The sequence below is a fragment of the Myxococcota bacterium genome, from assembly GCA_039030075.1.
Lineage (GTDB): Bacteria > Myxococcota_A > UBA9160 > UBA9160 > SMWR01 > JAHEJV01.
Genome location: JBCCEW010000004.1, coordinates 170,656 through 228,326, shown reverse-complemented (window position 1 = coordinate 228,326; position 57,671 = coordinate 170,656). Strand labels below are relative to the sequence as shown.

46 protein-coding genes and 1 pseudogene (2 of these 47 only partly in view) are annotated in these 57,671 nt (G+C 69.5%); 24 read left to right on the top strand and 23 right to left on the bottom strand.

Translation table 11 applies throughout. The features are described from left to right. The 3 genes in view from xsc to AAF430_06175 are tightly spaced (at most 29 nt apart) and all read left to right on the top strand, a layout consistent with a single transcriptional unit that may run on beyond the window. On the top strand, positions 1 to 1,169 hold the 3' portion of the coding sequence (xsc, locus tag AAF430_06185) for a sulfoacetaldehyde acetyltransferase (GenBank protein MEM7409801.1). The gene continues 616 nt to the left of window position 1, outside the view; the window shows 1,169 of its 1,785 coding nt (coding positions 617–1,785); its start codon lies off the left edge, out of view; its stop codon occupies positions 1,167 to 1,169. Between the two features lie 19 nt (positions 1,170 to 1,188). Further along, complete coding sequence (locus AAF430_06180) at positions 1,189 to 2,502, top strand: aminotransferase class III-fold pyridoxal phosphate-dependent enzyme (protein MEM7409800.1); 1,314 nt, start codon at positions 1,189 to 1,191, stop codon at positions 2,500 to 2,502. 29 nt (positions 2,503 to 2,531) lie between these two features. Continuing rightward, positions 2,532 to 5,501 carry a fused MFS/spermidine synthase gene (locus AAF430_06175; protein ID MEM7409799.1) on the top strand — a complete coding sequence of 990 codons (2,970 nt, stop codon included), beginning with the start codon at positions 2,532 to 2,534 and terminating at the stop codon, positions 5,499 to 5,501. An 18-nt stretch (positions 5,502 to 5,519) separates the two neighbouring features. Here the strand turns inward: AAF430_06175 and AAF430_06170 are convergent, their stop codons facing one another. Continuing rightward, positions 5,520 to 5,912 (bottom strand): nuclear transport factor 2 family protein, encoded by a 393-nt coding sequence (locus tag AAF430_06170; GenBank protein MEM7409798.1) that lies wholly within the window; start codon positions 5,910 to 5,912, stop codon positions 5,520 to 5,522. Between the two features lie 189 nt (positions 5,913 to 6,101). Between AAF430_06170 and AAF430_06165 the strand changes: the two genes are divergently transcribed. From AAF430_06165 to AAF430_06140, 6 genes are all read left to right on the top strand, one after another. Continuing rightward, a complete protein-coding gene (locus AAF430_06165) occupies positions 6,102 to 7,688 on the top strand; it encodes an MBL fold metallo-hydrolase (protein MEM7409797.1) in 1,587 nt (528 codons plus the stop codon). A 172-nt stretch (positions 7,689 to 7,860) separates the two neighbouring features. Then, complete coding sequence (locus AAF430_06160; GenBank protein ID MEM7409796.1) at positions 7,861 to 8,532, top strand: TetR/AcrR family transcriptional regulator; 672 nt, start codon at positions 7,861 to 7,863, stop codon at positions 8,530 to 8,532. Next, the gene (locus tag AAF430_06155) at positions 8,529 to 9,647 is read left to right on the top strand and encodes an efflux RND transporter periplasmic adaptor subunit (protein MEM7409795.1); all 1,119 of its coding nucleotides are present in this window, start codon (positions 8,529 to 8,531) and stop codon (positions 9,645 to 9,647) included. Before AAF430_06160 ends, AAF430_06155 begins: the two co-directional genes overlap by 4 nt. Positions 9,648 to 9,661: 14 nt before the next feature. Continuing rightward, entirely contained in the window at positions 9,662 to 12,766 is a 3,105-nt protein-coding gene (locus AAF430_06150) for an efflux RND transporter permease subunit (protein ID MEM7409794.1), read from the top strand. A gap of 114 nt (positions 12,767 to 12,880) precedes the next feature. Continuing rightward, positions 12,881 to 14,359 (top strand): amidase, encoded by a 1,479-nt coding sequence (locus AAF430_06145; GenBank protein ID MEM7409793.1) that lies wholly within the window; start codon positions 12,881 to 12,883, stop codon positions 14,357 to 14,359. A 187-nt stretch (positions 14,360 to 14,546) separates the two neighbouring features. Beyond that, complete coding sequence (locus tag AAF430_06140; protein MEM7409792.1) at positions 14,547 to 14,804, top strand: acyl carrier protein; 258 nt, start codon at positions 14,547 to 14,549, stop codon at positions 14,802 to 14,804. Positions 14,805 to 14,970: 166 nt separating this feature from the next. Here AAF430_06140 and AAF430_06135 read toward each other — a convergent pair whose 3' ends face one another. Next, the gene (locus AAF430_06135; protein ID MEM7409791.1) at positions 14,971 to 18,120 is read right to left on the bottom strand and encodes an efflux RND transporter permease subunit; all 3,150 of its coding nucleotides are present in this window, start codon (positions 18,118 to 18,120) and stop codon (positions 14,971 to 14,973) included. After that, on the bottom strand, positions 18,117 to 19,283 hold the full coding sequence (locus AAF430_06130; protein ID MEM7409790.1) for an efflux RND transporter periplasmic adaptor subunit: 1,167 nt from the start codon (positions 19,281 to 19,283) through the stop codon (positions 18,117 to 18,119). Before AAF430_06130 ends, AAF430_06135 begins: the two co-directional genes overlap by 4 nt. A 298-nt stretch (positions 19,284 to 19,581) precedes the next feature. Here AAF430_06130 and AAF430_06125 point away from each other — a divergent pair, with 298 nt between their 5' ends. The 3 genes from AAF430_06125 to AAF430_06115 all read left to right on the top strand — a co-directional run bounded on the left by AAF430_06125 (position 19,582) and on the right by AAF430_06115 (position 23,393). Further along, entirely contained in the window at positions 19,582 to 20,571 is a 990-nt protein-coding gene (locus AAF430_06125) for an aldo/keto reductase (protein ID MEM7409789.1), read from the top strand. 31 nt (positions 20,572 to 20,602) lie between these two features. Further along, positions 20,603 to 21,520 (top strand): DUF374 domain-containing protein, encoded by a 918-nt coding sequence (locus tag AAF430_06120; protein MEM7409788.1) that lies wholly within the window; start codon positions 20,603 to 20,605, stop codon positions 21,518 to 21,520. Between the two features lie 142 nt (positions 21,521 to 21,662). Next, positions 21,663 to 23,393, top strand: a complete 1,731-nt coding sequence (locus AAF430_06115; GenBank protein ID MEM7409787.1) for an amidohydrolase family protein — start codon at positions 21,663 to 21,665, stop codon at positions 23,391 to 23,393. 7 nt (positions 23,394 to 23,400) lie between these two features. Here the strand turns inward: AAF430_06115 and AAF430_06110 are convergent, their stop codons facing one another. The 3 genes from AAF430_06110 to AAF430_06100 form a co-directional block, all read right to left on the bottom strand. Continuing rightward, positions 23,401 to 23,610: a hypothetical protein gene (locus AAF430_06110; GenBank protein MEM7409786.1), complete on the bottom strand. Its 210-nt coding sequence runs from the start codon at positions 23,608 to 23,610 to the stop codon at positions 23,401 to 23,403. An 89-nt stretch (positions 23,611 to 23,699) separates the two neighbouring features. Then, a complete protein-coding gene (locus AAF430_06105; GenBank protein ID MEM7409785.1) occupies positions 23,700 to 24,485 on the bottom strand; it encodes a methyltransferase domain-containing protein in 786 nt (261 codons plus the stop codon). Positions 24,486 to 24,498: 13 nt separating this feature from the next. Beyond that, positions 24,499 to 26,367 (bottom strand): DUF3604 domain-containing protein, encoded by a 1,869-nt coding sequence (locus tag AAF430_06100; GenBank protein ID MEM7409784.1) that lies wholly within the window; start codon positions 26,365 to 26,367, stop codon positions 24,499 to 24,501. Between the two features lie 38 nt (positions 26,368 to 26,405). On the opposite strand from AAF430_06100, the gene AAF430_06095 reads away from it, so the two are divergent. Then, positions 26,406 to 27,794, top strand: coding sequence for a hypothetical protein (locus AAF430_06095; protein MEM7409783.1), 1,389 nt, complete (start codon positions 26,406 to 26,408; stop codon positions 27,792 to 27,794). Here AAF430_06095 and AAF430_06090 read toward each other — a convergent pair. After that, complete coding sequence (locus AAF430_06090; protein MEM7409782.1) at positions 27,791 to 29,476, bottom strand: glycosyltransferase family 39 protein; 1,686 nt, start codon at positions 29,474 to 29,476, stop codon at positions 27,791 to 27,793. The genes AAF430_06095 and AAF430_06090 overlap by 4 nt on opposite strands. A 148-nt stretch (positions 29,477 to 29,624) precedes the next feature. Here AAF430_06090 and AAF430_06085 point away from each other — a divergent pair, with 148 nt between their 5' ends. Then, positions 29,625 to 30,761, top strand: a complete 1,137-nt coding sequence (locus AAF430_06085; GenBank protein ID MEM7409781.1) for an NAD-dependent dehydratase — start codon at positions 29,625 to 29,627, stop codon at positions 30,759 to 30,761. On the opposite strand, the gene AAF430_06080 is transcribed toward AAF430_06085, so the two are convergent. Then, positions 30,730 to 31,347, bottom strand: coding sequence for an alpha-ketoglutarate-dependent dioxygenase AlkB (locus AAF430_06080; GenBank protein MEM7409780.1), 618 nt, complete (start codon positions 31,345 to 31,347; stop codon positions 30,730 to 30,732). The genes AAF430_06085 and AAF430_06080 overlap by 32 nt on opposite strands. A gap of 124 nt (positions 31,348 to 31,471) precedes the next feature. On the opposite strand from AAF430_06080, the gene AAF430_06075 reads away from it, so the two are divergent. Then, positions 31,472 to 32,656 carry an amidohydrolase family protein gene (locus AAF430_06075; GenBank protein MEM7409779.1) on the top strand — a complete coding sequence of 395 codons (1,185 nt, stop codon included), beginning with the start codon at positions 31,472 to 31,474 and terminating at the stop codon, positions 32,654 to 32,656. Positions 32,657 to 32,840: 184 nt separating this feature from the next. Here AAF430_06075 and AAF430_06070 read toward each other — a convergent pair whose 3' ends face one another. Beyond that, positions 32,841 to 34,976, bottom strand: a complete 2,136-nt coding sequence (locus AAF430_06070) for a DUF3604 domain-containing protein (protein ID MEM7409778.1) — start codon at positions 34,974 to 34,976, stop codon at positions 32,841 to 32,843. Between the two features lie 204 nt (positions 34,977 to 35,180). On the opposite strand from AAF430_06070, the gene AAF430_06065 reads away from it, so the two are divergent. Then, positions 35,181 to 35,873: an arginine N-succinyltransferase gene (locus AAF430_06065; GenBank protein MEM7409777.1), complete on the top strand. Its 693-nt coding sequence runs from the start codon at positions 35,181 to 35,183 to the stop codon at positions 35,871 to 35,873. 3 nt (positions 35,874 to 35,876) lie between these two features. Here the strand turns inward: AAF430_06065 and AAF430_06060 are convergent, their stop codons facing one another. From AAF430_06060 to AAF430_06050, 3 genes are read right to left on the bottom strand one after another with little or no spacing between them, the layout of a single operon-like run. Then, the gene (locus AAF430_06060) at positions 35,877 to 36,740 is read right to left on the bottom strand and encodes a hypothetical protein (GenBank protein MEM7409776.1); all 864 of its coding nucleotides are present in this window, start codon (positions 36,738 to 36,740) and stop codon (positions 35,877 to 35,879) included. A gap of 34 nt (positions 36,741 to 36,774) precedes the next feature. Beyond that, positions 36,775 to 37,590 (bottom strand): TIGR03619 family F420-dependent LLM class oxidoreductase, encoded by an 816-nt coding sequence (locus AAF430_06055; protein MEM7409775.1) that lies wholly within the window; start codon positions 37,588 to 37,590, stop codon positions 36,775 to 36,777. Between the two features lie 40 nt (positions 37,591 to 37,630). Next, positions 37,631 to 37,825 (bottom strand): hypothetical protein, encoded by a 195-nt coding sequence (locus AAF430_06050; GenBank protein MEM7409774.1) that lies wholly within the window; start codon positions 37,823 to 37,825, stop codon positions 37,631 to 37,633. A gap of 74 nt (positions 37,826 to 37,899) precedes the next feature. Between AAF430_06050 and AAF430_06045 the strand changes: the two genes are divergently transcribed. Both AAF430_06045 and AAF430_06040 read left to right on the top strand, forming a co-directional pair. Then, on the top strand, positions 37,900 to 38,358 hold the full coding sequence (locus tag AAF430_06045; protein MEM7409773.1) for a DUF2255 family protein: 459 nt from the start codon (positions 37,900 to 37,902) through the stop codon (positions 38,356 to 38,358). A 114-nt stretch (positions 38,359 to 38,472) separates the two neighbouring features. Then, positions 38,473 to 39,162, top strand: coding sequence for a glycosyltransferase family 2 protein (locus AAF430_06040; GenBank protein ID MEM7409772.1), 690 nt, complete (start codon positions 38,473 to 38,475; stop codon positions 39,160 to 39,162). Positions 39,163 to 39,228: 66 nt separating this feature from the next. Here the strand turns inward: AAF430_06040 and AAF430_06035 are convergent. From AAF430_06035 to AAF430_06010, 6 genes and pseudogenes are all read right to left on the bottom strand, one after another. Further along, positions 39,229 to 39,516: pseudogene (locus AAF430_06035) on the bottom strand (ArsC family (seleno)protein). Between the two features lie 125 nt (positions 39,517 to 39,641). After that, positions 39,642 to 39,935 carry a hypothetical protein gene (locus tag AAF430_06030; GenBank protein ID MEM7409771.1) on the bottom strand — a complete coding sequence of 98 codons (294 nt, stop codon included), beginning with the start codon at positions 39,933 to 39,935 and terminating at the stop codon, positions 39,642 to 39,644. Positions 39,936 to 39,942: 7 nt separating this feature from the next. Then, positions 39,943 to 41,322 (bottom strand): phosphatidylserine/phosphatidylglycerophosphate/cardiolipin synthase family protein, encoded by a 1,380-nt coding sequence (locus AAF430_06025; GenBank protein ID MEM7409770.1) that lies wholly within the window; start codon positions 41,320 to 41,322, stop codon positions 39,943 to 39,945. Positions 41,323 to 41,331: 9 nt separating this feature from the next. After that, positions 41,332 to 42,354 (bottom strand): low specificity L-threonine aldolase, encoded by a 1,023-nt coding sequence (locus AAF430_06020; GenBank protein MEM7409769.1) that lies wholly within the window; start codon positions 42,352 to 42,354, stop codon positions 41,332 to 41,334. A 191-nt stretch (positions 42,355 to 42,545) separates the two neighbouring features. Continuing rightward, positions 42,546 to 43,943: an amidase gene (locus AAF430_06015; GenBank protein MEM7409768.1), complete on the bottom strand. Its 1,398-nt coding sequence runs from the start codon at positions 43,941 to 43,943 to the stop codon at positions 42,546 to 42,548. A 64-nt stretch (positions 43,944 to 44,007) separates the two neighbouring features. Next, a complete protein-coding gene (locus AAF430_06010) occupies positions 44,008 to 44,829 on the bottom strand; it encodes an alpha/beta hydrolase (protein MEM7409767.1) in 822 nt (273 codons plus the stop codon). A 287-nt stretch (positions 44,830 to 45,116) separates the two neighbouring features. On the opposite strand from AAF430_06010, the gene AAF430_06005 reads away from it, so the two are divergent. Beyond that, positions 45,117 to 45,326 carry a hypothetical protein gene (locus tag AAF430_06005; protein MEM7409766.1) on the top strand — a complete coding sequence of 70 codons (210 nt, stop codon included), beginning with the start codon at positions 45,117 to 45,119 and terminating at the stop codon, positions 45,324 to 45,326. Between the two features lie 138 nt (positions 45,327 to 45,464). Here the strand turns inward: AAF430_06005 and AAF430_06000 are convergent, their stop codons facing one another. Further along, positions 45,465 to 47,072: a CocE/NonD family hydrolase gene (locus tag AAF430_06000; protein ID MEM7409765.1), complete on the bottom strand. Its 1,608-nt coding sequence runs from the start codon at positions 47,070 to 47,072 to the stop codon at positions 45,465 to 45,467. Beyond that, a complete protein-coding gene (locus tag AAF430_05995; protein MEM7409764.1) occupies positions 47,069 to 48,208 on the bottom strand; it encodes a DUF6178 family protein in 1,140 nt (379 codons plus the stop codon). The genes AAF430_06000 and AAF430_05995 overlap by 4 nt, the downstream gene beginning before the upstream one ends. Positions 48,209 to 48,290: 82 nt before the next feature. On the opposite strand from AAF430_05995, the gene AAF430_05990 reads away from it, so the two are divergent. Then, complete coding sequence (locus AAF430_05990) at positions 48,291 to 48,926, top strand: CoA pyrophosphatase (GenBank protein ID MEM7409763.1); 636 nt, start codon at positions 48,291 to 48,293, stop codon at positions 48,924 to 48,926. Here AAF430_05990 and AAF430_05985 read toward each other — a convergent pair. Then, positions 48,923 to 49,123: a hypothetical protein gene (locus AAF430_05985; GenBank protein ID MEM7409762.1), complete on the bottom strand. Its 201-nt coding sequence runs from the start codon at positions 49,121 to 49,123 to the stop codon at positions 48,923 to 48,925. The two genes, AAF430_05990 and AAF430_05985, sit on opposite strands and share 4 nt — an antisense overlap. After that, positions 49,120 to 51,498: a TIM-barrel domain-containing protein gene (locus tag AAF430_05980; protein ID MEM7409761.1), complete on the bottom strand. Its 2,379-nt coding sequence runs from the start codon at positions 51,496 to 51,498 to the stop codon at positions 49,120 to 49,122. The genes AAF430_05985 and AAF430_05980 overlap by 4 nt, the downstream gene beginning before the upstream one ends. Between AAF430_05980 and AAF430_05975 the strand changes: the two genes are divergently transcribed. The 3 genes from AAF430_05975 (at position 51,497) to AAF430_05965 (ending at position 54,811) form a co-directional block, all read left to right on the top strand. Next, positions 51,497 to 52,432 (top strand): ATP-binding protein, encoded by a 936-nt coding sequence (locus AAF430_05975; protein ID MEM7409760.1) that lies wholly within the window; start codon positions 51,497 to 51,499, stop codon positions 52,430 to 52,432. The two genes, AAF430_05980 and AAF430_05975, sit on opposite strands and share 2 nt — an antisense overlap. Before the next feature lie 98 nt (positions 52,433 to 52,530). After that, positions 52,531 to 53,610: a hemolysin family protein gene (locus AAF430_05970; protein MEM7409759.1), complete on the top strand. Its 1,080-nt coding sequence runs from the start codon at positions 52,531 to 52,533 to the stop codon at positions 53,608 to 53,610. A 187-nt stretch (positions 53,611 to 53,797) separates the two neighbouring features. Beyond that, the gene (locus tag AAF430_05965; protein ID MEM7409758.1) at positions 53,798 to 54,811 is read left to right on the top strand and encodes a VacJ family lipoprotein; all 1,014 of its coding nucleotides are present in this window, start codon (positions 53,798 to 53,800) and stop codon (positions 54,809 to 54,811) included. Position 54,812: 1 nt separating this feature from the next. On the opposite strand, the gene AAF430_05960 is transcribed toward AAF430_05965, so the two are convergent. Beyond that, a complete protein-coding gene (locus tag AAF430_05960) occupies positions 54,813 to 55,523 on the bottom strand; it encodes an ABC transporter substrate-binding protein (protein ID MEM7409757.1) in 711 nt (236 codons plus the stop codon). A gap of 214 nt (positions 55,524 to 55,737) precedes the next feature. Between AAF430_05960 and AAF430_05955 the strand changes: the two genes are divergently transcribed. After that, positions 55,738 to 57,671, top strand: partial view of an MMPL family transporter gene (locus AAF430_05955; GenBank protein MEM7409756.1) — the 5' portion only. Its footprint extends 727 nt past the window's final position; only the first 1,934 of its 2,661 coding nucleotides appear in the window; it begins with the start codon at positions 55,738 to 55,740; the stop codon falls past the right edge of the window.

The following is a 57,671-nucleotide window of genomic DNA, read 5'->3' as shown; positions in this document are numbered from 1 at the left end:
TGCTCGCTACGGCCGAGTTCCCGGTGATCCTCTCGGGCGGTGGTGTCGTAGCGGCCGACGGCGTGCAGGCCTGCGTGGCCCTGGCCGAGCTGCTCGGCGCGCCGGTCGCGAACAGCTACCTCCACAACGATTCGTTCCCGGCGAGCCACGCGCTGTCTTGTGGCCCGATCGGTTACCACGGTTCGAAGGCGGCCATGAACCTGATCGCGAAGGCCGATGTCGTGCTCGCGCTGGGTTCGCGTCTCGGTCCCTTCGGCACGTTGCCCCAGTACGGCTTCGAGTACTGGCCGGCGAAGGCGAAGCTCGTGCAGGTCGACGCCGATGCGTCGGTGCTCGGGCTCGTGAAGCGCGCCGACGTGACCGTGTGCGGCGATGCCCGCGAGGCGGCCGAGGCGATCGCCGCTCGCCTGGCGGGGAAGGAGCTCAAGGGCGCCGCGAACCGCGACGCGCGTGCCGCGACGATCCGCGAGGCGAAGCAGGCCTGGGACGCCGAGCGCGCCGATTGGGATCACGAGCAGGATTCCTGGAGCCTCGAAGTCACCCAGGGCTCCGACTACCTGCATCCGCGTCCCGTGCTGCGCGAGCTGCAGAAGGCGCTGCCGGCCGACGCCATGGTGTCGACCGACATCGGCAACATCTGCCAGATCGCGAACTCCTACCTCTCCTTCGATCAGCCGCGCAGCATGTTCGGCGCGATGATGTTCGGGAACTGTGGCTACGCGCTCCCGGCGATGATCGGCTGCAAGGCGGCCGCGCCCGACCGCCCGGCGGTGGCCTACGTCGGCGATGGCGCCTGGGGCATGAGCTTCGGCGAGCTGCTCACCGCGGTCCGCGAGCGCATCCCGGTGACCGGCGTCGTCTTCAACAACCAGCAGTGGGGCGCCGAGAAGAAGAACCAGGTGGACTTCTACTCGAACCGCTTCCTCGGCGTGAACCTCGACAACCCGAGCTGGGCGGCCGTCGCGAAGTCGCTGGGCGCCGAGGGCATCACCGTCGAGAAGCTGGGCGATGTCGGCCCGGCGCTCGAGGCGGCCTGCAAGGCCCAGAGCGAGGGGAAGACGACCGTCGTCGAGGTCATGGTGACGCGCGAGCTCGGTGACCCCTTCCGGCGCGACGCGCTGAAGCGCCCGAAGCGCCTGCTCGCGAAGTACCAGGACTTCTCGGACTAGACCGAAGGGGACGCATCGCATGGCGCACGAACCGTCGCTCGATCACCTCTGGCTTCCGTTCACGCCCAACCGCGACTTCCGGCAGGATCCGAAGAGTTTCCTGCGGGCGGAGGGCGTGTACTACGAAGCGGTGTCCGGCGCGCGCGTCCTCGACGGCTGCTCGGGGCTCTTCTGCGTGCCGCTCGGGCACGGTCGCGCCGAGATCGCTGACGCCGTACGCGCCCAGCTCCTCGAGCTCGACTTCGCCGGCTCCTTCAACCGCAATCACCCGAAGGCGAGCGAGCTCGCCGGACGGGTGGCGGCGCTGACGCCCGACGGCCTCGATCGCGTCTTCTTCACGAACTCGGGCTCCGAGTCGGTCGACTCGGCCATGAAGATGGCGCTGGCCTATCACCGCGCGCGCGGCGACGGCCAGCGCACGATGTTCGTCTCCCGCGAGCGGGCCTACCACGGCGTGAACATGGGTGGCGTCGCGCTGTCCGGGATCAAGCCGAATCGCGCGGTGTACGGGCCCGGTGTCGCCGGCGTCGTGCACATGCGGCACACCGCGATCCCCGAGAACCGCACGGCGCTTGGCCAGCCCGAGAAGGGGGCCGAACTCGCGCAAGACCTGGAGCGGGCGTGCGCGCTCTACGGCGGTGAGAACATCGCAGCGGTGTTCGTCGAACCGATCGCGGGCTCGACCGGGTGTCTGGCGCCGCCCGTCGGCTACCTCGAGGCCCTGCGCGAGATCTGCGACGCCCACGGCATCCTGCTGATCTTCGATGAGGTGATCACCGGCATCGGGCGCACCGGCCACGCCTTCGCCGCCGACGCGTTCGGGGTGACCCCGGACGTCATCACCCTGGCAAAGGCGCTGACGAACGGCATGCAGCCGATGGGCGCCGTTGCGTCATCCGACGCGATCTACCAGACGATCGTCGAGCAGGCCGACGGAGGCCTCGTCGAGTTCTTCCACGGCTACACCTACAGCGGTCATCCCGCCGCGTGCGCTGCGGGCGTCGCGAGCTTCGACCTCTACGAGCGCGAAGGAAGCTTCGCCCGTGCCCACGCGCTTTCCGGTCCGTTCCTGGCCGGCCTGGCCGAGCTCCGCGACGTCGCCGGTGTCGCCGACGTGCGCGGCTTCGGACTGCTCGGCGCCGTCGACATCGAGCCCGTTCCGGGTGAACCCGGGCGCGCGGGTTACGAGGTGCAGAAGCAGCTCTTCGATGCGGGGCTTCACGTGAAGGCCACCGGTGACGCGCTGCTCCTGGCCCCGGCCTTCGTCTTCGAAGAGACCCAGCTCGACGAGATGTTCGGCGTCCTGCGCGAGACGCTCGCCGCGCGTCCCTGAGCGCGCGCTCGAACCCACCCGTTCCGCCGATGGAGTCCCAAGCCCTGCCGTCCCGCTCGCTGCGTCTCGGGGTCCAGGCCCTGTTCGTGGTGTCGGGGGCGACGGCGCTGCTCTACCAGGTGACCTGGGTCCGCGACCTGATGCTGATCCTCGGGGCCAGCTTCGAGGCGACGGCGATCGTGCTCGCGTCGTTCATGGCGGGGCTGTCCCTCGGAAGCTTCGTGCTCGGCCGCCGCGCGGATTCCCTCGCGCGACCCCTGCGCGTGTACGCCTGGCTCGAGATCGGAATCGCGCTCGCGGCCTGCGCGTTGCCCTTCGCGCTCGACGCGGCGGACGCGTTCTACGTCGGCGCGGCGAAGCAGGCGGGTGGCGCCGGGGCCGGGTTGGCGACGGCACGCGTCGCGATGGCCTTCGGTCTGCTCGTGGTTCCCACCTTCTTCATGGGCGGCACGCTGCCCGTGCTGATCCGCTGGCTCTTGCGCGGGCCCGAGGGCTTGGAGTCCCTCGGACATCGCCTCGCCTGGCTCTACGGGCTGAACACGCTGGGGGGGCTGCTCGGCGCGCTCGCGGCTGGCTTCGTGCTGATTCCGACGCTCGGCGTCTGGCATACCCAGCTCAGCGCAGTGATCGTGAACCTCGCGATCGGCGCCGTGGCCTGGTCGCTCGACGCCTGGGAAACTGCGAAGCCCAGCGCCGCACCGGAACCCGATCCCACACCCACCGAAAGCCACACCTGGTTCGCGGCGGGTGCCTATCGCGTCGCGTTCTTCGGCACGGCGGTGGGCGGCTTCTCCTCGCTCGCGCTCGAGGTCATGTGGACCCGCGCGATCGGTCTGCACGTCGGCAGCACCACCTACAGCTTCACCGTCATGCTCGCGAGCTTCCTGGTCGGGATCTGGCTCGGGAGCTGGTTGCGTCCCTTCCTGCCGAGCCGTCGGCTCGACCCGGCGAGCTGGCTCGGGATCGTGATGATGGGCGCCGGCATCACGAGTCTGCTGGCCTCCGAATGGATCCCGGTGCTTCCCGACCTCGTGATTCGCGCCAACCTCGCGCTCCACGGCGATCTCACACAGGTGAGACCTTCCACCACGCTGCTCGTCTCGTTCGTGGTGATGTGGGTGCCCTGTCTGTTCATGGGGATGGCCTTTCCGCTGGCTGCCGAGGTGCGTTCGCGGCTCGCCAACGAGGCCGGCGCGTCGGTCGGCGACACGCTGAGTCTGAACACCCTGGGCACGATCGCGGGGTCGCTGACGGCGGGCTTCGTCTGGATCCCGTGGCTCGGTCTCCAGCGGGGCATGCTCTGGGTGTCGGTGCTGCCGCTGGCCTACGGCGCGTTCATCCTCGCCTGCACTCTCGCGGCCCGCGTACCGAAGCGGCGGGCGCTCGTGGCCGTGGGATTCGCGGCGGTGCTCGCGCTCGTGTTGGCGCTGCCTTCGGTACCCCGCGGCTGGGATCGCGATCTGCTTGGCGGTTTCAACAACAACCGGCTGGGCCGCTACGTGAAGGCCGACGGATCCGTCGACGTGGCCGGCGCCCTCGAGCTGGGGGAAGTCGTCTACCTCGCCGAAGGACGCGTCTCGAACGTGTCGGTGCTCGAGACCCGCGGGCATCTCGCGATCCTGATCAACGGGAAGGTGGTCGCGTCGAGCAACCAGACCGACATGCAGCTGCAGCTTCTGATGGGACACGTGCCCGCGCTGCTGCACGAAGATCCCCGCGACGCGCTCGTCGTGGGGCTCGGTGCCGGCGTCACCGCAGGCGCCCTCTCCGCGCATCCGGGCATCGAGAAACTCCGGATCGTCGAGATCGAACCCGAGGTGGCGGGGGGGACGCGGGTCTTCGGTGCCTGGAACGATCACGTGCTCGACGATCCGCGCGTCGAGCTCGTGATCCAGGATGGCCGCAACCACCTGAAGACCACCGAAGACACCTTCGACATCATCACCGCCGACCCGATCCACCCCTGGGCGCACGGGGCCGCCTACCTCTACACCCGCGAGTACTACGCGCTGGTGCAAGAGCGGCTGCGGCCCGGCGGGCTCGCCTGTCAGTGGCTGCCCGCCGACGAGCTCTCTCTCGAGGACTTTCAGTCGATCGTCACGACCTTCGCCGAGGTCTTCGAGCACGTCGTCCTGTGGCAGTCGCGCAACGACGTGGTGCTGATGGGCGGCGACGCACCGATCCGGGCCGACCTGCCGCGACTCGCCGAGCGTCTGATGGTGCCCCAGGTGCGCGATCAACTCGCGCCGATCGCCCGCGACGCGCCGCTCCCCTTCCTCGCCGATCTCACGCTCGCCGGGGACGCGACCGCGCGCTTCGTGCGCGGAGGCATCGTCAACACCGACGACAACCTGTATCTCGAGTTCGCGGCGCCCCGAAACATCGGCGTCCACGGCATGCACAACCTGGTAGCGCTGCAGAAACTCCGCGTGTCGCTGCTCGACTGGGTGGGTGGGACGGCCCATTTCTTCGGGCCGGAGCCGAACTCACAGGATTCCCTGGAACGCGTGCGCGAGGCGAAGTCCCGCGTGGTGCGCGCGTTCGCGCTGGCTTCGGCGGGGCGGCAGCCGGCGGCACGGCGCCTGCTCGAAGAGGCGCTCGCGAAGGACCCGTCCTACACCCCGGCGCGTCGGGAACTCGCCGAGCTGCGCTTCGGTGCGGCGGCGGATGCGCTCGCCCAGGGTCGCGCGGGTTTCGCGGTGGCCGAGACGCGCGCTGCCCTCGAACTCTGGCCCCAGGACGCGGCGGGGAAACGGCTGCTGGGCGTCGCACTCGAGGCGACGGGGGATCGCACGGGTGCCATCGACGCGCTGGAAGCCGCGCGCCAGGGGGCGCCGCGCGACTGGTTCGTGCACGACGACCTCTCGCGGTTGCTCGTCGAAGCCGGACGCGTCGACGAGGCGCGGCGGGTGGTCGCGGAGGGGTTGGCGCTGCGTCCCGGCCACGCGGCGATGCAGGCGCGGCTCCGCGCGCTCGAGGCTGCCGCCGCCGGGGCGTGAACCCCGGCGGCACGACGATCAGTCGGCGTCGGTCGCGGGCCGGAAGGCGTCGGCGCTCCAGAACGCGCGCATCGCGGTGACCTTGCCGTTCGCGTCGAAGACCATATGGCTGATGATGTCGAGCGCCTGCTGGCCGTCGCCCGGGGGCCCGATCAGCACGACGAGCGGCGTGGCCGCTTCGTTCGCCGCGACCCGGACCGGGCCGGTGCGCTTCATGGTCACGGTGCCGGCCGATGCCTCGTAGAAGGCGCGGATGGCGTCGCGTCCGCGGTGGATGTCGGATCCGATCGGATCTTCGATCGTTGCGTCGTCGGTGTAGAGGTCCAGGATCCCGTCGACGTCGCCCTTGGTGACCATCTCGGGATAGCGGTCGTAGACGGCGCGGACGTAGTCGGGGGTGGGTTCGGGCATGGGGGGTCTCCTTCTCTAAATCGGGCCGGCCTCTGCGGGGGCCGGCGCCCGATCCTACTCGATGCGCCGGAATCCGGTCGGCCTTCTCGCACTCACCGCCGATCCGCCCCCGGGCCGGTCCCGCGCGGCGCCGTCAGGGGATACCCTGCGCACAGTCCGGGCCTCTTGCCCTGGCGGGTGGGGGAGCGCATGGCCACGAAGATCACCTTTCACGGCGCCGCCGGAACCGTCACCGGGTCCTGTTACCGCATCGAGCATTCGCGCGGACAGTTCCTCGTCGATTGCGGGCTGTTCCAGGGCAACAAGTCGGTTCGCGAACTGAACTGGCGCCCCTTCCCCTTCGACGCCGGCAAGCTCGACTATCTGATCGTCACCCACGCCCACATCGATCACGCGGGCCTCGTCCCCAAGCTCGTCCGCCACGGTTTCGACCAGCCGATCTACGCCACGCGCCCGACGAAGGACCTGCTCGCCTTCCTGCTCCCCGATTCGGCGAGCATCCAGGAGTCGGACGCGGCGCGCGCGAACAAGCGCCGCGCCCGCGAGGGGAAGCCGCTCATCGAACCCGCCTACACCTCCGAGCACGCGGAGCAGGCGTTGAACCGCACCGACGCCCAGGCCTACGAGACCTGGTTCTCGCCCGGCCCCGGCGTGCGGGCGCGCTTCTGGAACGCGGGGCACATCCTCGGGTCGGCTTCCGTCGAAGTGGAGATCGAGAACGGGAAGTCGGGCGATCGCCCCCTGCGGCTGCTCTTCTCGGGCGATCTCGGCCCCGACGAGAAGGCCTTCTACGCCGACCCGGAAGCGCCCCAGGGCTTCGACTACATCCTCTGCGAGTCGACCTACGGGGGTCGTCAGCGCGAGGAGGCGACCCTGCGCCAGCGTCGGAAGACGCTGCGGAAGGAGATCCGCGACGCGATCGCGCGGGGCGGCAACCTCGTGATCCCGTCCTTCGCCGTCGAGCGCAGTCAGGAGCTGCTCCACGACATCGGTGTGCTGCTGAGTCGTCGCGAGATCCCCCAGGTGACGGTCTTCCTCGACAGCCCGCTGGCGCGGAAGGTCACCGGCGTCTTCGTCCGCTACGCCTCGACCCTCGAAGAGATCGAAGTCGACGAGAAGGAGATCTTCCGTCACCCGAACTTCGAGATCGTGCAATCGGTCGACGGTTCGAAGGCGATCAAGGACCACGACGGTCCGGCGATCATCCTGTCCGCGTCCGGTATGTGCGACGCGGGTCGCATCAAGCACCACCTGCGCAACAACCTCTGGCGCAAGGATTCGACGGTGCTCTTCGTGGGCTACCAGGCGCCTGGCACGCTCGGGCACATCTTGCAGGGCGGCGCGAAGAGCGTGCGCATCCACGGCAAGGAAGTCGACGTGAACGCGCGCATCCGCCGCATCGGGAACTACTCGGCCCACGCGGACCAGGACGAACTCGTCGCGTGGGTGCAGGAGCGTCTGCCCGTACACGGCGGCGTGTTCCTGACCCACGGCGAGCAGGAGCAGCGGAAGCTGCTGAAGAAGGCGCTGGTCGCGAGCGGCGTTGCAGCGAAGCGGGTCCTGCTCCCCGACCTGGACGAGACCTTCACCCTGACCCCCTCGAGCGCCACCGGGAAGCCGGCGAAGAAGCGCCGCATCGACCCCGCCGAGCTCGAGCGCGATTGGTACAACGACTACGCCGCGCTGATCCTGGCGCTGGGGAAGCGACTCGAGGGCCTGAAAGAGCCCGGTGAGCGCAAGAAGCTGATTCGGAAGCTGCAGCGCGCGCTGGGGTAGTCCCCCCACGTCCTGCCGCAGGGCCACCGGAGAACCGGCGGCGCCGGGACGACGGAGGCGGGGCAAAAATCCCTTTTCGGACGTGGATTTGCGGAATTTCCGGGCTTCGCTATATAACAGTGGTCAATCCCATTGACTCCTGTTCAACGCCCTGAACACCGATCAATCCTCCATGTCTTCCTCCGAACTCCAAACCCTGGAGCCGGCCGCTCCGGACGAGGTTCCGGGCGCCGAGCAGCGTCGTGAGCGCCAGCGCAGTGAGACGCGCCGAGCGATTCTCGACGCCGTCGAGGCGCTGTTGATCGAGACCGGCAGCGACCAGTTCTCGATCCGCAGTCTGGGAGCCCGCTGTGGCTACTCGGCGCCGACCGTCTACCACTACTTCGGTGACAAGGACGGGTTGATCCGTGCGCTGCTCGAAGAGCGCATGACGGGTCTCGCCGACGAGCTCGACCGCGTCGAAGCCCACGAGGATCGCCTCGCCGAGCTCCACGCCATCGTGACCGCCTACGTGGCCTTCAGTGTGGAGCACTCGAGCTTCTCGCGCGTGATGTGGTCGATGTCGAGCAAGGGCGAGAGCCGCATGCCCCGCGCGATGGAGCGCGTGCGCGAGCGCTTCGAGCGTCCGATCGCGGCGCTCGTCGAGGACGGACGCGTCGGCGATCTCGACGCCGAGACGATCGGACAGATGCTCTGGGCCGTGATGCGCGGTCTCACCTCGCTGCAGGTGATCGAGCCCGACTACGAATGGGTCGCGGATCTCACCGAACGCACCCTCCACACCTTCTTCGCCGGCATGTCGGCGACCACCCCGCCCGCCCGCCAGGAGGCCACTCGGCCGTGAAGCGACTGCATCTGATTCTCTCTCTTGCGCTGGTCGTCTGGCTCGGCGCGGGCTGCGGTGACGAACAGGTCGTGGAGGAGGTGCTCGCGCCTTCGGTGTCCGCGGCACGGGTCCAATCCGTCGACCTCGAGGAAGAGATCCGCGCGAGCGGTGACCTCGAGGCGAAGCTCCACACCATGATCGCCGCCGAGATCGAGGGCCGGATCACCGGCATCTCCGTCGACGAAGGCGCGTTCGTCGAAGCCGGCTCCACCGTCATCGAAATCGATCCCGAGCGCCGCAAGCTCGAGCTGGCCGCCGACCGCGCGCATCTCTCCGAAGCCTGGGCTGGCTACCGCAAGGAGAAGAGTCAGGCGGGGCGCATTCGGAAGCTGCGCACCGAGAACATCTCCTCCGAGCAGGCACTCGAAGAGGCCGAGACGGCGCTCTCCCTGGCCCGCTCGAAGTACGCAGCTCGCCGCGCCGACATGGGTGTTGCCGAGCGCGCGCTCGCCGACGCGAGCGTGCGCGCGCCGTTCTCCGGCCATGTCGCGAAGCGTGCGGTGCAGCTCGGCGAGTTCGTGCAGAAGGGCGCGCCGCTCTTCGAACTGGTGGCGCTGGATCCGCTCGAGGTCGTCTTCCGGCTCACCGAGCTCGATACCGAGCGCGTGCGGGTGGGGCAGGTCGTCGACATCGAGGTCGGGGCCTTCGAGAATCGCCGCTTCCACGGTGTCGTGACCTTCATCTCTCCCACCGTCGACCCCGAGACGCGCACGCTGCGCATGAAGGCCGAGATCAAGAATGATGAGGGCACCCTGCGCCCGGGCCTCTTCGCACGGCTGAGCCTCGGCGTGAACCGGCGTGAAGGCGTGTTGATGGTCCCCGAAGAGGCGCTGGTGCAGCGCGCGAACGGCGCGATCCTGTATCGCATCGGGGACGACGATCGCGTGGAGCGCATCGTGGTCGAGACCGGCGCGATCCGCGATGGACGCGTCGAAGTGAAGGGCCCGATCGCCGTCGGCGATCGCATCGTGCGCGGGGGCCACGGCGGCCTGGTCGATGGCGCGCAGGTGGTCGTGCGCGAGAGTGCACAGGGGGCCCTGGCGGCGAAGAAAGAAATCGCCGACGGCGCCTAGTCGGCGGTTCCCCCATGAGCCTCTCCGACCTCTCGATCCAGCGCCCCGTGCTGACCTGGATGATGGCCCTCGCGATGGCCACGTTCGGGATCCTGGGCTTCACCCGACTCGGCGTCGACCGCTACCCCGAGATGGAGTTTCCCTTCGTCGGCGTGCGCGTCTCGATGGAAGGCGCGTCCCCGAGCGTGATGGAGGACGAGATCGTCGACGTCCTCGAAGAGGGATTCTCCAGCCTCGAGGGCCTGCGTCACATCTATTCCACCGCGACCCAGGGCGCGGCGACCGTGATCATGGAGTTCGAGCTCGATCACGACCTCGACGTCGCCGCCCAGGACGTGCGCGACAAACTCAACCTGAAGCTCGACGAGCTTCCGCGCGAGATCAACCCACCCAGCATGGGGAAGGCCGACTACTCGAACTTCCCGATCATCTGGGCGCCCGTCGCGATCGACATGCCGATCACCGAGGCCACCGAGTACCTCGAGCGGCACGTGAAGCCCGTGATCGAGAGCATTCCCGGAGCGGCCGGCGTCATGCTCTTCGGGGGAATCGAGCGGAACATCCGCATCTGGATCGATCCGGACGCCTTGCGTGCGCGGGGGCTGGCGGCCGGCGACGTGCTGCGCGCCCTGCGCCGCGAGCACGTCGAGCGCTCGGGCGGCTTCATCGAGGGCAGCTCGGTCGACTGGGCGCTGAAGACCGACGCCGAGTTCCGCTCGGTCGAGGAGCTCGCCGCGATGGTGATCTCCTGGGACGGCGACGCCCCGATCCGGCTGCGCGACGTCGCGCGCGTCGAGGATGGTCAGGAGGACGTCCGCGACGCCACCCACATGAATGGGAAGCCGGGGATCGCGATCGGCCTCTCGAAGCAGACCGACGCGAACACGGTCGCCATCGTCGATGAGTTCAACCGGCGGATGGACGAGCTGCGGCCGCTCATGCCCGACGGCATCCAGATCGCCGACGCCAACGGCAATATCGATCACTCCCGCTCGATCCGGGAAGCCTTCGAAGAGACGATGTTCGCCCTCCAGTTCGGCGGCCTGCTCGCCGTGTTCGTGGTGTTCATCTTCATGCGCCGCTCGCGCCCCACGATGATCGTGGCGCTGGCGATCCCGATGTCCCTGATCACCACCTTCGGGATGATCTGGGTCTTCGACTACACGCTCAACACGATGACCCTGCTCGGCCTCACGCTCGCGATCGGCGTGGTGATCGACGACGCCATCATCGTGCTCGAGAACATCGAGCGGCACCGGGAGGACGGGAAGTCCGCCCGCGAGGCCGCCCACGTCGGTACGCGTGAGATCACCCTCGCCGCGGCCGCGGCCACCTTCTCGGTGGCGGCGGTGTTCGTTCCCGTCGCCTTCGCGAGCGGGCAGATGGGTGCCTTCCTCTCCGAGTTCGGCGTCACGGTGTCGGTGGCGGTGATCATCTCGCTGTTCGTGGCGCTCTCGCTCACGCCGATGCTCGCCGCGCGCATGCCTCCCCCCAAGCCGCGGAAGCCCGACAGCATCTACGAGCGCCTCGAGCGCTGGTTCGAATCCCTCGAAGCGACCTACCGCGCGGTGCTCGACTGGTCCCTCGCCAATCGCCTGGCGACCTTCGGCATCGCCGTCGCGGCGATCGTCGTGGCGGTGTTCGCCGGCAGCCGGCTGCCCGGCGAGTTCATGCCCCAGGCCGACTCGGGTTTCATCGTCGTCCAGTTCAAGACGCCGCCCGGCACCTCGCTCGAGCGCACCGAAGCCATCATGCAGCGCAACGAGGACTGGTTCCTCGCCCAGCCCGAGGTGGCCGCCGTCTTCGGTCGCATCGGTTCGACCACGATGGGCGTCAACTCGCCCACCGAGGGCATGGTGAACTCCCAGCTCGTGCCCCACGACCAGCGCGATCGCAGCGCGGCCGAGATCATGGCCGCCGCCCGCATCGAGCTGTCCACCTATCCCGGCCAGGAGATCGCGATCTACGACCCGAGCGGAAACTCGAGTGATCGCGCCTTCGAGGTGGAGGTGGTCGGAAACGCTTCGCTCGAGGAGCTAGACGAGTACGCCACCGCGCTGGTGTCGCGGCTCCAGAGCGGTGGCGGCCTGGTCGACATCGAGAAGAGCCTGCGGCTCGGGCTGCCCGAAGCGCGTGTCGTTCCCGATCGCGAAAAGGCCGCGGCTCTGGGCGTCGATGCTTCGACCCTGGCCGAGGTCGTCCAGGCGATGATCGGTGGGCTGGACATCGCCGATTTCCGCGATGGCGAGCGCCGCCACGACATCCGACTGCGGATGGAGGAGAGCGAGCGCGACACCCTCGACGCGATCGGCGACCTCTGGGTGCGGGCCCGCAACGGAGACCTCGTGGATCTCCGGAACCTCGTGCGCATCGAGACCGGTGCGACGGCGTCGACGATCACGCGCACCGACCGCCTGCGCAGCGTCGAGATCTCGGCGGATCTCGAGGGGATCAGCCTCGGCGAGGCCGTGGCGCGCGCCCAGACGATCGCCGACGAGATCCTTCCGCAGGGGATCGCGCTGCGCCTGGCCGGCGACGCCGAGTCGATGCGCGAGACCTTCAGCGAATTCACGATGATGTTCGGCCTGGCGGTGCTGGTGATCTACATGGTGCTGGCGGCCCAGTTCGAGAGCCTCACCCAGCCCCTGATCGTGATGCTGGCCCTGCCGTTCTCGATGGTCGGTGCGCTGGGTGGCCTCTGGGTGATGGGGATGTCGATCAACCTCTTCAGTCTGATCGGCATCGTCTTGCTCCTGGGGCTCGTGACGAAGAACTCGATCCTGCTCGTGGACTACGCGAACCAGCTCCGCGACGACGGCATGGAGCCCGAGGCCGCGATGCGTCGCGCGGCGCCCGTCCGGATGCGCCCGGTCCTGATGACCGCGCTGTCGATGATCTTCGGCGTGCTCCCGGCCGCCTTCGGGATCGGGCCCGGCGCCGAGACGCGCGCCCCGATGGCCGTCGCGACCGCCGCCGGCATGTTCTCGTCGATGCTGCTGACCCTCTTGATCGTGCCGGTCTTCTACCTGGCGCTCGAGGACCTGAAGGTCTTCGTGCGCTCACCGCGCGAAGCCTGGGCGCGCTGGCGCCCGTCGGGTTCACCGAGCCCGTCGGCCTGAACCCGGACACAGACCCGGCCGACACGCGTCGGTTTCTTCCCGTTCCGGCCCACAGTCGCTCGTCGTCGAGCTAGCATGCCGAGTCGCGGCAGGTTTGCCGCAAGGAGGCTTGGCATGGCACTCGATCGGCGCGCGTTCCTGTGGTCCTTGGCGAGCAGCGGGCTCGTCGCCTGCGGTGGCGGTGGCGCCGCGCTGCGCTCGGTGCCGACGCGCGCCCTCGACGCCGACGCCCTCGGCCAGGCCGAGCTGATCCGCACGGGGGAGATCACGTCGGCCGAGCTCGTGATGGAGACGATCGCGCGGATCGAAACCCTCGACGCGCCGATCAACGCGGTGACCACGCGGTTCTTCGAGCGCGCTCTCGCCGAGTCGAAGGGCAGCCTCCCCGACGGCCCCTTCCGCGGCGTGCCCTTTCTCTTGAAGGATCTGAACGATCTCGCGGGCACGCGGAACACGATGGGTTCGCGGATGTTCGCGAAGCAGATCTCGAAGCAGAGCACGCTCCACACCGAGCGCACGGTCGAGGCCGGACTCGTGATCCTCGGCAAGACGAACACGCCCGAGTTCGGGCTGGTGGCGACCACCGAGCCCGCCTTGCTCGGCGTCTGCAAGAACCCCTGGAACCTCGACTATTCGGCCGGCGGTTCATCCGGTGGGGCCGCTGCCGCGGTGGCCGCGGGCATGATGCCGATGGCCCAGGCCTCGGACGGCGGGGGCTCGATTCGCGTGCCCGCGTCGTGCTGTGGGCTCTTCGGGTTGAAGCCGAGCCGTGGTCGCAACCCGCAGCGCGCCTCGAACAGGCCCGTGGACATCTCGGTGAAGCACGTCGTCAGCCGCACCGTGCGCGACAGCGCGGCCTTCCTCGCCGCAACCGAGCGCACCGACGCGAAGGCGCCGCTGCCTGCGGCGGGATTCGTCACCGCTCCCGAGAAGCGACGCCTGCGGATCGGCTATCACACGAAGACGGCCTACGGAACGGACGCCGACCCGCAGGTGGCCGCCTCGGTCGAGGAGACCGCGAAGCTCTGCGCGTCTCTCGGCCACGAGGTCAGCGAAGCGATGCCCGAGTATCAGGGCGAGGCGTTCCGCGAGCACTTCCTCGCGCTGTGGATGGCGCGCCCCTTCGCGCTGCGCCGCGAGATCGAGGCCCAGGGCGGCAACCCGAGCGAGCTGCTCGAACCGGTGACGCTCGGCATGGCCGACTTCTTCGCGAAGCTTCCCGAGGGCAGTCTCGAAAAGGCCATCGCGTTCCTGCACGGCTACGGCCCGGCGGTGAACGGTTTCTTCGACGACTACGACCTCGTACTCTCGCCCGTCCTGCGCACGCCGCCGATCCCGCTCGGCACCCAGGCCGGGACGCTCCCCTTCGAGGACGTCTTCGACCCGATGATCGAGTACGTCTCGTACACGCCCGTGTGGAATGCCGCGGGTAACCCGGCGATGTCGGTCCCACTCGGCATGTCCGCGAACGGCCTGCCGATCGGGAGCCAGTTCGCCGCCCGCCTCGGCGAGGAGTCGACCCTGCTGGCGCTCGCCTACCAGCTCGAGGCCGCGGCGCCCTGGGCCGGCCGTCTGCCCGGACCCCGCGACTAGTCCGGCGGCCGGGGCGTAAGCCCCTGGATTCGCTCGTATTCCCGCACCGCCCGGTTCTGCTTCTCCGATGAAGCGGCGAACGGCGAACTGCGTCGAAACGCCAATCGCGGAATGCGAGTTACCGAATGCGGCGCCGGCGCGACCTACGAATCGGAACGGGCCGCACGCAAAGGAAAGAGGACGGAAGATGTTCCGAGACGCACACGAACCCGACACCGCCGTCTGTCAGATCCTGGCAGAGCACCTCGGCGTTCCCCTCGAAGAGCTCGACTGGACCACCCGCCTCGACAGTGAACTCGGACTCGATCGCTTCGACACCCTCGAACTGCTCGACGCGCTCGAGGAAGCCTTCGGGATGTCGATTCCGGACACGGCGGCGAGCCTCTTCGAAACCGTCTTCGACGTGGTCCAGTACCTGCGTCAGCTCCGCGCGCGCGCCGCCTGAGTTTTCTGGAGCCCCCGCTCCTTCCTTCCCCCCAACAACCCACCAACCACACCCAAAGAACGCACCCTCCCCCCAAGGCACTCCGTCGTCGTCCCCCGGGCCAGGCCCCCGGAACCGGCGGCGGGGTGTGCCTTTGCTGCGGTCGCCCGCGAGACGGGCCGAGCCTTCAGGCTTCGGCCGAGTCGCCGAGTTCGACCAGCGGCGGCGGCGCACCCCAGCCGAAGCGTGTCGCGGCGCGGACGATGGCGCCGTGGACGACGGGCACCACCAGCAGGGTGAGCGCCGTCGAGAAGACGAGCCCGCCCACGACCGCAACGCCGATCGCCTGACGGCTCTCGGCGCCGGCGCTGCTCGCCAGCACCAGCGGCATGGCGCCGAGGATCGACGTCACGCTCGTCATCAGGATGGGCCGGAAGCGCGTCTTCCCCGCTTCGCGCAGGGCGTCGCCCAGCTCGAGTCCGCGGGCGCGGGCCTGGTTGGCGAAGTCGACCAGCAGGATCGCGTTCTTCGTCACCAGCCCGACCAGCAGGATGATGCCGATCTGGCTGTAGAGGTTGAGGGTGAACTGGGGGAGCAGGGGGCCGACCCCGATCCATGCGAGCTTCTCGTTCACCTCCCCCGGGAACCAGAGACAGAATAGAGCGCCGAAGGTCGCGAGCGGTACCGTCAGCATCACCGACAGCGGGTCGATGAAGCTCTCGAACTGGGCCGCCAAGACCAGGTAGATCACGAGGAGCGCGATCACGAAGGTCAGATAGATCTGGGCGCCCGACTCCACGAACTCGCGGGAGGCGTTGCGCAGGTCGACGGAGAAGCCGCGCGGCAGGTTCTCGCGCACGATCGCTTGCACTGCGGGCAAGACGTCGCCGAGCGCCGCGCCATCGGCGAGGTTGCCCGTGAAGGTGACCGACCGCTGCAGGTCGTAGTGGTTGAGCCAGGTGGGCGCCGAGCGGGGCACCGTGTCGATCAGGCCCGAGAGCGCGACCATCGCGCCGTCCTGGGTGCGGACGTGCACTTCGCCCAGGTGCTCGGGAACGCTGCGGAAGGGCGAGGCCAGGGCCGTCACCACGTCGTAGCTCTTGTTGCGCAGGATGAAGTCGTCGGCCGGGTTCTGCGAGACCAGCAGGCGCAGGCTCTCGGAGACGGCGCTGACGGGAACGCCGATGTCGGCGGCGCGCTCGCGGTCGAAGAGGATGTCGAGCTGTGGGTTCTCGAGGCGCAGGTCGCTGTCGGCGTTCACGAGGCCGGGGACCTCGTGCATCGCGGCCACCACCTGGTCCCGAAGCGCAGCGAACTCGTCGAGGCTGGCATTCGAGCTCTTCACCACCACCTCGACGTCGCTGTAGCTGCGCTGGGAGATCGAGGCCGGGCTGAAGGCGTAGACCAGAGCCTCCGGGATCCCGAAGAGTTGATTGCGGACCCGCTCCACGACGGCTTGCTGCTTCTCGGCGCGCTCGTCCCAGTGGGTCATGGTGGTGAAGACCATGCCGTTCGCCGTGTTGGCCCGGGCGCCGAAGCCCATGCCGATCGCCGCGAAGAAGGTGGAGATCTCGTCGGTCGAGAGCAGCACCTCTTCGAGCTGGGAGAGCGCGCGCCGCGTGTAGGCCGCCGTCGAGCCCTCGGGGGCGCGGATCTGGACGAACATCCGGCCGCGATCCTCGACGGGCAGGAAGGTCTGGCGGATGTCGCCGAAGACGAAGGCGACCCCGACGACCACGACGACCAGCGCAACGGCGATGCGCTTCGGATGGGCGAGGGCGGCATCCAGCCAACCGAGGTAGCGGCTGCGGGTGCTCTCGAGTCCGTGCTCGAACTTCTTCGCCAGTTCGTTCTCACCGCTGGCCACGTGCAGGAAGCGCGAGCAGAGCATGGGCACGAGCGTGAGCGCGACGAAGGTCGAGATCGTGACGGCGACCGCCATCGTGATCGCGAACTCGCGGAAGAGCCGGCCCGTGTTGCCGGTCATCAGCGAGAGCGGCAGCAGCACGGCGAGCACCGCGGCCGTGGTGGCGATCACCGGGAAGCCGACCTCGCGCGCGCCGCGCAGCGCCGCTTCGCGGGGTGACTCGCCGCGTTCCTGGCGCCGGTAGATGTTCTCCTGGACCACGATCGAATCGTCGACGAGCAGCCCGACCGAGAGCACCAGGGCCAACAGGGTCAGCACGTTGATCGAGAAGTCGAGCACGAGCAGGCCCGCCAGGGTGCCGACCAGCGCCACGGGGATCACCGCGGTGGTGATCGCCGTCGTCGTGGGCGAGCGCAGGAACACGAGGTTCACGATCACCACGATCGCGAAGGCGATCGCCAGGGTGATCGTCACTTCCTTCAGCGCCTCGCGAACGAACTTGGTGAAGTCGACGGCCACATCGACGTAGACGCCCTCGGGTAGCGTCGCGTTGATGTCGTCGAGCTTCTCGCGGACGGCCTGGGAGATCGCCAGCTCGTTCGAGCGCGACTGGCGGATGATGCCCACGCCCACGACGTCACGGCCGGTGTGGCGCGTGATGCTCTGGTAGTTCTCCGAGCCGAGCTCGACGTGGCCGACGTCTTCGATGCGGATGGGGAGATCGTCGTCCTCGCGGATCACGATCCGTCCGAACACCTCGGGGTCGGCGATGCGCGCGTCGGCGTTGATCGTGAACTTCCGCCCTTCGCTCTCGAGCTCGCCGGCGGGGAGCTGCAGATTGCTTTCTTGGATGGCGCGCCGGACGTCGAGGGCGTCGACGCCGCGCGCGGCCATACGGGCCGGATCGAGCCAGACGCGCATCGCGTAGCGGCGCTCGCCACTGATGATCGCCTGCGCGACGCCCGGCAGGAGCTGCAGCGGCGTGCGCACGTAGCGGTCGGCGAAGTCGGTCAGGTCGACGGGCGAGTACTCGGGCCCGATCACGTTGATGAACATGATCGGTCGCGCGTTCGCCGCCGACTTTCGCACTTCGGGACGCTTCGCGTCGTCGGGCAGCCGGTCCACGGCGCGCAACACCGCGTTCGAGACTTCCGTCGCCGCCAGGTCGATGTCGCGCCCCGCCTCGAACTCGATGTTGATCGAGCTGCCGCCGAAGGAGCTCTGGGAGTCGATGTTGCGGATGCCCTCGATCCCGTTGAGCACGCGCTCGAGGGGCTCGGTGATGGTGGCTTCGACGGTCTCGGGGCTCGCCCCGGAATAGACCGTGGTCACCGAGACCAGCGGCCGATCGACGTCGGGCAGCTCGCGGACGGGGAGGGTGAAGAAGGCGACGCTGCCCATCACGACGATGAGCAGGCTCATCACGGTGGCGAGCACCGGCCGCTCGATCGAGAGGTCGGACAGCCTCACGCCGGCGGGTCGCAGCGTCCTTCGGTGTCGACGTCGCCGAGAGCGAGGTTCGGGTTGTCGACGGGCTCGAAGGGTTCGGGCGCGGTCACGCTTCCGGGGCGCAGCTTCTGCCGCTGGTGGCCGGCGGCGATCACGCGCACGCCGGGCTCGAGGCCGCTGACGAGGTGCACACCGCGCGGGGAGAACTCGCCGAGGGTGACGGTCCGGCTCTCGACGCGGTTCTCGGCGTCGAGCACGTAGACGACGTGCTTCGTGCCCTGGCGGATGATCGCCTCCTGCGGGACCACGAGCGCGTCGGGGATCTTTCCGACGACCAACCGCAGGGACACGGCCATGCCCGGCAGCAGGTTCGAGCCGGCGTTCGGCACCGTGGCCTGCAGGCGTACGCTGCGGGTCGCGGGATCGACGCGCGGATCGATCGCTTCGACCACGCCCTCGAAGGTCGTGCCGCAGCTGCCGACGCGTCCGACCACGCGCTGACCGACCGCGACGTCGGCCGCGTAGCGCTGGGGGACGGCGAAGCGGAGCTCGAGCGGATCGACCTGGGTGAGCTCGACGATCTCGGTGCCGCCCTGCACGTACTGGCCGACGTTCACCATGCGGAGCCCGAGCACGCCAGCGAAGGGCGTGGCGATCGTCGTCTTCGCCAGCCGGGTGCGGGCTTCGGTGAAGCCGCCGTAGGCGGCGTCGAACTCGGAGCGCGCGTCGTCGTAGGCCTGCTCGGAACTGACGCTCTGGGCGCGCAGGTTCTCGAGCCGCTTCAGCCGGTCGCGGGCGTTCTTGAGGCGCGCGCGCGCGACGCTCAGGCTCGCGCGATCCTCGCCGTCGTCCAGGTAGGCGAGGATGTGGCCGGCCTCGACGCGCTGGCCTTCCGGGATCTCGAGCGAGGCGACCCGGCCCTCGACCTCGGAGGCGATCGTCGTCATCTCCGGGCTCTCGAAGGACCCCACCGAAGTCAGGGTGCGATCGAGGGCTTCGGGGTTCGCGGTGACCACCTGCACCCGCACCGGCGGACGCTCGCGGGGCGCATCGGTGCCCTGACCGCACGCGCCCAGGAGCATCGCCGAAGCCAGGGCGACGGCGATTCCAGGCCAGCGCTGGGCCCGAGGGATCGGTTGAAGGCGAAGACCGCGGGAGGACGCGGCCGGTCGGGGGTCCGGCATCGTCTCCAGTCTACCGGGCTCTCTCGACCTCCCAAACTATGGGAGCGGCAGGGATCGCAGCGGGCCCACTTCGATCGGTGGGGGAGTGCCTGGAGCGCGCTTCCGCGTGGGGCGAAACGCCGCGCCCATTCCGGGCTCGGCGGTCTGTGCCACCCAAGGACCGGGCGGTCTGCGTCATCCGGGGTGGGCCGTCCGGCGCTCATCGCGGAGGGCCTGGAAGGCGCTCTATTCTGGGCGCCCTTGGCGGACCCGCCGTCCGCCCATCCCACGGCGCCATGGGCGCCCACAGGAGCAGTTCATGGAATCGCGTCGGCTCGGAGCCCTGGAAGTCTCGGCCATCGGATTGGGAGTCATGGGGATGTCCGAGTTCTACGGAGCCCCCGATGAGACCGAGAATCGGGCGACCCTGGCGCGCGCCCTCGAGCTCGGCGTGACGTTCTGGGACACGGCCGACGCGTACGGCAGCGGACACAACGAAGAGCTGATCGGCAGCTTCATCCGAGAGCGGGGGGACCGGGACGGCCTCGTACTCGCCACGAAGTTCGGGTTCGTGCGCGAAGGCGGCCGAGCGGTCGGCATCTCCGGGAAGCCCGAGTACGTGCGCAGCGCCTGCGATGCGAGCCTGGCACGCCTCGGGTTCGATCACATCGACCTCTACTATCAGCACCGCATCGATCCGACCGTTCCGGTCGAAGACACGGTGGGCGCGATGTCCGAGCTCGTCGCCGCGGGGAAGGTGCGTCACCTGGGTCTCAGCGAAGTGTCGCCCGACACCCTGCGGCGGGCGCACGCGGTGCACCCGATCGCCGCGGTGCAGACCGAGTATTCGCTGTGGAGCCGCGACCCCGAGGCGCCCGGCGGGATCCTCGAGACCTGCCAGGAGCTCGGCGTCGGCTTCGTCCCCTACAGCCCGCTCGGGCGCGGCTTCCTGACCGGCGCGGTGAAGCGGCTCGAAGACCTGGGCGAGGACGACTTCCGCCACACGACGCCCCGCTTCGAGAAGGAGAACTTCGATCGCAACCTGGCGCTGGTCGACGCCGTCGAGTCGCTCGCACGCGAGAAGGGCTGCACGCCGGGCCAGCTGGCCCTGGCCTGGCTCCTCGATCGGGGTGACTTTCTATCGCCGATCCCCGGAACCAAGCGACGCAAGTACCTCGAAGAGAACGCGGGGGCGGCCGGCGTCACGCTCGGCGCCGCCGATCGTGAGCGCATCGACGCGATCGCGCCGCGCGGCGCGGCCGCCGGCGAGCGCTACAGCCCGATCGGCATGAGCCTCACCGACGCCTAGGGCGACGGGCGAGCTGCTAGAGTTCGCCGCGATGGGAGCTTCGGAGCGCCGCACGACCTCGGGGAAGCGCCGCGCCAAGAAGGCGCTGCGTCGCGTCCTGATGACGCTCGGCCTCTACACGGTTCCCTATCTCTATGTCGCGTACATGTGGTTCGTCTACAAGACGAGCCGCGTGGAAGAGATCGGCTTCCGTCCCGACCAGGTGCGCGCCGAGGTTGGCGAAGGCGTCTGGGCGCTCTGGCACGACGAGGTCTTCTTCGTGGCCTGGTCGTTCCGCAACTACCGACCCGACACGCTGGCGAGTCGCGGTGACTCGGGCGCGATCATCACGAAGATGCTGCAGCTGTGTAACTTCAACGTGTTCCGTGGTGGTTCCAGCTCGAGTCAGAAGCGGCGCACTTCGGTCGACACCGTGCAGGCGATGATCGATCACATGAAGCACACGCCCGGGGTGCTCTACGGCATCACCACAGACGGCTCGACGGGCCCCGTGTACCGGATGAAGCGCGGCGCCGTCAGCATCGCGGTCGCGTGTGAGTCGCGCCTGTTTGCCGAGAAGACCTGGTGCAAGCGCTACTACCGGCTGCCCACCTGGGATCGCTCGCTGATCCCGCTGCCCTTCAATCACATCGTGCACGTCTACGGGGGGCCGATCCATCCACCCCGCGATGCCTGGGAGCCGAAGCGCTTCGAGGAGCTGTGCCGCGAGACCGAGCGCTACCTCTGCCAGCTCACTGCCTATGCGCGTGCCCGGGTCGAGGGCCTGCCCCTGCCCCAGGACTGGCTCGACCAGTTCCCGGAAGAGGTGCGCGAGGAGATGGCCCGGGCCGAGCTTCCCGAGCTGCGCCGCCCGATCCGGCCGGTGGAGATCGACGTGCCCGCCGGTGTGCCCGAGGGGGCGGTGCCGGGTGGCTGGCGGCCCCGGGACGAGGCCGACGCGGCGGTTTGACGCGGCCAGGGAACTCGGGTTTCCTGATCGGGTCGCCGCGCGACGCGTCCCCACCCGCGCCGGTTCGAACCGCTCGGATGTGAGGCAATGCGCGCAGGCTCGCAGCGAACGGGGTCGATCCCCGCGCTCCCAGGAGGACCCCATGTACGATCTCGTGATTCGCGGCGGAACCGTCGTCGACGGCAGCGGCGCCCCGGCGCGACCGGCCGATGTGGCGATCCAGGACGGACGCATCGCTGCGGTAGGCGACGACCTCGGACCCGCCACCCGCGAGATCGACGCGACGGGCCTGCTGGTGGCGCCCGGCTGGGTCGACATCCACACCCACTACGACGGCCAGGTCACCTGGGATCCCTATCTCTCGCCCTCGGGCTGGCACGGCGTGACCACGGTCGTGATGGGCAACTGCGGCGTCGGGTTCGCGCCGGTCGAGCGCGGCAAGGAACAGTTCCTGATCCAGCTGATGGAAGGAGTGGAGGACATCCCGGGCACGGCGCTCGCCGAGGGCATCCAGTGGAACTGGGAGAGCTTCCCCGAGTATCTCGACGCGCTGGACGCCCAACCCCGCGCGCTCGACGTCGGCACCCAGATCCCCCACGGCGCGGTGCGCGCCTACGTGATGGGCGAGCGCGGTGCGAAGAACGAGAAGGCCACGTCCGACGACATCGCATCGATGGCGTCGCTCGTGAAGGAAGGCCTCGAAGCGGGAGCGCTCGGCTTCTCCACGTCGCGCACCATCCTGCACCGCGACGTCGAGGGCGAGCTCGTCCCCGGCACCCACGCCGAAGACGAAGAGCTGCTCGGCATCGGCCGCATGCTCGGCGAGGTCGGGCACGGGGTCTTCGAAGTGGCGAGCGACCTGGCGCCGGAAGGCGACGAGCTCGCCTGGATGCGGCGCCTTGGCAAGGAGACCGGCCAGCCGGTCGCCTTCGCCTGCCTGCAGAACCCGAACGACCCGGATCAGTGGAAGCGCCTGCTCGAGGCGGTCGACGAAGACGCCGCGGAAGGGGGACGTCTGACGCCGCAGGTCGCCCAGCGCCCGGCCGGCCTGCTGCTGGGTTGGGAGAACTCCTTCCACCCCTTCTCGTTCAGCAAGGCCTACCAGGAGATCCAGGATCTCCCGATCGCCGAGCGGCGCGCGAAGCTCGCCGACCCGGCGGTGCGCGAGGCCGTCCTGAACTCGTTCCCCGACTTCGGGGATCGTCCGCTCCCGGGGATCCTCGAGTTCCTCGCGAAGGGCTTCGAGCGTCAGTATCCGCTCGGCGATCCGCCGGTGTACGAGCCGGCCCCCGACCGCAGCATCGCGGCGATCGCCGAGCGCGAGGGGCGCAGCGCGCGAGAGGTCGCCTATGACCTCATGATGGAGCGCGACGGACAGGGGCTGATCTACCTGCCGCTGCTCGGCTACTCGGGTGGTGACCTCGAGGCGATCCGCACCATGATGCAGCACCCGCAGGCCGTCTTCGGTCTCTCGGACGGCGGCGCGCACTGTGGTCTGGTGTGCGACGCCAGCATGCCGACCTTCCTGCTCACCCACTGGGTGCGCGACCGCGACCGCGGCGAGAAGCTGCCCCTCGAGTGGATCGTGGCGTCGCAGACGCGTCGCACGGCGGAACTCTACGGTCTCGAAGACCGCGGGCTGCTCGAGCCCGGCATGAAGGCCGACGTCAACGTGATCGACTTCGACGCCCTGCACATTCACGCGCCGGAGATGGTCCATGACCTGCCGGCCGAGGGGCGTCGGCTGATCCAGAAGGTCGACGGCTACCGCTACACGATCCAGAGCGGCGAGGTGACCTACGAGGACGGCGAAGCGACCGGCGCGATGCCCGGGCGTCTGATCCGCGGTCCGCAGACGGCGCCGACGGCCTAGCGGCCCGCTACGAAGTCGTTGCGCTGCGCGCTGGGCGCGCGCGTCGGCCGGGGAGCGGTCGGCGGGTGTCGCGTCGCGCCCGTGTTCTGCGCACGTCGGCCAGACATCGCGTCAGACAGTCGTCGCAGATGCCGAAGTTCACGTCGTCGGTCACGACGGCTGCGTTGTTCTCGCACTCGGGGTCGCACCACGAGCAGCGCCAATGCGATCGGGCCATCCGAAGAAGTCTCCCGCCGCACCCTTCGTTCCTAGGTTGCCTTTCGCGGGTCTCGGGTTCGCCCTAAATCGCAGTGGGGGGCTCTGCCCTCAGGGCCCGAAGGGCTTGCGGAAGCGATAGACGAAGCGATCGGTCTTGCCGCGCAGGAAGGGCGCGAAGACGTTGCGCGTCCGATCGTCTTCCGGGTTGCGCAGGAGATCGCTCTCTTCCTCGAGGACGAAGCCCGCCGCCAGGATCTCTTCGCGGATCAGGTCCGGGTCACCGCGATGCAGCGTCTCGACGTCGCGGTCGCCGCTGCCGGGTTCGGCCGTGTGATCGATGACGCCATACACGCCACCCGGGGTGAGGGCGCGGAAGATCGCGCGATTCATCGCCTCGCGGTCGACTTCCTGCCAGAAGGTGTCGTGGTAGAAGAGGAGCAGGAGCGCCGCGTCGAGCTGGCCTTCGGGCAGTTTCGGATCGTCGAGGTCCTGCACCCAGCGCTTGATGTGGCCGAGCCCGGGCTTCGAGCGCACCTCGGTGAGTCGGCGCTCGCCGTACTTCTGGATCTTCCAGGCAGTGTCGTGGGCGTAGACGGCTCCTTCGGGGCCGACCGCGCGCGCCACGAGTTCCGTGTAGTAACCCCCGCCGGCCATCAGGTCCACGACCTTCATGCCGGGCTCGATCTGGAAGAAGGCCAGCACTTCGCCCGGCTTGCGATCCGCGTCGCGTTGGACGTCTTCCGGATGCCGATCGGGATGATCGACGGCGGCGACCAGGTGCGCGGGAACGTCCTCGCTCGGGAAGTAGGGGGTCGCGCAGGCCACGGCCGTGAACGCGAGCGACAGGAGAGCGAGGGAGAGGCGCCGTGCGGGACGCCAGCCGGGAAGGGACACGAAACTCCTCCAGTCAGTCCGCAGGGGAATACCAGATCGGAGACGTGTAGGCGCGGTCCTGGACGGTGGTCGGGCTCTCGCTCGGCGCCTCGACCTCGTAGCGGGCGACGTCGTATTGGATCCAGCGCGGCGTCGGGATCTCGAGCACGCGCACGTAGTAGAAGGCTCGCTCCTTCGGGTCGAAGTCCGGGTCGCGCCAGTAGGCGTCGAGGTGCGGATCACCGATGGCGTTGGTGAAGGTAGCCTTCTCGTCGTCGACGGTGCTGCCGACGGGCGGCACGCTGCCGTCGTCGTCGCGCACCCGGCCGTCCGAGAGCGCGACGTCGTAGATCTTCTCGTGCAGGCGTCCCCGGGAGTCCTGCCAGCCCTTGATGATCTGGACCCGATCGAGGTTGGCGCCCGCCGGGTCCCGCAGGGCCTGCACCAGGAACCGCGGAGCCGCGCCCTTCGGCGGTTCCTCCAGAACGCCACCCATCGGGACGCCCCGCGCATAGCCCAGGCGCGCGAAGTTCGGCGTTTCGAAATCCTCCGGCCGGAAGTCCCAGCCCGCGAAGACGCGCACGGTCATCCGCGGGCCCGTAGTGGCGTAGGTCTCGCGTCGTTCCATCGCATCGAAGATGGCGGCGCGCGTGTTCTCGGTCGCCCACACGGCGGCCAGGCCCGAGGCCACCTGTTGCCAGCTCTCGACGCGCTGCTCTCCGAATCCGCCCAGCAGGGACTCCGGGCGTTTCTCGTTCGGCTCGAGCAGGGAGTGTTTCCCCCAGAAATTGTCCTCGCCTGCGGTCGCGAGCCCCGTGTGGCTGTCGGTGCTGCCGATCAGCCCGAACTGAAACGGGTTCACCCCCAGCTTGCGCTCCTGTTCGAGGCCGACCTTCAGCGCCTCGCGGGCGTACTCGCCCACGAGCATGTGGTTCTCCTTCGCCTCCGAGAGGTTGAGGTTGCCGTGATCCCAGTTCTCGAAGTCGGCGAACTCGTCGTTCGGAGACAGGAACGGGTGGGATTCGCTGTCGCCCTTGATCTGGGTCACCTCGAGGAGCGGCTCCCAGCGCCGGCGCCGTTCGGCGTACTCGGTGGTGAAGCGCTTCGACAGACCGTGGCGTTCGATGCGTTCGGTCTGGAACATCATGCCGTTCGAGAGGTTGGGATTGTGCGGGATCGCCAGGACGTCGCCGCCGGTCTTCTCCTCGTAGCGCTCGAAGAAGGCCCACAGATTCTCCGGGTCGACGGACTCGAAGCTCGACACCGGGACCATCTGCGCCGCCCGATCCGCCCCGTCGCGGTAGATCACCACGCGGTGGAGGTTGTTCCCCGAGATCATCGAGGTCCACTCGTAGCCGATGAAGGCGGTGAACACGCCGGGCCGGTCGTTGCGGTCGGCCGTTTCGGCCACCTCTTGCCAGATCCCGGTGGAGAGCTCGGGGAGTTTCATCTTCTGTCGGTTGTTGGACAGGTCGTCCACCAGCTGCATGGCGGCCTGCATCGGGCCGTCCTCCCCCGATTGGTTCAGCGCCGACAGCTCCGCCCCGTACTCCGTCGCGAGGAGCTTCGGGTCGCCTTCGAAGAGGCGCTTCACCAGGCCCAGGTACTCGGCATGGTCCGACACCACCAGGAAGTCGAGCGGCCGCTCGAGGCGCACCGGCAGACCGTGGGTGGCGGTCACCTGCTCGCCGCGCGCAAAGGCAAAGGCGGTATCGGGCGCGAGCCGCACACCGAACAGATAGGCGTCGGGCGAGTTGGTGGTGTGCAGGTGGGTGTCGCCCCAGAACACCTGCTGGGGGATGGGGTCGCCCGCGTAGGGCGAGTAGGTGCCCTCGTCGCCCAGGCTGTGCGCAGCCAGGGGCAGGGTCGCGAAGAGACACAGGAGAGCGCAGGTCCGCGGCACGTTTCCTCCCAGGTGGCGGGCGTCTAGCATACGCGCCGATGGCGCCGTCCGGGGAGCACGAAACGAACCGCGTCAGCGCCACAGGAGACCGCTGGCGCTGGCTCGGCGTCACCGCCGTCGCACTCGTCTTTCTCGCGGCGAGCGTGCGGCTCTTCTCCCTGATCGATGCGCACGCGGTCAACGTTCTCTACTGGGATCAGTACACGCTGTTCCAGGCCTTCGTGGACGATCACGGGCTGTGGGACTGGTTCCGCTGGCAGCACGGTCCCCACCGTCAGGGCATCGGATTCTGGGTGACGGCCTGGGTGGCCGAGGCCACGGATTGGAACGCCCGCGTCGATGCCTTCGTGGTGGGCGGCGCCGTGGTCGTCGCTGCCGGGCTCGCACTGGCGCTGCGCATGCGCACGAGTGGAACGCTCCATGCGGGCGACGCGGCGATTCCCCTGCTGGTCCTGACGCCGGCCCAGTACGGAATCTTCGTTCACACGCCGAACCTCTCCCACGGCGCGGGTCCGCTGCTCTTGCTGTTGCTCTACTGCCTGGCGTTCGGGATCGAGGCGCGGCGTCGGCGCTATGCGTGCGTCGTCTTCCTCGACTTCCTGCTGATCCACACCGGCTTCGGGATCTTCGTCGGTGCCCTCACTCCCCCGATTCTCGTGCTCTGTGCCTGGCTCGATCGCAGCGACGATGAGGGCCGCGGGTGGCAGTGGCCAGCAGCGGGGGTCGTGCTCTCCTGCGCGTGGATCGGGATCTTCTTGTGGGACTACACGACAGTTGGTGGCCTGGACGACATCAACCCGCAGGGCCATCCGGTCGCGAGCTACGCGATCTACGCCGCGCTGATGTTCGCGAACGTCCTCGGGCTGAAGGGAGCGAACTGGGCTTCCCTCGGACTGGGCGGGACGGCGGCGCTGCTCGCGTTCGGCGTGGCGGCCGAACAGGGATGGCGTCTGCTCCGCGACACCCCGCGGCGGGCCGAGGCCACGGCGATCGTCGTGCTCTGCGGTTTCACGCTGCTGTACGTGGCGACGACGGCCTACGGCCGGCTCGACTACGGCCTTCCCGGTTCCCAGTCGACGCGCTACGTGCCGTTGCTGGTGCCCGCGTTCCTCGGCCTCTACCTGCGCAGCCAGGCCTGCCAGACGCGGCGGGTGCGCCATGGCTTCGCGGCGGTGGCGGTCGTTGCGATGCTCTGGGCCACGATTCCCATGCGGCCGAACGAGGCGCGCTTCATGGAACACCTGTCGCGCGGCAAGCAGCGCTGGGTCGAGACCTACCTCGAGACCCGCGATGTCGCGAGCGCGAACGATCGTGCCCAGCTCGAGGTGTTTCCCCACGACGGTCCCGAGTTCCCGAAGGTGCTCGGCTTCATGGAAGCGAACCGGCTGGGCTTCTTCGCGAAGCAGGAAACCCCGGCGGAGCGCTAGGGCGCCTGCGGCGGCGGCGGCGGCGCGCCGAGCAGGGTCAGGTGCCGCACGGCGCGCACGTAGCGCCGACGATCGCGTTGCTCCACCGACAGTTCGAGCACGCGGTTCCAGGCCGCGATCGCGTCTTCGTTGCGCTCTTGCTTCTCGTAGGCGATCGCCAGGTTGTTGTGACTCGAGATGAAGCGCGGTCGTAGCGCGATCGATCGCTCGAAGCTGGCGATGGCCTCGTCGGTGCGGTCGAGATCAGCGTACTTGTTGCCCAGGTTGTAGTGGGCCATGTGCAGGCTGTCCTTGCCCATCGGGAGCAGGGCAATGGCCAGTGCGGTAACGGCCCCGAGCGCCGGGAGCGCCAGCCGTCGCCACTCCTGAGCGCGGAGCCCGTCGTAGAGTGCGACCGCCCCCGCCCCGGCGAAGACCATCAGCACGGGGAGCGCCGGCATCCGATACCGGGAAAGCACGAAGAAGATCAGCGCCGTCGACAGATAGGTGGCGAGCAGCCCGTAGAGCGGAACGAGCGTGCGCGCCTGGCGCCAGGTCACGCCGAGACCGACGACCGCGAAGGGCAGGATCCAGGCGTAGGACAGCAAAGGCAGGCGGAGCACCCAGGAGAAGTCGCGCGAGATCTCGATCGAGCGGTTGTTCCACACCTCGCGCGCGTTCCAGAAGAGCAGGAGCTTCCGCGCTTCGAGCCGCAGCCAACGGCCGGGGTCCTCGCGGATGAAGCCCCACGCCTGGTCGCTCCAGAAGCGCGAGACTTCGCTCGCCGACAGGGGGCGCCCCGCTTCGCGTTCAGCAGCGGCGCGGAAGGCGTCGCGCATGGCGATCGGGTTGTCGACACGAGCGGCGATCGAAGGCCGCACCCAGGTCCCGTCGCTGCGGGCGTTGTTGCCCATGTAGAGATTCGGACCGCTCGTCGAGTTGAGCAGCAGGAACTCGCCGCTCGCCTGGTAGTTCTGCCAGGTGAAGGGGAGGATCAAGAGAAAGACACCCGCGGCGAAGGCCGCCGCGTAGCCCGCCACGCGCTCCCAGGGCAGGCGGCGCCCCAGTTCGAGACAGAGCCAGACGCCGAGTCCCGCGCTGAAGAGCAACGTCGTCTGGCGCGCGAGTGCCGACAGACTGAGGACCAGGCCGCAGGCGAACCAGCGCCAGGCCGTGGGATCGCGCAACGCGCGCAGGGCGAGCCAGAGGGCCGCGAGGACCAGGGGCACCTGGAGGTTCACCACCATCAGGGTGCCGCCGTAGAAGATCAGCATGGCGTAGAACGCGGCGCAGCCCGTGGCGACCAGTGCGGCGCGCCGGTCGAAGGTTTCGCGCGCGACGAGACCGACCAGGGCCACGCTCGCCGTTCCGAGCACGACCTGCACACCCTTCACCGTGGCCGGCGAGCTCCCGAACACGGCGTACACCCCGGCCATGAAGTAGGCGTAGAGCGGCCCCAGGAAGAGCACGCCGTCGCTCAGGGGGTCGCCTTCGAGGAGCTTCTTCGCCCAGGCGTCGTAGAGCTGCCCATCGACGCTCGGGATCTCGTAGAACGGGTCGTGAGTGCCGATCGCCCAGAAATGGCCCAGGCGCAGAACGGCCGCCGCGACGAGGAGCGCACCGAAGCCGAGCGCACTCGCGCGGTTCCAGCGCCGCGGGTCACCCGGCTCGGTCGTTTCCGGGGTCACCGATTCCTTGGACATCCCGGCACCGGCATCGCCCCGCAGTCTACGATCTCGCCCTGGACTACGCTCTCGCGTCCCAGGAGCATGGTCTCGCGTCCCGGGGACACGCTCTTGCGTCCAGTGGAACCGCTCTCGCGTTCGATCGGGGGCAAGCGAGGGAGCCGTTTTGAAAGCCATCGTGATCGGAGGAACCGGACCGACCGGCCATTTCATCGTCAATGGCTTGCTGCGACGCGGCTACACCGTCTCGATCCTCCACAGCGGTCGCCACGAGGTGGACGAGATCCCGCCCGAGGTCGAGCACATCCACACGGACGCCTACGACGGCGCGAAGGTGGCCGACGCGATTCGCGGCCACGGCTTCGACCTGTGCGTCGCGGCCTACGGACGCCTGCGCGCGATCGCCGAGGTCACGGTGGGGCAGGTCGGGCGCTTCGTCTCGATCGGCGGCTTGCCCGGCGTACGGGGCTACATGAACCCGATGCTCTTCGAGCCGGCGGGGATGCCGGTGCCTTCGCGCGAGGACGCACCGCGCACCGAAGACCCGGTTGAAGACTCGAAGGGATATCGCGTTGCCCAGACCGAAGACCGGGTCTTCCAATTCCACCCCGACGCCACCCACCTCCGATACCCCTACGTCTACGGCCCTTATCAGCCCGTGCCGCGCGAGTGGTGCATCGTCCGGCGAGTCCTCGACGGCCGTCCCTTCATCGTGCTCCCCGACGGCGGGCTGACCCTGCACCACTTCGGCTATGCCGAGAACCTCGCCCACGCACTGCTGCTCGCCGTCGACCAACCCGAAGCCGCCTGTGGGCAGCTCTACAACGCGGCGGATGCGGAGATCCTGACACTCCGACAGGTCACCGAGGTGTTGATCGCCGCGCTGGCCGATCGCCAGGAGCGCCCGCTCGAGATCGTCTCGATGCCCTGGGCACTCGCGACGCCGGCGCGACCGCTTGTGACCCAGCCCCTGACCACCCACCGCGTGATGAGCACCGCGAAGCTCGAGCGCGAGCTCGGCTATCGGGACGCTGTGCCGCCGCGCGAGGCGTTGCGACGCACCGCCCGTTGGCTGGCCGCGAACCCGCCCGAGCCCGGCGGCTGGGAAGAGCGGATTCTCGAGGATCCCTTCGAATACGCCGCCGAGGACGCCCTGGTCGCCGCCTGGCGGAAGGCCGTCGCGGCCATGCCCGAGATTCCCTTCGAGACCGAGCCCGGCTATGGCATGGCCTACTCCGGGCCCGGCGGTCGCTCCCGGATGCACGAGACCTTCACCGACACAGCATCCGAAACGTCAGATTGAGGCGCGGCCCGATCGGGCGGCGCGTCTTCGGCAGGCTGTGCTTCCAGTGGCGCTGGGTCGTCCCGCGCATGAGCAGCAGGCTGCCGTCGGGGAGCGGCCCGTCGCGGCCTCTTCCGTCCTGCCGGTGACGCATGCGGAAGCGGCGCTCGGCGCCCAGGCTGATCGACGCGATGGCGATGTCGTCCGGGGACGGGCCCAGCTCGCGCTCGTCGTCGGAATGCCAGCCCATCGAATCGGCGCCGTCGCGGTAGTAGTTGGCGAGGACGCCGTTGAAATCGAGCCCGGTCTCTTCGAAGAGCGCCGCGCGCAGCCGCAGCAGGGTTGGCGTCCAGGGGGTGGGCGGATAGGTCTGGCCCGAGTAGCGATAGCTGCAGCCGGGATCGCCGTGCCACGACAGGAGCCGCGGCACGGGCACGGTCTTGCCGAAGAGGGTGAAGGTGTCCGGGCGCAGCGGCAGCTCGCTGGCCAAGGCTTCGACGCCCGGCCGGTCCTCTGGAGCCAGGAAGCGGGGCCACCATTCGAGCCAGGCGCCCTCGCCGAGGTCGATGCGCGCGGAGTTCTCGGAGCGTGCCGCCGGTTCGCTCACGCCGGGTTGACGATCTCCATCACCCGAACGTAGCGGGCGCTCGCTCTCGGCGAGTCAGCGGATATCCTTGCCGACCGGCGAGCGCACCCCTCGCCGCATCCTCCCTCTCTTCGCTGGAGTCGCCATGGTCGAGCTTCCCTACGCCATCTTCGATGCGGACAACCACTACTACGAGGCCGAGGACGCCTTCACCCGGCACATCGACCCGAAGATGCGCCGACGCTGCCTCGACTGGGCAGAGGTGAACGGCCGCAAGTCGCTACTCGTGGCGGGGAAGGTGAACCGCTTCATCCCGAACCCGACCTTCGATCCGGTCGCGAAGCCCGGCTGTCTCGACCAGTACTACCGAGGCAAGAATCCCGAGGGTCTGACGATCCGCGAGGCCTTCGGCGAGCTCGAGCCGATTCGTCCCGAGTACCGCGATCGTGACCTCCGCCTGTCGGTCATGACGGATCAGAACGTCGAGAAGGCGATCTACTTCCCGACCCTGGGGGTCGGCATGGAAGAGGCCCTGCGCGACGACACCGAGGCCGTCCACACGGCCTTCGAAGCCTTCAACCGTTGGCTCCTCGAAGACTGGGGTTTCGCGTACCAGGACCGCATCTATGGCGCGCCCTACATCTCGATCATGGATCGCGATCGCGGCATCCGCGAGCTCGAGTGGGCCCTCGAGAACGACGCGCGCTTCATCGTGATGCGGCCGTCCTTCGTCTACGACAAGGCGGGCAGCCGCTCGCCCGCCGATCCCTACTACGATCCGTTCTGGCAGGTCGTGAACGACTCGGGCATCACCGTCGTGTACCACGGCGGTGATTCCGGCTACGGCGACTACATGCACGACTGGGGCGAAGGCGGGACCACCCAGAGCTTCAAGAACTCGCCGTTCCGCAGCATCGCGATGCCGTCGAAGGCCCCCTTCGATCTCTTCGCGGCGCTGATCTCCCACCAGCTCTTCCACCGCTTCCCGAACCTGCGGATGGCGAGCATCGAGATGGGTTCGTTCTGGGTACCGTGGCTCTTCCAGTCGATGGAGCGCGTGTACGGGCAGGATCCGGGGTACTTCGTCGAAGATCCGTGCGAGACCTTCCGGCGTCACGTGTGGATCGCACCGTTCCACGAGGACGACATCACCCTGCTGCGCGATCTCGTCGGCGCCGCGAACATGGTGGCGGGCTCGGACTGGCCCCACGCCGAAGGGCTCGCGGATCCGACCGACTACGCGAAGGACCTCGCCGGGCTTTCGGACGACGAGATCCGGCTCGTCATGCGCGAGAACGCGCTCGCGCTTTCGCAGCGAAGGCCTGTTTAGGCAAGCGAGTCGCGCTGGCCTGCGCCGACGGATTTCCTCCGCGAAATGGCTCGCGGGTGGCCCCGAGTCTCTGCGTTGCCTCCGGGCCGGGGCACCGGTTTCTCGTCGAGTGGCGTTTCCGGCTGCGCTGAGTTCCGCTCCGGAAACCGTCGGCGCCGGCCGCTTGTGTGCGTGACGCTCGCGATCAGCCCGCTGCGGGGCCTTCGTACCAGATGGGCGAGGTCCAGAGCCGCTCCTGGATGACGCGCGGCACGTTCGGGTCGTTGCAGCCGCTGGGTCGCTCACCCTCGGGTAGGGCGAGGCACTGGAGCTGATTCCAGCGGCAGCTCGGGTTCTCGAGGACGCGCAGGTAGTAGACGGCCCGGCGCGATGCGTCGAACTCCGGGTCTTGCCAGACGGCGCATAGGTCATCGTGGCCGACCGCGGACACTTCGCAGGTGTTCGTGTCGACGCTGGCGTCGTTGTCACCGCCGGCCACGTCGTAGACCGCCTGGTGGTAGCGCCCCTCGTCGTCGACCCAGCCCTTCACCACCTGGGCGCGTTGGAGCAGACCGCCTGGGTGCGCGGCCACGCCTGGATCCCGGAGCGTCGAGATCGCGAACACGGGAGCGGTCGCGCCTTCCGGGGCGCCGGGGAGATCGCCGCCCATCGGGACCCCGCCGGCGTAGCCGGCCGCCACGCGGTCGGCGCTCTCGCACCAATCCGCCGGGTAGTCCCAGCCGCCGAAGAAGCGCGCGGTCATCCGTGGGCCGCTCGTTGCGAAGGTCTCGCGACGCTTCATGGCGTCGAAGAGCGCGTCGCGCGAGTTCTCCTCGGCCCACACGGCGGCGAGCCCGCCGGGGTTCGACGCGAGGGGCGTCGCCGCCGACGGCACCTGCGGAGGCATCGCGGTGAGGCGCTGCCCGGGCGTCGCGTCCTGGGCGCCGGACCAGCCCTGGTAGGAGTACTCTTCGGCGTCGCCGGGGTTCGCATTGTGCGCGTCGGTCGCCGCGATGAAGCCGAGCTTGTAGGGGTTCACGCCGAGGCGGTTCTGTTCGCGCTGGCCTTCGAGGAGCGCGTAGCGCACGAAGTCGTTGCGCGAGACGCAGCCCTGACCCATTAGCGCGCCGACGCCGGTGCCTTCTTCGCAGTCCGGCGTCTCCGGCGGCCGCCACCGCCAGTGCTCGTAGTCGCAGAACTCGTCGGGGGCGCCCATCACCTGGTACATGCCGTTGCGGCACTCCGAGTCGCCCTTGATCTGGGTGATCTCGACGAGCCGCTCGACGTCGCGACGCAGGACGGCGCGCGCGCGCTGCTCTTCGAGGGGCAGATCCTTGCCGGTGACAGCGAACATGTTGCCGTTCGAGAGGTTCGAGTTGTGGGGAATCGTGATGACGTCGCAGCCGATTCCCGCGTCGAGACATTCGCTGCGAAGGCCCTTCCAGAGATCGTAGACGTCGGGGATGTCCACCCAGGGCAGGGGAGACGCGGGCACTGCGGCGTTTCGGAAGATCACGTTGTGGTGGACCTTCGCGAGACCGGGGGTCGCCGTGTATTCGTAGCCGTGAAAGGTGGTGAAGGAGCACTCGGCGCTGCGGTCGTAGTGGCGTTCGGCAGCGGCCTGCTGCTCATCCCAGACCGCGCGCATCGCGTCCTTGCAAGTCGTTCCGTCCTCGCCGCAGAGCGCGGTGTTGCGCTTCGGCACGATGTTCTGCTCATCCCCCGCACCGCCGATCGACCCCATGCGCGCGGCGAAGTTGCCGAAGCCCGTTGCGTCTTCGACCGGGATCTCGCCCCGGAAGACGCCGCAGCCCTGGCTGTCGTAGATCTCCGAGCCGGGCGTGGTGCACAGGGAGACCTCGCCCTGGTAGCTCGCGTGGTCGGTGAGGGCCGCGAAGTCGAGCGGGCGTTCCAGCTGCGCCGGGCGCGTCGGCACGCCGGCCTCGTCGAGGGGCGGGAACGCGATCTCCTCACCTTTCGCGAAGCGGTAGGTCTCGTCGGGTCCCCCGCGCACATCCCACAGGTAGGCGTCCATCGACAGCCGCGAGTGCACGTGGAGCTCGCCCCAGAAGACCTGGCGCTCGGGGTCGCGGTTCGCGCAGGCCACACGTTCTTCGCTGTACGGCTGGCCGGAAGGCGCGAGGGCGGGCGGCGCCGGTTCGGGCTCCGGCGCCTCGGCCGCCGTTTCCGTTTCGGTCGTGGGCGCAGGAGAGGGCGCCGTATCGCCGCACGCGAGGCCGAACAGCGCGACCGCGAGTCCGATGCCGCAGGGCTGCCGGCGTCGCCGGCGGCTGCACCGGCTGATCCGTTCCCTCGAGTCCGCCACGGTCGTGCGTCGCATCCGCTCCCCCTGGTTCCGGCGCGGATCGCGCCTGGGGCCCTAGAATGCACGCGCCTTCCCGGGATCGGAAGCGATATCGGGGATCGGAAGCGGTATCGGCCATCCGTCGGGAATGGATGGGTCGACGGTGACGTCGAAGGCCCGACGTGCATTCGACCGGGTGGGAACGACACCAGGCAGAGCCGGGAGCGAAGGAGAAGACCGATGAAACGGAAGCACGAAACGCGGAATCGGCGTGAGCAAGGCTCGGTGCTGGCAGTGCTGGGCGTGCTGCTGGCGGTCGTCGTCGCGGGCGCCTGGATCGTTCGCACCTACGTGTTCCCGGACCGCTTCGAACCCGTTGCACTGAACCAAGCCGAGCAGCGTGTCTTCGACAGCAAGTTGCGCGCACTCGGGATCGACCCGCCCGAACGCAAGCAGACCCCGGACGTGGCCGCGCGCCCGCCCCGAGAGACGCCCCCGCTCCCGAAGCTCGAGCCCGAGCCCTACCGCGAAGATCCCACGAAGCGAGAGATCGGGCTCACCGAGCGCGAGCTCAACGCGGCGCTCGCGCACAACACGAACCTGGGCGATCGCCTGGCGATCGATCTCTCGGACGACCTGGCCAGCGCGAAGCTCTTGATTCCCATGGACCCCGACTTCCCGGTGCTCGGCGGACGCATCCTGCGCGTGAGCGCCGGCGTCGAGCTGCAGTACGCCGAGGGTCGCCCGGTCGTGATCCTGCGCGGTGTCAGCCTGATGGGCGTCCCGATCCCGAACGCCTGGCTCGGCAACCTGAAGCACGTGGACCTGGTCGAGCGCTTCGGCGAAACGCCGGGCTTCTGGCGCAGCTTCGCGGCGGGCATCGACGCCATGGAGATCCGCGAAGGCGAGCTCAAGCTCCGCCTCCGCGAGTAGCGCTCAGCGCCGCAGCCGGCTCCGGGCCCCGAGCAGCGCCACCCCGAGTGCAACCAGCGCGCCGGTCGAGGGCTCGGGGATGACGATCGGATCGACGGCGATCGACCCGGCCAGGGCTTCGAGCTCCGCGACCGATCCCATCCAGCGGTTGTCGACGATGCTGCCGTCGGTGGAGTTGGCAGTGAAGCCGGCGGGCAGGTCGAAGACCGCGTCGAGATCCGGGTGGGCGAAGGCGGTGACCGCCACGGTGGAGTTCCCCGGCTGCCCCAGGATGCCCGTCAGGGCGACCCCGATCAATCGAACCTGAATCGACAGGGGGACACCGACCGGAAGTAGCTCGCTCCGGCTGCTGACGATGCCGGCGCACGAGGCGCGATTCAGGCAGCCTTCCTGATAGAAGAGGGCGCTTTGCGCTCCGACCAGACCCATGTCGAAGAACACGGAGGCGAGGCCGGGTTGTCCGCTGCCCGTCAGCGTCTGCACGTCGAGGAAGCCGTTCAACGAGGTCGAGACCGACGCCGCAGGACCGCTCAGGACGACATCGACGACGTAGCTGCTGGCAGCCGTTCCCTGGATACTTTGGGCGAGGGGTTGGCCACCGGCGGCGGAAGCGGAGGAGACCGCGAGACCGCCGAACGGCGTGAACCCCGCCTGGGCCGTTGCCGTCGCGAAGATCTCGTTGGTCGCGAAGCGCGCGACGCAGGTCGCCGGGTTTCCCGCGTCGGACACGTCGTCGATCGGAACCGAGGCCCGCTGGGGCGAACACAGCGTTTCCGACATCTCGATCGAAGCGGCGACCGCCGGTTCCGACACGAGCGGAACGAGGGCGATGACGAAGAGCACAAGTCGGGATCGGGGGTGAGTCACGGTGGCTCCCGCGAAGCCCCTCCCAGGACCCGGATTACACTACAGACAGGACGTGCTCCGCAAGGAACCCGAGGTGGCGTCGATAGTCGTCGAGATCCGCGTAGCGCATCCCCACGATCAGCTCGGACACGCCGGCCTCGCGGAGGCCTCCGAGCTGATCCGGCACGCGCTCGGGGTGATCCGGGTCGAAGCCGGTCATGCAGGCGACGCGGGGAGTCGGGCGTCCGGCCTCCTGAGCGAGTTCCCCGAGCCGCGCGCGCGCCTTGGACAGATCTTCCGGGGATCCCCCCATCGGCAGCCACGCATCGCCGAAGCGCGCCGCGCGGCGCAGGGCATGCTCGCCGTGGCCCCCTACGTAGATCGGAGGCCGCGTCGGGCGCGGTAGGAACAGGAAGTCCTGCCCGTTCTCCCGAACCACGTCGTCGGCGAAGGCGCGGTGCAGGAAGTCGAGGGTGGTGTCCGTGCGGGCCCCGCGCTCGTGCCGCGGGACGCCGAGTGCCCGGAACTCGGGCTTCATCCAGCCGACACCGATCCCGAGGTGGAGCCTGCCGCCCGAGAGCTCTTGCACCGTCGCGATGGCTTTCGCGGTGGGCAGGGGCGGGCGGTAGGGCAGGTTGATCACTCCGGTTCCGAGCCCGATCCGCTCGGTACGCCCTGCCAACCAGGCGAGCGTCGTGAGGGGGTCGAGGTAACGACCGCCCGATCCCTCGGCGTCGTCAGGCGGAATCGCGAGATGGTCCTGCACCCAGACGTGGGCCAGGCCGGCGGCTTCCGCGTCCCGCACCGCGGCCTCGAGCACCTCGCGACGAGACTGGGGTCCCATGGTGCGCACCGCGACACCGAGCTTCATGCGTTCCTCCTCCGGCCGCGGAGCGCGGGCGTGCGAGCGCTCACCGAGGCGCGGTCGTGGCGGAGGGCGGCGCGGCGCCGCTCGCTTCGTCGAAGTCACCCGAGACGAGCAGCCAGGCACTGCAGCCCCCGGCCACCAGGAAGACCACCAACATCACGACGGCCAGCCAACGCGGGACCGCACTCACGCGTTCGCCCGGTTCGGGTCCGTTCCAGGCGCTCCGGGGTTCTCCCATGACGGGAGGCTACCGCGCCGTGCCGGCCAGGCCCTGGGCTATCCTGCTCGTCCGCGTCCGCCGGAGATCCATCCATGGTCCGCTCGTTCCCGTCCTTCGTTTCGATCGCCGCCTGCCTGCTCGCGCTCGCCCTGACCGCCCATGCGGCGCACCACGGCGACCACGCGGAAAGCGCCGCAGCGCCGCCGCCGGACTGGGCCGACGTCGCAGCCGTCGAAGAGATCGAGGTCCTCACCCACGACGAGGACGGAGCCCTGCGCGAGACCACGATCTGGCTCGCGGTGGTCGACGGAGAGGGGTTCGTGCGCACCGGCGGCAGTAGCTGGGGGCAGAATCTCGAGCGCGACCCCACCCTGGTGCTGCGCATCGAGGGCGAGGAGTTCCCCCTGCGCGCCGAGTTCATCGAGGACGAGTCCCTGCGCGAGCGCGTGACCGAAACCTTCCGCGAGAAGTACGGCTTCTCGGACGTGCTGATCACTCCGATCCGCGGCAGCAACCCCATGATCATGCGGATGCTGCCGCGCGATTCCTAGGCCCGAGCGCCAGCCGGAGGAGCCCTTGTCTCTCGACTACAGCCGGTACATCACCCGGCCGAATGGGTGCCAGATGGACGTATCAGCGAACCCCGACGCGGCGGTGTCCTCTCGGTGAAGGTCTCGGTCGTCGTCCCCTGCTTCAACGAGGCGAAGACCCTCGAGACGCTCGTCGATGCGGTCCTCGCGTCCGAGGTCGACGATCTCGAGGTGATCCTCGTCGACGACGCCTCGACGGACGGCACCTGGGACGTGATCCAGCAGAAGCTCGTCGATCGCGTGCACCGCGTGCTGCAGCACGAAGTCAATCAGGGGAAAGGCGCGGCCCTCCGCACGGGCTTCGCGGCGGCGACGGGAGACGTCGTCCTGATCCAGGATGCCGATCTCGAGTACGACCCGCGCGAGTACCCGAAGCTCCTGAAGCCGATCTTCGAGAACAAGGCCGACGTGGTGTTCGGGTCGCGCTTCATCGGGGGCGACTCCCACCGCGTGCTCTACTTCTGGCACTCGATCGTCAACAAGGGCCTCACGCTCCTGTCGAACATCCTCACCGATCTGAACCTCACCGACATGGAGGTCTGCTACAAGGCGTTCCGACGCGAAGTGCTGCAGCAGATCACCATCGAAGAGGACCGCTTCGGCTTCGAGCCCGAGATCACGGCAAAGGTCGCCCGCCTCGGCTGCCGCATCTACGAGGTGGGCATCTCCTACTCGGGTCGCACCTACGAAGAGGGAAAGAAGATCGGCTGGCGCGACGGTGTGCGCGCGGTCTGGTGCATCCTGAAGTACAACCTGCGGCGTTGAGCGCGCGGGCCGTTCTGCTCGGGGTTGCCGAGCGGGACTCGCCCGAAGACGAGCCCCGCAGCGACGTCAGCCGAGCTGCGCGTCGAAGACGTCGTCGTTGTAGCCGACGATCACCGTCTTCCCGCGACGCAGCGTGGGAGCCCGCAGGTTTCCCGTGGGCCCCAACATCGCTTCGACCACGTCGGCCGAAGCCTTTCCGCCCGGTTTGAACTCGCTGACCTTCTTGCCCTTGGCGACGATCACCAGGCTGGCGGCTTTCGCGAGTGCGGCCGCGTCCGTCTTGCCCAGCTTCTTGCTGGCGGACACGGTCTCGGCGGGCTCGATTCCTTGGGCGTCCAGAAACTTGGACGCTCGGGTGCAGGACGTTCAGCCCTTGCGGTGGTAGTACCAGTCGACCTTCTTGGCCATCGTCACCTCCAACTGTCGTTGCGACCAATCTAGCCGCCCGCGTGCCCGACTCAACCGGCTTCCTCCGGGATTCAGTCGATCGGGTCCGGAAACGGATCTTCCATCGAGCGCACGTGGCGAGGCGCGTCGGACTCGTGGTCCTGGTACTCCGCCCAGAACACCACGTCGCGCCAGTCGCGCTCCGCTTGCCGGGCGTAGAGGCGGAGGTCGTCGAAGTTTCCCGCGGCGAGGAACACCACCGCCCGCGTGACCCGTCCGGGTTGGCCGAGGGTCTCGAGCAGGCGCAGGGCTTCGAAGAAACTCTCCCCGGCGAACTCGCGACCGAGTCGCGCGCGGACGTCCGCGGGCAGGCGCGCTTCGCCCACGCCCCCCTCAGGCGCCGTACTGGGCCGGATCGAGCGCGTAGGCCCGGCCTTCGAGGGGTTCCCAGAGCGTGCGTCGGTCCAGGTTGGCCCGCGCGACGTCGCGGAAGCGATCGAAGGCGGCCACCTCGCCGTCGCCCGCGACGGACGCGCCGAGGGCATTCGCGAACAGTGATTCGCGCAGCCCCCGCGCCTGCACCGGGTGCCAGAAGGCCGCGTTGAGTTCGGTGTCGTGGCGGAAGGAGCGCTCGGCGACGTTGGTGGAGCCGACGCTGGCCCACTCGTCGTCGACGATCGCCACCTTCGCGTGGATGCCGATCTCGTCGTAGCGGCCGGGCGCACGCGTCTGGCAGAGCGCGGCGAGGGTAAAGTGTTCGAAGCGCGCGAGTCCGGCGAGCTGCTCGAAGAAAGGAGTCGCGCGCGGGTCGCGGCGCGCCATCACGAAGGCGGGATGTGCCCGGCCGGGAACCAGGCACACGACCCGGACGCCGCGCGCCAGGGCCTGCTGCATCTCCTCCACGAAGATCGGCGACGCGATCGCCTGATTCTCGATGTACAGGGTGCGCTCGGCACTCGCGACCGCCGAGACGTACTGCTCGAGCGCGCTCTGCTCGCCTTCCGCGATCGCAAAGGGCTTCGCTCCCGGGCTCGCCGTGTCGTCTCGGTAGGTGCCGGCGCGGACGGTGCGCGTGATCTGGACCGCGACGTCTCCGGCGGGGGGCGTCACGAAGTCGGGGAACGTGAGCGGGCCCGCCGGCTCGCCCTCGGGCCAGTGCCCGTCTTCCGCCTGGCCGTCGCTGGCTTCGTTCCAGCGCTGCACGAAGTTGTGGTGGACGTCGGTGGTGGCCGGGCCGCGAATCTCGAGGCAGCAGTCGTGGACGTTGCCGGCGTCGAGCGCCGTGTACTCCGGGTCGCTCATCGAGCTGGATGTCGGGTTGAGGCCGCCGACGAAACAGAGCTCGGAACCGGTTCCCGCGTCGAGGAGCCAGCTCTTCTGGTGCTGCGCGAACCCACCGGGCAGTCGGTCCCAGCGGACGCGGATCCGGGATTGGCGACTGCGCAGGAAGGCCCGGTCGGTCGCGTCGCCGCCGAAGTGGGTCGAGCCCGGGTCGAGTGCCTGGAGCTGGGGCTCGCGCCAGAACAACACGCGCACGTCGACACCGCGCGCTGCGGCGGCGTCGATCACATCGAAGAAGCTGCGGCCGCCCGGAAGGACGACGTCCCGCTCGATGAAGGCCACGGTGACCCAGACGCTGTGCTCGGCGGCATCGACCGCCGCCACGATGCGTGCGAAGGCCGGTCCACCCTCCAGCCAGGGGACGACTTCGTTTCCGGGGCGCCGGGGGTAGCTCGCGCGGGCGGCTGCGGGCGGGCGGGGGGTGGTGGTCACGATGATTCCTCAGGCGTGGGCGACGCGGTGGGCTTCTTCGATTCGATCGAGCGCCTCGTCGATGTCGGCCCGCGACACGTCGAGGTGGGTGACGGCGCGGAACCGGCCGGGCGCGACCGGGTTCGCGAGCACCGACCGCTCCCGGAGAGCGCCGGCGAAGGCGCGGGTGTTCCGAGCGCGGAACATCACGATGTTGGTTTCGGGAGCGCCCTCGACGGCGATCCCGCGGGCTTCGAGACCCTCGGCGAGACGCCGGGCGTGGGCGTGGTCATCGGCGAGGCGCGCGATGTGGTGATCCAAGGCGTGCAGGCCCGCTGCGGCCAGGATGCCCGCCTGGCGCATCCCACCGCCGAGCAGCTTCCGCGCGCGGTGCACTTCGCGAATGCGCTCGCGACTGCCGCACACCAGCGACCCGACCGGTGCGCCGAGTCCCTTCGACAGACAGAAGCTCACGGTGTCGAAGGGAGCCGCCCAATCCGTCGCGGGCACGCCGGTTTCGATCACGGCATTCCACAGGCGCGCCCCGTCGAGGTGCAAGCCGAGCCCGAGTTCGCGTCCGGCTTCGCAGGCCGCGCGCAACGCGTCGAGGGGGAAGATGCGCCCGCCGGCGAAGTTGTGGGTGTTCTCGAAGGCGAGGACACGGGTGGGGGCGACGTGCGCATCGTTCGGTCCGACGGCGCCGCAGACGTCGTCGGCCGTGAAGAGGCCCCCGGTCCCGAGGGTCTGGACCTGCACGCCCCAGAGCGCCGCGGGCGCGCCGCCCTCGTAGCGCAGGATGTGGGCGCCTTCGCTCGCCAGCACGACATCGCCCGGGCGCGTCAGGGTTCGCAGCGCCGCCTGGTTGGCCATGCTCCCCGACGGCACGAAGAGCGCGGCTTCGGTTCCGAGGAGCGCGGCCGCGCGTTCTTCCAGGGCCGCGACGGTCGGGTCCTCGCCGTACACGTCGTCGCCCACCGGCGCCTTGGCGATCGCCTCGCGCATGGCGTCGGTGGGTCGGGTCACCGTGTCGCTGCGCAGGTCGATCGTCCGCATGAGCGGCAGTGTACCGCGAGGCGGGGACGGCTAGCGGGCGTCTCATGAGCCCCGACCGAGTCTGGGCCCCGAATCCGGCCCGAGGTCGAGGAGCGAGACCGCAGGCAAGGCCATCGCCAGGCGAGGTTTCGCAACGAAGAGATCGGCGCGCAGGCGGGTGCCTGGCGACCGAGGGGTTCACGAGATGCCCGCTAGACCTCGGGCCAGTCGTCGTGCCAGGGGAAGGCCTGCTCGAAGGCGTACGCCGCCTGCAGGACCAGGTCGTCGCGGTGACGCGGGCCGACGATCTGGAGACCGACCGGGAGGCCGGCGCGCGAGAACCCGGCGCGCACGGTGGCGGCCGGATGCCACGACAGGTTGAAGGGGATCGTGAAGCTCGCGACGCCGGCCGGCGGCACGCTGCGCCCCTCGACGCTGTCCGGGAACGGGCCGCGTGCCGGCGGCGGATCGAAGGGGACCGTCGGGGTCACCAGCAGATCGAAGCGATCGAAGAGATCGGCACACCAGTGGTTCAACGCCTGGCGCTCCTGGCGAATCTCCCCCCAGAGCGTCGGCGTCATCTTGCGCGCGGCGCGAATCCCGACCAAGAAGGCGCGCGCGAAGTCGTCTTCGCGCTCCGGGAGTAGCGGCTCGATTGCGCCCGCCAGATCGAAGGAGGTCCCGAGCCCCCACGCCTTTCCGAGCGCCGGCGGACCGCCATCGATCTCGCGGAACTGATGTCCGCGCTCGAAGAAGCGCGCGGCGTCGCGCACGACGGTGGCGATGTCGCTCTGCACCGCAGCCGAGCCGAGGTCGGCCGAGTAGGCGACGCGCAGACCCGAAGGCAGGTTCGGCAGGATCTCGCGGTACGAGAGTCCGGGATGGGGCAGCGAGTTCGGGTCGAAGGGATGTGCACCGACCACTTCGTCGAGGTGGATCGCCGCATCCTCGACGCTGCGCGTGAGCGGCCCGAACACCGCCGTGTCGTCCATGCTCCAGAGCTTCGTCTCGTGCGGGATGCGACCTAGGCTCGGCTTCAGGCCGAAGCAGCCCGTCATCGACGCGGGGAGTCGCACCGAGCCGCCGCCGTCGCTGGCGGTGGCCAGGGATACGACGCCGCCGGCGATCGCGGCGGAGGAGCCGCCCGAGGAACCGCCGGGGGTGTGATCGAGGTTCCACGGGTTGTGCGTGACCCCGAAGAGCAGGTTCTTCGTGATCGCGGTAAAGCCGAACTCGGGGGTGTTGGTCTTGCCGACGACGATCGCGCCGGCCGCGCGCAGGCGTTCGACCTGGACCGAGTCGCGTTCGGCGCGGTTGTCGCGGAAGGGGATCGATCCCATCGAAGTGACGACGCCTGCGACGTCCTCGAGATCCTTCACGCCGAGCGGAATGCCTTCGAGGGGGCGTGCGCGTCCGCCGCTGCGCGCGGCGTCGGCGGCGTCCGCCGCTTCGAGCAGTTCGTCGTGATCTGCCACCCAGGTGAACGCACCCAGCTTCGCCTGGGTGGCGTCGATGCGCGCCAGCGTGGCTTCCATCAGTTCACGACACGAACACGTGCCCGACGCCAGAGCGTCGAGCTGTTCGGTGAGCGGTCGGCGCAACAGATCCACCTGCGATCCTCCCGAAGACGGGCTGGCTGCATCGCAAGTGGCCAGCCCCTCGCCGCTCAGCCTATCAGGACGACTCGGGAGCGTGGGGGCGCAGGTGGGCGAGGACGGCGTCCGCCACCCGTTCGGGGCACTCGAGGTGCACGTTGTGCCCCGCGTCGGGAATCTCCAGCAGGTCGCCTCGGGGAAGTGCGGCCGCGGCCTGCTCTGCGCCCTCCTCGGTGAGCAGGCTGCTCTTGCCGCCCCGGATCACCAGGGTCGGGCATCCCACCTCGGAGAGCGCCGCATGGGGGGCCGGCGGCAGCCCGAACCAGCCGGGGTCGAACTTGTAGGCGAAGCGGCCGTCGGGCAGGGCGACCACCGAATCCTCGGCCAGGCGCCGGCGGCGCTCCTCGGGGACGCCCGGGGAGCGCGGCAGCAAGCGGTAGCGCTCGACCGCTTCCTCGCGCGTCGCGTAGGACCGCCGCAGGGCCAATGCGAGCTGGGTGCGTCGGCGCTCCTTGCGCGCCGAACCGAAGGACACCTCGACGGCGACGACCGCCCAGACCTCGGCGTGCCGCGCCGCGTGGTCGAGGGCGATGTGCCCTCCCATCGAGTGTCCCACCAGCGCCATCGGCGGTTCTCCGAGCTCGGCGCACAGCGCCTCGAGATCTCGATGAAACGCTCCAACTTCGCGGGTTTCGGGAAAGTCACTGTCGCCGTGTCCGCGAAAGTCGAGTCGCACCACGCGGTATTCGCGCGCAAGCGCCGGGGCGATTTCGTCCCACCAGTGCAGGTTCGCGCCACCCCCGTGCAAGAGCACGACGCACGGTGCGTTCGGGGGACCTTCGAAGGAGGCGTGGAGTTGAACGTCGCCGAGTTCGGGGCGACCGAAGCGACGCGCAGTCATGGCGCGGCCGAGCTTAGCTTCCGCGCCGCGCCTTTGCGGCGCGTCGCCCGGATCGTCGACGCGGAATCCGAGAAGCCCGAGAATCGGCCTCTCCCCCTCGATTTCGAGGGTTTTCTGATTGTCACCGACGGGGGATCCGCCTATCCTCCGGCCGCTGACCAAGCCGCGATGCACGGCAGGCAGTCGTGTCCATCGGGGGGTTCCAACCGGCGCGCAGCGAGTGGGTGAGCAGTGCAAGGCACTCCCCCACCCGACGCAAACCGAGAACGAGAGGAAAAGGAAACGTCATGGCAGCTCGCAAGAAGAAGACCAGTCGCAAGTCCGCACCGGCGGAGCTCATCATCTCCAAGGCCCGCACGAAGGCGGCCGTCAAGAAGTGCAACGTGGGCGGCGAGTTCTACGGTGCCCTCGACAAGGCCGTGCGCGGCCTGATCGCTGAGGCCGAGGCGCGTGCCGTCGGCAACAAGCGCAAGACGCTGAAGGCCGTCGACCTCTAGGCGACGCTTCACGTTCGAATCGACGGGCCCGCTGGCGTTTGCCGGCGGGCCCGTTTGCGTTCCCGAGCCCGGGCGCATCTCGCCCCGTCGACGCACCTCGGCCCATCGACGCGAAGCCCGGTTCGACGGGGGGCGGGTTCAGCCGCGCCCGATCGTGCCCAATACGGGTACGCGCAGACTCGACGCCTCGGTCGCGCCGACGTGCAGCGCGCGCGGCTCGGGCGTGCGGCGTTCCGCGCGCGCGTAGCGCCCGACCGAGGCACCGCTGATCAACACGCGCAGCCGTTCGCCCGAAGCGACGCGCACACCGACGGCACCCAGCGAAACCTCGACGCGTCCCTCGTCGCCTTCGAGTCCCACTCCCTCGGCCAACCAACGGCTCTCCCCGTTCGCGTCGACGGCGGCGAGACGCACGCACCACGGCGCTTCGGGATCTCGCGCCTCGACGAAGAGCGTGGCCTCGACCGGTCCGACCAGCACCCACGGCTCGGTGAGCGGCGGGCCGGTGAAGGTGAGCACGTCGCCGCGCTCCCCGACGCGATCGAGGCTCGCCGGACCGCACGGCTGGGAATACGAGACGCCTCCGCAGGCGGGCGGTGGCGCCGCGGGATCGTGCACGAAGTCGAAGTGCGTCGATTCCGCCGCCGGCTCCGTCTGCAACACCCCATCGCCCGCATCGCCCGCATCGCCCGCTTCTCCCGGGTCGGAGGCACCGAAACGGAGCGTGCGCGTCTCGGCAGCCGCCGGCGGCCAATCCGCGAACTCGCGCCAGCCCTCGCCGACCACGAAGACGCGCGCCGGAGCGGGTCGCGTCTCTGCAGCACCGACGACCCGCGCGACGAACGCGAGCAGGCTCTCGCCCACCACACCGAGGGGATCCGTCTTCCCCTCGCGATCGCGGCGGGCCAGTGCGGTCGGGCCCCAGGGGCCGAGGCAGACCCGCACCTCCTCTCCCTTGCCCGGGGACGGCTCTGCGAGCAGCGCTGGAAGGCTCGGGTCGAACCAGCCCGAGACGTAGAGGCGCGGGATCGTCGCCGCCGGCGCGGCGGGGGTGCGCGCGCGCCAGTAGTCGTCGGGTCGTGGGTGGTCGATCCACTCGCGGTAGGCCTCGAGCTCGCGCAGCGCGACCCGGTCGCAGGCCGTGTCGAATGCGCGGGCGGCGCGTTCCCAGTCGAGGGCATCGGGTTCGTGTCCGTTGCGGCCGTCGAGTCGCGCGGCGAGCGCGAGCGCGGCTTCCTGTTGCAGGACGCCGCCGGGGTAGAGCCAGGCGTAGGGATCGCGGGCTCCGAAGCCGGCGGCGATCCCCGCGATCGGCGTGCCGCGCTCGGTGGCCGCGGCACTCGCGGACCAGGCGGTCCAGGCCGAGTAGCCCAGGCCGAAGAGCACGGGAGGTCCGGCGAGGCTCGCCTCTCCGTCGAGCCACGCGAGGGTGGCGAGCGCATCGTCGGCTTCGTCTAGGAAGGGCCGGAACTTTCCCTCCGAGTCGCCGCGACCGCGACACTGCTGAAGCACGACCGTGCGGCCGTCTTCGGCGAGCCAGCGCGCGAGGGTCGCGACTGGATGGGCACCGACGCGCTCGCTGCGCACCAGCACCACCCCGCGCGCGGGGCTGCCTTTCGGGCGCAGGATCTCGGTGGCGAGTCGGGCGCCATCGGTCGCCGGAACCCAGACGCGGCTCGCCTCTACCTCGCAGCGCGCCGGGGGCAGTCCCTTCCAGCGGCGCACGATGCGTTCGGCGAGTTTCAAGGACGCGCGACCTCCGGGTCGAGATTGGCACCGACCCGGAACAGGCGCTCGAGCGTCACGCGGCGCAGCACTTCCCCGTCGGAGAGTCCGTGTTCGTTGGCCAGATGGGCGAGCCCCTCGGCCGCGAAGCGCGCGGCCTTGGCAATCGCCTGAGGGGTCGACTCGGCGTCGCCGAGCGAGAGGCGGTCGGCGACGGCCACGCGGTTCGCGAGCGCCACGAACGCGAAGAAGGCGCCGCGACGCTCGTCGTCTTCGAGGCTCGCCAGGGCTTCGAAGAGGCGATCGCCGACGCCACCGACGCGCGGCAGCTGAGGCAGCCACACCGGCAGCCGCCAGGCCTCCACGTCGAAGGGTTCGGCGATCGGGGGCAGGTCATTGCGCTGGGCCGGCGGCAGGAAGCGGTAGATCCGCATGGCGTCGTCCCAGCTCGGGAAGCCCAGGTCTTCGAGCCGGCCCGTCCGCCAGCGCAGCGCCCATTCCTCGGTGTCGGACTTGAGTTCCCAGAGCAGGCTCTGCATCAAACGGAAGTAGCTCCAGTAGGCGCCTTCGAAGAGCGTCCGCAGGAGTGTCGTGACGTCGGCGAGGTCGTCGTCGTCGTGGCGGGCCCAGTAGTGGAAGGCGCCTTCGAGGGTCTGAGCACCCTCGGGCGGCGACCATCCCTCGGCGTCGTCGGGCTTCTGTACGACGCCGATGCGGTGCGCGAGCGTCAGGTGCAGCACCTCGGCGTCGAGGGACTCGAGGTTGCGCAAGGCCACGGCCGTGGGGATCCGCGCGATCGCCCCGAGCCAGCCGTCGACCGAGGCGACGTCCAGCTCGGTGCCGTTCCAGGCGTCGAGGTCGACGGCGGCCACGGTCTGATCCGGTGTTGCGTGCTCCAGCAGCCAGCCCGCGTCGGCGAGCCCGATGGCCTTCACCGTGAAGCAGAGCTCCGCCGGCGGCAGCGCCGGGACGAGCTTCTCGGGCTCCGCGACCATGCCGAGCAGCAGGGCGCGATCCGCCAGAGGCGCTTCGCAGACGAGCGCGAGCTGAGCTTCGAGCGGCAGCTTCGCGAGCGCCTCTTCGGCGGCCGCTTTGTCGCGTCGCGCGAGTTGCAGCAGCTGGCGAGATGCCTGGTGCGTAACCGCGACCGGATCCATCGCTCGCGCAGCGTAGCAACGCGGCGGATTCCCGCTCCCGGCCCCGCCCCCGGGCCCGCGCGGCTGCGGCTATGCTCCCCGCGTGCTCGCCGTAGACGCGATCCGGACCTCCCTGGTGGACCACGAGCCGACCGTCCTGTCGGTCGACCAGGTCCGACACGCCGCCGTGGCGATGGTCCTGACCGAGGGCGAGGCGGGCGCCGAAGTGCTGTTCATCGAGCGGGCGCGACACGAAGGCGACCCGTGGTCGGGCCACATGGCGTTTCCCGGCGGTGGCGTCGAGGCGTCGGACCCGGGCGGGCAGGGCGCCGCCATGCGCGAGACCCACGAAGAGGTGGGGCTGCGCCTCGACGGGGCCGAGCTGCTCGGCCGACTCGACGACAAGCAGGGCAACCCGGTGCGGCACCCGGCCCTCGTGATCTCGGCCTACGTCTTTCACGTCGAGCAGCCCGGGCGACTCCAGATCAACCACGAAGTGCAGGAAGCCTTCTGGTTCCCGGTGCACGGCCTGCTCGATCCGGCGCGCCACGTGCAGTACGCCACCCATGGCGAGCTCGAGTTTCCCGGGATCCTGGTCGGGGAGCCCGATCGACACGTGGTCTGGGGGCTGACGTACAGCTTTCTCGAGTCATTCTTCCACGCGATCGCCTCGCCGCTCCCCGATCGCTGGACCGAGCAGATGCGCGCCTACTCGCGCGAGCTCGAAAGAGAGCGCTAGCGCTCGCCGCGCTCCTCGGGCGTGCCGGGACGATGCGCCCGGCAGGCCAGCACCGGCAGCGGTGGATAGCGGAGCAGGCGTGGGTCCACGTCGCTCTGGCGGCAGCGCCAGAACGCCTGGCCCTTCGCGCTGCGTTGGCGGATGGCGTGGGCGCACGCGGCGCAGAGGCCGACGCGCTCCGCATCCGAAGTGGTCACGGCGCCGGTGCGATCTCGAGGCCGGCGCCGCGGCCCTCATCGCGCAACGACACCAGCAGTCGTCCGCCCTTGCTCAGCCAACCGGGAACGCTCTCGGTCTCGCGCAGGGGTTCGCCGTCGAGCTGGACTTCGTCGGCGCAGGGGCAGCCCCGGAAGCGCACCTGGAGCGTCCGCGGTGTCTGGGGCTTTCCACTCCGACTGCCGAGGTCGAGGCGCAGCCGGCCGCCCACGTTCGCGAACAGGTGAATCGGGACGACCGAGCGGGACGCGGCGTCGAGATGCAGCCCGTCGTCCTCGACCCAATCGAAGGCGGAATCCGCACCCGGGAAGACCTCGAGGCGCGCGCCGCGATGTTCGTTCCAGGTGGGCAGCACGCTGCCCGCGCGCACGAAGAACGGAATCCGATCGAGCGGCGCCGCGATGCGCACACGCCGCGGTCCCCGGTACATCGCGTCGTCATGACCGTCGAACCAGGTGCCCGGCGGAAGCACGACTTCGCGCCAACGCGCACCGGCTGTCACGACCGGCGCGATCAGGAGCGACGGACCTAGCAGGAACTGGTCGTCGACGTCGCGCACGCTTTCTTCGGCGGGGAAGGCGTAGGCCATTGATCGCCAGACCGGCGTACCGCTCTCGCAGGCCTCGCGAACGCAGGCTTCGAGGTAGGGCAGCAGTCGCTGGCGCAGCCCCCAGGCACCGCGCACGATCTGTTGCAGTCGCGCGGTTCCCGACCCGCGCGGCTCCGCGCCCAGCCGCGTCCGGGCCAGGGGCTGCAGGGCTCCGAGCTGCACCCAACGCGCGTAGAGTTCGGGACCACAGCGTCCGCTCGCGCCGCCGATCTCGGCGCCACAGAGCGCCAGTCCCGACATCGAGAGTCCGAGGAGCTGGGGAACGACGCGCTCCAGGGTCGACCACGACGCCGGTCCGACCGGGAGCAGGGCACCGGCCAAGCGCTGGGCACCGACGCCACCGCGGCTCGTCAGCGTGAAGCCGCGCTGTTCGGGGCGCTCACTCTCCACGACCCAGCGCGCGGCACGCACCTGCTGATGCCCGACGAGGTCGGGCAGGGCATCGCCCGCGATGCGCACATCGGGCTGGGTCGGATCGGCGAAGCGCGGCACGCCCTGCGCTTGCCAGTCGTCGAGGGCGGCTTCGGTCCACAGGCCGTCGACGCCGGCGGTGAGGAGTCGGCGGTGATGCCGGGTCCACCACTGCTGGACATCGGAGCGGTTGAGGTCGGGCGCGACCGCGCGGCGCTGTCGCGAGCCACCGACGAAGGGCGCGCCGTCGTCGGCCAGGGCGAAGGCGTTCTCGGCCAGGCCTTCCCGATAGCGCGGGTCCATCGGGTCGACGGACAGGGTCGAGGGCAGCTCGGCGACCGCGTGGATGCCCCGGCGCGACAGCTGCGCGGCGATCTCTTCGGCGCGGGGCCATTCGCGTCTCGACCAGCGCGGCTTCTCGCCCAGCCGGATGTGGATCCCGGTCGGCGGGATCTCCGGCGAGTGCCGGCTCACCGCCCGGGCTTCCTTGGGCCCGCACACGAGCTGGGGGCCGAGGGCCCAGCGCGGAGGCAGGGGGCAGTGTCCGACCCGGTCGGCGAGCTGGGTGAGGACGTCGGCGGGGGTCGGGCCGGGCAGCAGCAAGAGGTCCAGGCCCGCGGAGGCGTGTAGCTCGAGGATGTCCGGGCGCTCGCTCCCGATGTCGAAGCGACACGGTGCGAACCCGTCGACCAGGAGCCCGCAGGCGTTCCCGCGATGGGGCTCGCCGCGCAGGATCCAGACGAAGGGCGTGGAGAAGCGCGGAGTCGACCCGGCGCCGCGCGTCCCGCCGGTCTCGACCCGGGTCCCTCGGAGGTTGCCCTTGGCGCCGGCGTCGGCCAGCCCGTATACCGCGTCGCCCGGACCGAGGTCGATCGCGAGTTGGGTCGCTCCCTGTTCCCAGCGCAAGTCTCCGAGCGAGAGCAGGGTGTCGCCGTGGCGATCCAGCAACCGCAGTCGGAACGGCTTCGCCTCGACTTCGACGCGCGATCGCAGCTGGGGAGAGGTGAGCGCAAAGCCGCCCGTCGGTGCTTCGCGAAGATTGGGACGCAGTGCGGGCCAGGCCGCTCGGTCGACGAACTGCTCGGGCCGGCGCGGCAGCGCAGCCGCGCCGAGGCGCAGGCGTACACAACCCTGTTGCGACCAGGCGAGTTCGCCCTCGCCTTCGCCCAGCGCCAGCCGGATCACCGAAAGCGCACCGCTCGTCGCTTGCGCGTCGTCCTCGGCGCGCGAAGCGGAGGCTCCCGCTCCCCCTGCCGCGGCGCGGCCCGGGGCGGCGTCGGAGATCAATTCGGACCGATAGCCACGCAGCGACGCCGCGTAGCGCTCCCCCATCATGGGTGGCAGTCTACAGCGCGTGATGTCCGGGCGCTGGAAGGGGCTCCTCGAAAGATTGGAGCGGGTGCTCGCGCTCGGGGAGCAGGCCCTCGCCGCCCGCCAGGGCCCCAGCTGGTCCGATCCGGCCGTTCGCGAGGCCATTGCCTTCCGCTGGGACGCCCGTCGCGGCGCCGGACGCCTGCGAGCGATCCGGAGCCCCCAGCTCTTCGACCTGGACGACCTGGTGGGGGTCGACGCCGCCCGCCAGCGCCTGGTCGACAACACCGAACAGTTTCTCTCCGGGCTGCCCTTCAACCACGTCCTGCTCCATGGGGAGCGCGGAACCGGGAAATCCTCGGCCGTGCGGGGGCTGCTCGCGCGCTACCACGGTCGCGGGCTGCGCGCCGTCGAGCTGCAGCGCGCCGACCTCGCGGATCTGCCGGACCTGCTCGAGGCGCTGGACGAAGCGCCCGGTCACTTCCTGGTCTTCTGCGACGACCTGTCCTTCGACGCCGAAGACCCGGGCTACCGCGAGCTGAAGGCCGCTCTCGAAGGCAGCCTGGCGGCGCCCCCGCCCCACGTCTGCATCGTGGCGACCAGCAATCGTCGCCACCTGATCCAGGAACGGGTCTCGGACAACCTCGGAGCCCGGCTCGATGAAGACGGCGATCTCCACGTCGGCGAGACCATCGACGAGCGGCTGGCCCTCTCGGACCGCTTCGGTCTGGTGATCGGCTTCTACCCGCTTCACCAGGACGCCTACCTGAACGTGGTGCGGCACTACGCCGATCGCGCCGAGCTCGACACGCCCTGGGAAGAGATCCGGGAGGAGGCGCTGCGCTGGTCCGTGCGCCGGGCGAGCCGATCCGGGCGCACGGCGCGCCAGTTCATCGACGATTTCGCGGGCCGCAAGGCCCTGGCCCGAGCGCGGGGAAGCGCGAAGGACGGCTCCTAGCGCTGGTGAGCCGCTGAGCCATCCGACATACTGCGTCCGAGAGTCCTTCGCGCTGTGGCCCGAACGAGCGGGACGCGCTGCGAGTGGACGGGGGAGGCATGGAGAGTCCAGCTATCGGTCTTTCCCTCGTGGGATTCCTGGCGATCTTCGCCCTGGTTCTCATGAACGCCTATTTCGTCGCGACCGAGTTCGCGTTGGTCGCCGTCCGCAACACCCAGATCGATCTCTGGGTGAAGGAGGGACGGAGCGGTGCGCGCGCGGCCGCCGCGGCCATCGATGACCTCGATGGGGCGATCGCGGCCACCCAGCTCGGCATCACGCTCGCGAGCATCGCCCTCGGGTTCGTCGGCGAACCCACTCTCGCGCGTTGGATCACCCCGCTGCTCGAGCTGGGCGGCATCGAGAGCGCCGCGACCATCCACACGATCGCGCTGGTGCTGTCCTTCTCGGTGATCACCTTCCTGCACGTGGTCGTCGGCGAGCTCGCTCCGAAGGCGATCGCGCTCGAGCACCCGGGCCGCGTGTCGATCCTCTTCGCCCAGCCCCTGCTGGTGTTTGCGCGTGTCTTCCGGCCGGTGCTCTGGCTGATGAACGGCGCGGGCAATGGCCTCGTGCGTCTATTGGGCGTGCAGCCCGCAGGTCATGCCACCTCGGTGCACTCGCCCGAGGAGCTCTCGATGCTGGTGTCCGAGTCGCGCGCCGCGGGGAAGATCCGGCCCTACGCGGGGCGCATTCTCGGCAACGTCTTCCGGCTGACCCGAACCCGCGTGAGTGACGTGATGGTGCCGCGCGAGAAGGTGCTCGCGATCGATCGAAACATCCCTTCCGAGGGGCTGCTCGATCTCGTGAAGGAGTCGGGATTCACGCGTATCCCCGTCTACGAAGGAACCCTCGACGACATCGTGGGCATCCTCCACACGAAGGACCTGTTCGCGATCTACGCCGACCGGAGGTTGGTGATCCTCGAGGACGCGATCCGGCCGGCGACCTTCATTCGCTCGGACCTTCCCGTGGTCGACGCCCTGCGCCAGTACCGGCGCGGGCGCCGGCACCTCGCGATCGTGCGCGACGGCGACGGGCCGGTGCTCGGCGTCTGCACCCTCGAAGACGTGCTCGAAGAGATCGTGGGTGAGATCGAGGACGAGCACGACGAGCCGACCCCGGCCGGCAGCGACTGAGGCATTTTCGGCCCGGCCGCCGGCCCGCCCCGAGGGGTAGTCCGGATTGGCTCTCGCGAGGCCGCGGTTCTAGACTGCCGACTTCACTTTCCCTCGCCTTCGGTCGACAGTCCCCCCGAGCGCTTTTGGTTTCCGGTCACCCCGCGGCCGGACGCAACCTGCGGGACTCTCGGAGGAATTCTGGTTGATGCGCGTCGCCTGCCGCCCGTCCCGGTGCGCTCTCCACGGTTTCGCCCGCAGCTTTTCGGCGATCTTCGCCCTGCTGCTTGCTGCGGCGTTGCCGGCCGGGGCGCTCCACGACGAGCCGCAGCCCGAGCCGCCGGTCGGTGCCGGCCCGGCGGCGATCGCGCCGGAGGCCTCGGGTGCAGCGCTCGCACCCGCACCCGGCGCGCCCGTGCCGGCCACGCCCGCGGACGCCGACGCGCTGGACGCCCAGGCCCAGGAAGAGGCACTCCTCGCAGAAGAAGATCCCTTCGAGGACGAGCTCTTCGGCGAAGCCGAGTTCGAGAGTGAGTTCGAGAGCGAGGCCGCGCTCCGCGATCCCTTCGAAGGTTTCAACCGCGGCATCTTCCGCTTCAACCGCGGCGTCGACTACGTGCTCCTCGATCCGATCACCCGCGGCTACCAGTGGTTGATTCCGCGAACCGGCCGTCGCGCGGTCCACCGCTTCTTCCTGAACCTCGACACGCCGGTCGTGCTGGCGAACCAGGTTCTCCAGGTGAAACCGGTCGATGCGGCGGGGACGGCGGCGCGCTTCGTCCTCAACACGACCGCCGGCTGTGCCGGGTTCCTCGACCCGGGTGCCGCGGCCGGCATCCCGCGCACGGACGCCGACTTCGGTCAGACCCTCGCGCGTTACGGCGCGCCCAGTGGTCCCTATCTGATGCTGCCGATCTTCGGACCCAGCACCGTGCGCGACGGTCTCGGCCAGGTCGTCGACGTCGTCGTCGACCCGGTGACCTATCTCCTCGGGCCCTTCCAGTGGTGGACGCTCGTGCTCGGCGGCGGGGAAGGGCTGGTCGTGCGCGAAGCCACGGTGGCGGACCTGGAAGCGCTCGAAGCCGGTTCGATCGACTTCTACTCGGCGCTGCGCAGCGCCTACCTGCAGAGCCGCGATGCGGCGGCGCGCGAGGCGCGCGGGGAAGGCGAGCCCGTCGACGTCGTCATGAGCTTCGGCGCGACGCCCGAAACCCTGCGCTGACTCAGCTGCCCTTGCCGGCCGCGAAGTTCGCGATCTTCTCGTCCAGCGCGACGAGCAGGGCGTCCAGATCTTCGCGCTTCACGATCGACATGAACTCGGAGCGACGCAGCGCGAGCTCGCTCACGGTTCCGTCGAGATAGACGTCGATCACCTTCCAGTGCCCGTCGACTTCGCGCAGGCGGTAGTCGAGCGCCACATCGTCGCCTTCCGGGTTCGCCAGGCGGGCCTTGACGATCTTCGTTCCCAGGCGGGCGTCTTCCTCGGAGACGCTGTGGAAGGACTGGCCCGAGTAGCCGTCGAAGCGTCCCGCGTAGTTCGCCACCATGAAGCGCGAGAACACGGCCAGGTAGCGTTCGCGGGCTTCGGGCGATGCGCTCTTCCAGTGCCGCCCCAGCGACTTCTTCGCCATGAAGTCCACGTCGAAGTAGGCCGGGATCACGGTGGACAGCTCTTCTTCGCGACCCGCGTAGCCCAGTCGGTCCGCGTTCTTCATGACCTCGAGCAACTCGGCATGCAGGCCGTCGATGCTCGCGGTGGGCCCGGCGCCGGGCACCGTGGAATCGGGCTTCGCCGGCGGCGGCTCTTCCGCGATCGCGGGGGTTCCCCAGCTGCAGAGCAGCAACAAGGCGAGCAGGCCGGCGGCAAAGAGGCTCGGGCGGTTCCGCGAGTCGACAGATCCGGAGCCGCGAGAGCCGGAATCGGATGAGGGCATGGCGTACCTCGGTGACGAAGGCGGAGACGCGCACCGAGGGAGGTACGCGGCGCGCCGCAATGTAGCGAAACCGCTGCTGCGGCTCCGACCGGCCGTGCCCGCGCGCGCAGGCGGGGAGGGCACGGCGAATTTGCTAAGCCCTCCGACGCCACAGCCCAGCGGTTGATTCGACAGCCCCGCGACTCCGGTCGAGGGCGCGAGGCACGAGGTGGCCGTGAGCGGTCAAGCGTCCGACTTCGAGACCCGTCTGGGCACCCTGCTGGCCCGCTGGGTGACCGGTGCGGCCAGCCGACCTGCGCTGGTCCTACTCGGCTTCGCGGCGTTGGTCGCCGTGTCCCTGTTCCTCGCAGCGACGCGACTGGGCATCGAGGGGTCCACCGAGGCGCTCTTCTCCCAGGACCTGGCCTTCAAGCAGATCGAGCGCGGCTACTACGACGCCTTCCCCGACCAGTTCGAGCCGATGTTCGTGGTCGTCGATGCGACCACGCCCGAACGGGCGGGAGTGGCGGCCCAGGCGCTGGCCGAACACTTGTCCGCGGAGCCCGCGCTCTTCCCGATGGTGTTCCTGCCGGGGGGCGGCAGCTTCTTCGAGCGCCAGGCCTTCCTCTATCTGGATACCGACGCCCTCGAAGAACTCTCGGACCAACTGGCCCAGGCCCAGCCCTATCTGGCCGAGCTGTCCCGTGACGGGTCGCTGCGCGGATTCGCGTCGATCCTGGCGCGCGGTGCACGCGCCACTCGCGAGGGAGACTTCACCGGAGATCAGCTTGGCGCGATCTACGACCGCTTCACCGCAGCGCTCGAGGCATCGGCGGAAGGCCGTCCCTACACCCTCTCGTGGACCGAGGTGGTGGCGGCCCGCGAGTTCGAGGAGGACCCGCGCCGGCGCGTGATCCTGGTGCAGCCGACGCTGGATACCAACGACCTCCAGCCCGCCGCCGCGGCGATCGCGAGCGTGCGAGCGTCGGTGGAGGCGCTGGGTCTCGAGGCGAAGGGCGACGTACGCGTTCGCATCACGGGCGACGTGGCCCTGTCCTTCGAGGAACTCGAGGTCGTCCAGGCACAAGCGGCGGCTGCCGGGTTGGCTTCGTTCGTGTTGGTCGGCGTGATCCTGGCCGCGGGGCTGCGCTCGCTGCGGCTCGTGCTGTCGACCCTGCTCACCCTCATGGTCGGGCTCGTGCTGACCGCCGGCCTCACGACGCTCACCGTCGGCCGCTTCAACATGATCTCGGTCGCGTTCGCCGTCCTCTTCATCGGACTCGGCGTCGACTTCGCGATCCACTTCTGTGTTCGCTACCGCGAGCGTCTGGGCTTCGGCGAGAGTCACGAGGGCGCCCTCGACGCCACGGTGCGCGACGTGGGAAGCTCGCTGGCGCTCTGCGCCTTCACCACGGCGATCGGCTTCTTCGCCTTCGCGCCGACGCCCTTCGTCGGGGTGGCCGAGCTCGGCATCATCTCGGGTGGCGGGATGCTCGTGAGCTTCTTCTGCACGCTCACGCTGCTGCCGGCGCTGCTGAGCCTGCCGCCGAAGCCCCGCGCACGCAGTGGGCTGTCCGCACCGGTCTGGACCGGCAAGCTGATCGAGATCCCGGTGCGTTTCCCGCGCGCGGTGCGCGGGCTGGCCCTGGTGCTCGCTCTGGGGGCGGCCTTCTTGCTGCCCCAGGCGCGCTTCGACAACAACACGCTGAACGTGCGCGACCCGGGCAGCGAGTCGGTCCAGGCGCTCCGCGATCTGCTCGAAGACAGCGCGACGTCGCCCTGGAGTCTGAACGTCGTCGCCGACGACGTGGAGGACGCGGAACGCGTGGCCGAGCGGCTGCGTGCACTTCCCGAAGTCGAGCGGGTGGTCACGCTCGGCGACTTCGTACCGGACGAACAGGACGAGAAGCTTTCGATCATCGAAGACCTGACGCTCTTCCTCGAACCGCTGGATCCCGAGCCGGGTCCCGACGCGACGAGCGAGGAGCGTCGCGAAGCGCTCGTTCACCTGGCCGACGAGGCCGGAAAGCTCGCGCGCGACGCACCGGACACGCCCTTCGGACGCAGCGCGAGCCGGCTCGTCGAGGCGCTCGGCACGTATCTCGCTCAGCTGCCGACGGGGCCGGAAGCGGACCGTCAGCTCGATGGCCTCGAAGAGAGCCTGCTCGG

Bases quoted from the DNA above. Each gene is read 5' to 3' on its own strand.
- AAF430_06180 (MEM7409800.1), top strand. From the start codon at position 1,189: ATGGCGCACGAACCGTCGCTCGATCACCTCTGGCTTCCGTTCACGCCC.
- AAF430_06175 (MEM7409799.1), top strand. From the start codon at position 2,532: ATGGAGTCCCAAGCCCTGCCGTCCCGCTCGCTGCGTCTCGGGGTCCAG.
- AAF430_06170 (MEM7409798.1), bottom strand. From the start codon at position 5,912: ATGCCCGAACCCACCCCCGACTACGTCCGCGCCGTCTACGACCGCTAT.
- AAF430_06165 (MEM7409797.1), top strand. From the start codon at position 6,102: ATGGCCACGAAGATCACCTTTCACGGCGCCGCCGGAACCGTCACCGGG.
- AAF430_06160 (MEM7409796.1), top strand. From the start codon at position 7,861: ATGTCTTCCTCCGAACTCCAAACCCTGGAGCCGGCCGCTCCGGACGAG.
- AAF430_06150 (MEM7409794.1), top strand. From the start codon at position 9,662: ATGAGCCTCTCCGACCTCTCGATCCAGCGCCCCGTGCTGACCTGGATG.
- AAF430_06145 (MEM7409793.1), top strand. From the start codon at position 12,881: ATGGCACTCGATCGGCGCGCGTTCCTGTGGTCCTTGGCGAGCAGCGGG.
- AAF430_06140 (MEM7409792.1), top strand. From the start codon at position 14,547: ATGTTCCGAGACGCACACGAACCCGACACCGCCGTCTGTCAGATCCTG.
- AAF430_06130 (MEM7409790.1), bottom strand. From the start codon at position 19,283: ATGCCGGACCCCCGACCGGCCGCGTCCTCCCGCGGTCTTCGCCTTCAA.
- AAF430_06125 (MEM7409789.1), top strand. From the start codon at position 19,582: ATGGAATCGCGTCGGCTCGGAGCCCTGGAAGTCTCGGCCATCGGATTG.
- AAF430_06120 (MEM7409788.1), top strand. From the start codon at position 20,603: ATGGGAGCTTCGGAGCGCCGCACGACCTCGGGGAAGCGCCGCGCCAAG.
- AAF430_06115 (MEM7409787.1), top strand. From the start codon at position 21,663: ATGTACGATCTCGTGATTCGCGGCGGAACCGTCGTCGACGGCAGCGGC.
- AAF430_06110 (MEM7409786.1), bottom strand. From the start codon at position 23,610: ATGGCCCGATCGCATTGGCGCTGCTCGTGGTGCGACCCCGAGTGCGAG.
- AAF430_06095 (MEM7409783.1), top strand. From the start codon at position 26,406: ATGGCGCCGTCCGGGGAGCACGAAACGAACCGCGTCAGCGCCACAGGA.
- AAF430_06090 (MEM7409782.1), bottom strand. From the start codon at position 29,476: ATGTCCAAGGAATCGGTGACCCCGGAAACGACCGAGCCGGGTGACCCG.
- AAF430_06075 (MEM7409779.1), top strand. From the start codon at position 31,472: ATGGTCGAGCTTCCCTACGCCATCTTCGATGCGGACAACCACTACTAC.
- AAF430_06070 (MEM7409778.1), bottom strand. From the start codon at position 34,976: ATGCGACGCACGACCGTGGCGGACTCGAGGGAACGGATCAGCCGGTGC.
- AAF430_06065 (MEM7409777.1), top strand. From the start codon at position 35,181: ATGAAACGGAAGCACGAAACGCGGAATCGGCGTGAGCAAGGCTCGGTG.
- AAF430_06055 (MEM7409775.1), bottom strand. From the start codon at position 37,590: ATGAAGCTCGGTGTCGCGGTGCGCACCATGGGACCCCAGTCTCGTCGC.
- AAF430_06050 (MEM7409774.1), bottom strand. From the start codon at position 37,825: ATGGGAGAACCCCGGAGCGCCTGGAACGGACCCGAACCGGGCGAACGC.
- AAF430_06045 (MEM7409773.1), top strand. From the start codon at position 37,900: ATGGTCCGCTCGTTCCCGTCCTTCGTTTCGATCGCCGCCTGCCTGCTC.
- AAF430_06020 (MEM7409769.1), bottom strand. From the start codon at position 42,354: ATGCGGACGATCGACCTGCGCAGCGACACGGTGACCCGACCCACCGAC.
- AAF430_06010 (MEM7409767.1), bottom strand. From the start codon at position 44,829: ATGACTGCGCGTCGCTTCGGTCGCCCCGAACTCGGCGACGTTCAACTC.
- AAF430_06005 (MEM7409766.1), top strand. From the start codon at position 45,117: ATGGCAGCTCGCAAGAAGAAGACCAGTCGCAAGTCCGCACCGGCGGAG.
- AAF430_05995 (MEM7409764.1), bottom strand. From the start codon at position 48,208: ATGGATCCGGTCGCGGTTACGCACCAGGCATCTCGCCAGCTGCTGCAA.
- AAF430_05975 (MEM7409760.1), top strand. From the start codon at position 51,497: ATGGGTGGCAGTCTACAGCGCGTGATGTCCGGGCGCTGGAAGGGGCTC.
- AAF430_05980 (MEM7409761.1), bottom strand. From the start codon at position 51,498: ATGATGGGGGAGCGCTACGCGGCGTCGCTGCGTGGCTATCGGTCCGAA.
- AAF430_05970 (MEM7409759.1), top strand. From the start codon at position 52,531: ATGGAGAGTCCAGCTATCGGTCTTTCCCTCGTGGGATTCCTGGCGATC.
- AAF430_05965 (MEM7409758.1), top strand. From the start codon at position 53,798: ATGCGCGTCGCCTGCCGCCCGTCCCGGTGCGCTCTCCACGGTTTCGCC.
- AAF430_05960 (MEM7409757.1), bottom strand. From the start codon at position 55,523: ATGCCCTCATCCGATTCCGGCTCTCGCGGCTCCGGATCTGTCGACTCG.